This is a genomic window from Paenibacillus xylanilyticus, assembly GCF_047246825.1.
Classification (GTDB): domain Bacteria; phylum Bacillota; class Bacilli; order Paenibacillales; family Paenibacillaceae; genus Paenibacillus; species Paenibacillus xylanilyticus_B.
The window spans coordinates 230,687-288,357 of sequence record NZ_JBFOLB010000001.1; the positions used below are offsets into that span (position 1 = coordinate 230,687).

Sequence of the window (57,671 nt, forward strand, 5' to 3'; positions counted from 1 at the left end):
GAATCTTTTTCATATATCCCCACCCCAACCACTGAATTTCATGTCTATATCATCCTATAATGATGTCTTAAAAATCAAGGTTTGGGTTTTCATTTCCATACTAGTATAAGTGTGAGAATACAAGATTCAGCCAACAAAGGAGGATCATTTTTTGAGATGACACTGTCTCAAATATTTTGAAAGCGCATTCCGAATCTGAAACACTGAATAATTATAGGGGGCAGAACAGAATGAGAAATGTCTCAAAAACGCTTGGAGCATGCCTTTTGACAAGTATAATGATTATTTCTGGATGCGGAGATTCGACAGATAATCCCAGAACGAGCAGCAGTGATTCCAATAGTCCGATCACATTTACCTTCTTCGGAGCTGACGCAAGTCCAAATTGGAACAAGATGCAGGATGAGGTAGGCCAAAAAATCTCTGAAAAAACAGGTGTAACCATTGATGCAGAGTACGATATTTCCAGCGGTGGAGGGAATGACCGCATCTCGCTTATGGCTGCCAGTGGTGATTATCCGGATTTGATTTTCCCCAAAGGAAATCTAACAAGACTCGTTGATGCTGGGGCCATGATTGATTTGACGGATTTAATCGAAGAGCACGCACCGAATCTGAAAAAAATTTATGGTGAGCATTTCAATCGTTTAAAATATAGTAACGACGATCCTTCAATTTATTGGATACCGACCAATGGTGCTATTGACCAAATCAGTTTTGATGCCAATAATGGCGCAGCCATTCAGCACCGCGTAGTCAAGGAACTGGGGTATCCGGAGATCAAAACCTTAAACGATTTCGAAAAGGTGTTGAAACAATATTACGAGAAACATCCCACAACAGAAGATGGCCAACCAACGATCCCGTTAACACTAAGCGCAGACGGGTGGCGGCGAATGATCACCGTAACCGATCCTGCAGCTATGGCAACCGGAGGCCCCGGGGATGGCGAGTATTATATTAACCCGGACACTTACGAGGCCATTCTGCATTACAAACGGCCGGAGGAGAAGGAGTATTTCCGTTGGTTGAACAAGATGTTCAATGAAGGTCTGCTGGATAAAGACAGCTTTGTTCAGAAGGATGATCAGTATAAGTCCAAAATTGCCAGCGGTCGTGTACTATCGCTGCTGGATCCAAACTGGGGCTATAGTGACGCGGAAAATGCTTTGAAAAGCGCGGGCAAGGACGATAGGACATACGGATATTACCCAGTGACGCTGGACGAAACCTTTAAACGAAAAGACTTCCAGGATATCGGTTTTGACGGTTATGGGATCGGCATTACAGTTGACTGCGAAGATCCTGTTCGAGCCATCAAATTTTTGGATTGGATGTCATCCGAGGAAGGGCAAATTTTAAGAAACTGGGGCATTGAAGGCGAGCACTACGTCATGGAAGATGGAAAGCGCACAATTCCGACAGATGTTCAGGAGCGGAAAAATAAGGATAATAACACATTCACCAAAGAAACGGGCATAGGGTTGTACTATATTTTTGGCGCCCATTATGGTGATGGTGTTAAAGATTCGACGGACAATTACTTCACGACCAATTACCCTGAACAGATTCAACAGAATTATTCCGAAGTGGAAAAAGAAGCTCTTGAAGGTTATGGCATCACGACCTGGAAGGATTTGTTTCCTTCCGAGAAAGAGTTCCCTGTGAAAGAGTGGGGCGCGGCTTACAATATGCCGATTCCTTCAGATAGCGGGGATTATAATGTCGTGTATCAAAAAACGCAGGATATTATCCAGAAACGGATCGCCGAAGCAATCACAGCCTCTCCGGACGCTTTTGATTCCATTTATGACAATATGATCAAGGAAATTGATGATGCAGGAGCAGTAGCCATGGAGCAACAATATACAGAATGGATCAAAGATCGTGTCAGGTTGTGGACGGGTAAAAATATAGAATGAGATTGGGTATTAAATACAACCTAGAGCAACCGATCACCGAAAAGGAAAACAATAGGGTTACTAAAAGTCGCTGTTTAGCGGCTTTTTTGCTTTGAGAGGATAGTCTTCGCGCAAGTGGGATAATTGAAATTGATTTGTGCTATGGCGAATGGGGGACACGCCAGCTGGCACCATAAACGCAACAAATTGTATATGAGAAGCGTCTATTCATCATATAGACATCAGCAGGGGTGAAACAGATGCAAGTAAAACTAATGACAATGATCGGTGCTGTTCTCGGTTCTATGCTCGTATGGGCAGGCAGTGCTGCAGCGGAAGCACAGTTTGTCGATTTGCAGCATTCCAAGTGGGCAGAAGATGGCATTGCATATATGGCAGAACGTGGAACAGTGGCTGGCTATGGCAATGGGATATTTAAGCCCGAGGGGCTCGTCACACGCGCACAAGCGGTCACTTTTATGGTGCGCGAGCTATATCCGCAAGAGCTTCAGAAAGCAGTGCAAGGTACGGCATATTCGGATGTTCCCACAACACATCCCTTTTATCGCGAAATCGCCATAGCGGCTAAACATGGATTGGCCAGCGGATTTCCTAACGGTACCTTCCATCCGGATGCTCCAATTAGTCGAGCAGAGACTGCGGCATTCCTTACACGGGCATATCCACTCGTGGAAGGCAAGCAGTCCGTGCGTTTGACAGATACGGAAAAGCATTGGGCAGCAGCGCCTATTCTCATCTTGAGTTCAAACGGTTTGGTTGGCGGATATTCGGATGGCACCTATCGTCCGAATCGGTCTGTCACGCGAGCGGAATACGCTGTATTCATGGCGCGAGTGATTCGGTTCGAACGCGAAGCAGCCATTCAGACGCAGGATTGGGACAAGCTGATATCCTATATGACCGTAAGTGAGCAAGTCGGCCAAATGCTCATGCCTGATATTAGGCAATGGAACGGTAAAGTGACAACCACCGTTAATGAAGGGCTGAAACGCAGTATTCACGATCAGGATTTGGGCGGACTTATTCTATTCGACAAAAATATTGTAGACGTTAGGCAGGTCACAACGTTCACACACAATATCCAAAAGGAAGCAGGAGACATTCCTATGTTTCTTAGCATCGACCAAGAAGGAGGCGTTATAAAGCGAATCCCAGGCGGGACGAATCTGCCGGGGCAAATGGCGCTTGGTGCAACCGGAGACACAGCGCTGGCCGAAGCGGCCGGACAGTTGACAGGGGAGGAGTTGAAAGCACTGGGGGTGCAAGTCAATTTTGCACCGGTGCTTGACATCAACAGCAATCCTGACAATCCAATTATCGGCATGCGGTCGTTTGGCTCGGATGCGGATTTGGTGACACGGCTTGGTCTCGCAACGATAACGGGACTGCAGCAATCTGGGGTGATTGCGGCAGTCAAGCATTTTCCAGGACATGGTGATACGACAGTAGATTCCCATCTCGGAATGCCGGTACTGCCACATAACCGTGAGCGTCTCGATGCGGTAGAGCTGAAACCGTTTCGGGCTGCGATTGAGAACGGGGTAGAGATGATCATGACCGCACATATTGCTTTCCCAGCGATAGATAACGAGCATGTCACTTCACTCAAAGATGGGACTAGCGTGCCTATCCCTGCCACGTTATCCAAAAAGGTACTGACCGGACTGCTTCGGGAAGAGCTGGGATATGAAGGTCTCATCGTTTCGGACGCCTTTACCATGAATGCAATCGCAGAGCATTTTGGGGAGAACCAAGCGGTGGAACGTGCTGTCTCCGCTGGTGTCGATATCATTCTAATGCCGCAAGATCCGGCAGCTGCACATCAAACGCTGGTGAATGCGGTGAATAACGGGAATATCCCAACCGAAACCATTCATACTTCCGTGAAGCGAATTTTGAAATTGAAAGCGAAGTATGGACTGTTTGAACGCAGCGAAACCCTTACCTATAAGCTAGCCAGACTTAATGATATCATCGGATCGAAGGAGCACCTCACCGTAGAACGTGAAATTGCAGAGCGAGCAGTTACATCAATGGCCAGCCGCGAAGGTGCGCAACCGGATCTAATTCGGCAAGGCGACCGGGTTGTTATTGTCGCAGCAGAAGAGGAACAGGCGAAGCAGCTCGAGAAGCAGCTGCTGCAAGCCGCAAACAGTCTGTCGCTAGAGACGGAAATTGCTGTGATGAGCCAGGGTAAAACGAATGAAGCCCTTCAGGCAATTGGCAAGGCGGATTACGTCATCCTGGCTTCGTACCAGTTTCGTAACGTAGCCAGTCAGTTTGGATGGACCAATTATCAAACCTTAATTGATGCGATGAACAGGAGTAATCAGCGATACGCGCTGTTATCGCTGGGTAATCCGTACGAGACGATTTATTTGAAGAACGTGCGCTCGGGACTTGCCGTATACGGAAAGCAGGAGCCAAATACAAAAGCGGGGATCAACGTGCTGCTTGGACAACTGAAACCAGGCGGCAAGTTGCCAGTGAAAACGCCTTGACAGCAAAAATGGAGAGGCTCAGCATCAGGGGTTGATGAAGAGCCCCGTTGAAAGTCGCTATTTTAGCGGCTTTTTTTGTTATACAGGTATAATTTCTTGTCCAGAGCAGGTCACCTTCTATTTGGGAGTCCCTAAAGGTAAAGGTGAGCACTGACACTAACCTCAGCACCAGCACTAACATCACACCAGTGCTTGTAGTTTTATTGGTGGATCATGTTTCTGCGGTATTGGTAGGGTGTAACCCCATACTCTTCCTTGAACAACTGGATAAAATATTGATTTTTTTTGTAACCGACCATTTGTGCGATATCGGCTATACGGAGTTCGGATTCCTGCAGCAGCCGGGACGCCTCCTCCAACCTTTTCCTCGAAATGTAGTTTGACACATTTTCTCCTGTCTCCTGTTTGAAGAGTTTGGATAGGTACACAGGATGAAGATGTGCGACTTTTCCCAGTTCATCCAGGCTAAGGCCATGTGAAAGATGGTCTTCGATGTATGTTTGCACTTTGTCGACAATGGTTTGAATGGACATCTGTTTGTTGTTCCTGATCCGGCTGACCTTATCCATGAGGGTCGACCAAAGTTCGTCAGGGTCTCGCAGCCGATTAAAAATCCAGTCTGCAGTTTCAGATGCATCCCGATTCTTATCCGCCAGATATAGATAAAGGATGGTCTCCATGAGAAAGATGATTTTGTGCTTTCTGAGATGGATTCGATCATATTTTTTAATGATGTTTCCGGCAGACTCCCATTCACCGCATGATGGAGATGGATTATGCAATTCAATAAAGTCACTTGGGTGCACATGTTCACTTAGGAAAAATCCGTAGAACTGTTGGCGGGTCTCGTTTCGATCTTTAAACGAAAAGGGCGGGGACAAGAGCGAGTGGTCCAGTGTGACGGTCAGTTCCCCAGCAATTTCTTCCGGAACGAAAGCGAACAGTTGGGTACCCGCAGTCCAAACAAGACGGTCCAACTTGTCTCCAATCGTATGTTTTACAATATCCACATGTGCTTGTGTGAAATTATCCATCTTAAAGCCGCAAAATTGGCTCTCCCCTAAAAAATCAGTGTAAACATCAAATTTCGACCGTAAGGTTTCGTTTTCTCCAAGAAGCGAAAGCAGATACCCCAAACCATCGAAGCTTTCCCATGCGACGGGTTGAATGGGCTGTGTTTTTATAATATTCTTGATGGCTTTAGACATTGCTTTCTCCACATCATCTTTGTCTACAGGTTTGAGCAAATAGTCGAGTGCACCCAAACGGATTCCTTGTTGCGCATATTCGAACTGGGAATAGCCGGAAAGAATGATGACTTTGGTTGGCAAGCCATTTTTTTGGATATGTTGAAGCAAATCAATCCCCGATACCTCGGGCATGCGGATGTCAGTGATCAAAATATCGATATGGCTCTGATCCAACATTTCCCTGGCATCAATCGAATTGGTCGTTGTCTCGATCTGATCGATGCCGAAGGATTTCCAATCGAGCAAGTGCTTCATATACTCCACGACATAATGTCCGTCATCAACGATTAATAATCGCATAAGATTTCTCCTTTCTCCGCGGGATTGTGAATAAGCAGCAGGACGGACAAACCTCCCCATTCATTGGTAGAAAACTGCAGACCGCTCAGCTCGCCATACGTATTTTTCAGACGCTGGTTTACATTCCAGAGCCCAACCCCTCGAGTTCCTTCAGGTGAGGCGCTGCTCTCAAGCCGAGCTTCCAGTATGCGGATCTCGTCCATCGTTAGACCTTTCCCGTCATCCGAAACCCTGATCTTAATCACATCCTCTTCCAGTTTTACATCGATCGTCACCCGATGGGCTCCCTGTTGTCCTTCAATTCCGTGTTGAATCGCGTTTTCGACTACGGGCTGAATGATCAGCGGCATGAGGGGAAGGGAAGCCAGTTCCGGCGGCAGATCGATGTTGTACTCCATTTTTTTGCTGAGAGTCATAATGATCAGGAAATGTTCCGCAAACTGAAGTTCACTTTCCAGAGTGACTTCATGCCGATCCAATTTGGTTAAATAGCGGTAATATTCGGCCAGATGCTTGCTCATTCGCATAACGGCATCCGGCGAAAACTGGGCCACCGACATGATGAAAAACAGACTGTTGTATAAAAAATGAGGGTTAATCTGAGCTTGTAATTGTTGAAGTTCCGCACTTCTTCTCAGTTCCGTTTCGGTCTTCAAGGATACGAACAGATCCTGGATTTCGGCGACCATATGGTTAAAGCTTCTGAACAGGCTGTAAAACTCTTTGTCGGTGTTTTCAGTAATCCGCGTGTTATGGTTACCTTGCTCGACCTGTAAAAACTTTTTCTCCAGCAGACGGATATTACGGTAATAATTCCGGTAGAACGTAAAGATGACAATCAGGCCGAGCGTCAAAACCGCTAAAATGCTGACGAGGAAAACTTTGCGGCTGCGGTCAAGCGGCTGCAGAAAATCATTGGTCCGTGTATATGTAATCAGGTAGGTGTCGATCGGTTCAATATATCGGGATAGAACATAGTAGTCGTCCGAATTGGTATGATAATCATATTTTAAGGTTGCCTCGGTCTGGGGAGCAAGCATATTGGTAACCGCTTTCAACAGATCATTGTCGACTTCTGATTGACTCCATAATTGCTGGTCGTTAAACAGAAAAAAAGCGTTCGAGCTGTCGTTATTCACGGCCTTTTTCAGCAGGCTTTTCAAATATTCGGTATTGAGCTTCACGCCAACGACATACTGAGCCGGTTCAATTTTTCCTGGTTTTTGGATGTAAGGGTAGACGGCAAAGTAATACAAGCTGTCGTCAACGATTTGCCATCCCCGTTGATCAACATCTTTGAAGGGAAGTCTTGCCTCCAGCGTATTGTTGGTGGACAGGAACGTTTCTTCAGACTTCCAGTAGATGCCGATCGATTCAATGGATCGACTGGAAAGAAGCGTTTGCCGCAAGCGATCAACGATATCATTTTTCTTCATTTGGGAATCATAATTGCTCAACTCGATCACCTGGCTCTGATAGAAGCGGACATCACTGTCTGCCGCAAACTGAACCCCATACATGTTTGCCTCATACATAATCCCGTCTAGGATGCCCTTCACATAATCAAGCTGGTTCTTGGAAGCCACAATCAGGTTTTCTTCCAGTGTCTTTGAGCTCAATCGGTTCATTACAAAAAACAAACTCAGCGTCAGCAGCAGAAAAAAAACAAAGAAATAGATGAATCGCTTCATGTACATTTTTCTTATCATATGGTTTCCCTTTCCTAATGCAACACTAGAAGTTATAACTCCATGTCGGTGTAAGTTTAATATAAGCCAAACCACTGGAAAGCGAAAGAGTAGCGGAATACTAAAATGAAAGCGGTTTAAAAATGATTCAGAATGGGGTGATGATCTTGAAATTTTGGCATTTTGGTGTGAAAGCGCTTTTGTTAAGCTTAACTGCGAGGATTGCTTTCCCAGTGTCATCATAGAGGAGGTATGCAACATTAACGAGATTGGTACCGTTACAACTGCAAAAAAAACAAAACTTAAGATTTCCCATCGAAGCTCGTTGAAAAAGGAAGTCAGGAAAAATTGGCCTTTGTATGTACTGTGTATTCCCGCTTTAGTGTTTGTCTGCATCTTTTCTTATGGCCCCATGGTAGGGCTGCTGATGGCGTTTCAGGACTATAAACCATGGCTTGGCATCCGAGGTTCCCGATGGATTGGGTTAGATAATTTCGAACGGATTTTTCAATACAAAGAAGCGACACAAGCGATCGTTAATACGCTGATTATCGCCGTTTCCAAAATTATCGTTGGAATTATTGTTCCAATCATCATGGCTATTCTGCTGAGCGAGATCCGAAATATCGGCATCAAGAAAAGTGTACAGACACTGGTGTATCTGCCGCATTTTTTGTCCTGGGTCACAGTTGCAGGGTTGATGATCGACATTCTCGGATTAGACGGGGGCATCAACCAAATTTTGACCCGGCTATTCGGGATCGATCCGATTTACTTTTTGGGTGATCCTGATCTTTTTAGATTCACAGTTGTGGTCAGCGATGTGTGGAAAAGCTTCGGTTTCGGCATGATTGTCTATTTGGCAACGATAGCGGGGATCAATCCTTCCTATTACGAAGCGGCAGAGATCGACGGCGCCACACGTCGGCAGCAAATCAGATACGTTACCTTACCTAGCATGCTGCCGATGATTATCGTCATTTCCACGTTGAGTCTGGGGAATATTCTGGACGCGGGCTTTGATCAGGTCTTTAATCTGTACAATCCGCTTGTCTACAGTACGGGAGATATCATCGACACTTATGTCTACCGTTCATCCTTGTTGAATGGACAGTACGGGTTCGGGACCGCAGTTGGGTTGTTTAAGTCGGGTATCAGCCTGATCTTGATCGTCGTATCCTACAGACTGGCCTACAAGTATGCCAATTATAAAATATTCTAACAAGGAGGGAGAGGGATAATGTACCATAAGACAACAGGCTATAGAGTATTCTCGTATTTTAATTATGCGTTCATGATTTTGGCAGGACTGGCGTGTTTTCTTCCCCTGCTGCATTTAATGGCGCAATCGCTCAGCAGCAAAGCAGCCATTAGCGGTAACATGGTGTCATTTTGGCCGGTCGGATTCAACGTGGACGCCTATGTTAAAACGTTCAACAATTCCAATTTCATCGGCGCCATGCTGACCTCCATCACCCGAACGGTTTTGGGGACTACCATCAGCATGTTTATCCTTACCTGTGCAGGTTATGCCCTGTCCAAGGAATTTCGGGGGCGCAATGCGCTGATGTGGTTTTTTATCTTTACCATGCTCTTCTCTGGAGGATTGATACCTTCTTACATTCTGGTGACAAACCTTGGATTAAAGGATACCATATGGGCCCTTGTATTGCCGGGAGCTTTCGGAGCCTACAACCTGATCCTTCTCGTCAATTTCTTCAAAACAATTCCAAAAGCGTTGGAAGAAGCAGCATTCATTGACGGAGCGTCCTTTTTCGTGATCCTCAGCAAGATTTATTTACCGTTGTCTCTGCCTGGACTAGCGACCGTATCCTTGTTCATTATGGTTGGACACTGGAATTCCTGGTTTGACGGAATTTTGTACATGTCGGATGCGAGCAAGTATCCGCTGGCTTCGTTCCTGCAGACGGTTGTGGTGCAGAGCAATATGCAGAATATGGCGATGAGTCAGTCTGAGGTGGCAGCGATGTCGGAACAAAGCATCAAAGCAGCCCAAATTTTTGTCAGCACGTTACCTATCATTCTGGTCTATCCTTTTTTGCAACGATATTTCGTTAAGGGAATTGTGCTCGGGGCTGTGAAAGAATAGTTACGATGACGAAAAATTGGATCAGAGAACACAAATTGAGTTTGAGTGAAGGGGGCATGTTTTCATGAAGAAAAGAAATGATTTATGGAAAATGGTAAGTCTGGTTATGTTATCGGCTATTCTTGTTGCTGGCTGCAGCAAAGGGGAAACTGCTTCTGAGGCCGCACCGGCATCGGTGCTCAAGGATGGAAAATATGATCCTCCGTTTACGATTACCATCGCGAAACAACAGGATGAAAATGCCGGAAAATACATCAATGGTGAAAGTTTGAATGACAATGTGTTGACCCGTTGGGGCGAACAAAATCTCGGCATCAAGATCCAAACGACCCTGCTGGGTGGTGACGCTTCCCAGTACAACACTAAACTGCGGCTCGCACTGACAGGTTCCGAGAAGCTGCCGGATGTTCTGCCTGTCTATGACACCATGCTGATCAATGATTTGATCGAATCGGGGCGGGTCAAGGAGATCACGGAAGATATTTCAACCTACATGCCTGATCGCATCAAAGAGATATACAAACAATACCCAACCACCTTCAATCCTGTAGTTAGAGATGGCAAGGTTTACGGGATGGCAATTGCGCCGAATTTGACGGAAGGCGAAGTCATGCTGATCCGCCAGGACTGGCTGGACAAATTGAAGCTGAAAGCACCGACGACGATTGAGGAGTTTGAGCAAGTCATCGCTGCGTTCACTACTGAGGATCCGGATGGTAACGGTAAACAAGACACATACGGCTTTACATTCTCAGGGAAGGATTCCTACAATACGGGCTGGGTCAGCGATCCGGTGATGATTTTCAGCGCATACACAGGCAAGCACCTTCCAAGACAATGGTATAACGACAACGGCAAACTTACCTATGGATCGGTGGCTGAGGGCAATAAGGATGCCCTTGCCAAACTGCGCGATTGGTATTCCAAAGGGTATTTGAACAAAGAATTGGCCACCCAGGGCGCCTGGGACGCACTATCCGATTTTACTGAAGGAAAGGCGGGCATCATCATCGGCCGCCCTTGGCTTTACGACAGTGTGAAGGACGTGGAGAAAAATGTGGAGGGTGCGAAAATCAGTGCTTATCCGACCATTCAAGGCGTAAACGGCGATAAAACCTATCAGTCTGCCCAGTTGAACGATGGCGTGTTCATGTTCAACAAGGACTTTCAAAACATGGAGGCATTCTTCCTGTACTACGATAAAATGTACGATGCGGCGTTCAGCACTGGAGATTTCAAGTACGGCTACGCTCAGGGCTACGATTACGATATCGTCAATGACGAAGTGACATTCGATCCAACGAAATTCAATACGCCATTGGAGGCCGTACAAGGTGTTGGGAAAATGGCATTTACCAAAAATACACCGAGTGTTGACGGTCCCGGCAAATCGTACTTCGATCTGGCTAACGGTGCCAAGCCCGATACGGGTGTCCTTATTCAAAGCGCTTCAAAGGATCAAACCACCAAAGACGGATATCGGATCTCCTATGAAAATCGGGATGTCTTGCTGCCAAATGAGTTTAATGGTCCACCCACGCCAACGATGCAGAATGTGTGGGAACAGCTTACCACCATGGAGCAAGAGACATTTACCAAAATAATATACGGAAATGAGCCACTTGAAGCGTTTGATACCTTTGTCAAACAGTGGCACGAAAAAGGCGGAGACCAAGTGATCGAAGAAGTAAACGAGTGGTACAGCCAAGCCAGCGAGACGGATGTCATGTCACTGATGAAACTGAAATAAAAGTTAAAAATCCCTCTTCATAGAGGTCAATCTTCCGCGAATAAGGAGGGTTGACCTGTTGAAGGGGAGATAAAGAAGGAGATGATGAAACATGATCAAAGGTAAACCAGGGATTGCACTCATCATTGTATTTTGTTGGTTCGCATTTCACTTATCGTTCTCTGCTCAAAATGTTCACGCTGCGGATAGCGAGGAGACAAATATTGCAGCAACACTGTTTGTGCTAAAGAATGAATCGAAAGTTTCCAATGCCAAAATACATTGGGCACCTGTTAACGAAGCGACCGAATATGAGCTGTATAGATCTGAAAACAACGGGCCCTATACGCTGCTGCAGACCTTAACCGGTACAACAACGGATGATTATGACCTCAGCATAGGAAGCACATATAGCTATCAAGTGAAGGCATATGGCGGCAATTCCCTGTTAACCTCCGCCGTTTCGCCTGAATATACCCCTTATACCCTTCCCGAAAACCTCACCACTTTTGATAATACAACAAAATCAACCCTGGCCCTCCCAAATGAACTTAAAGTGGGGGATACCTACTACAGGTTCAATTTTGTACAAAAGTCATCAGGTGGTTTTGGTCAGATGATCCAACAGACGTCAACCGACGATATCACCTATGGTAACGACAAAGTGGTACTTTCCTACACAGATCATCCGGATCTGGCTAATAGTAAATTTGAAGGAATCAATATTTTATACCATGCCCCCTCCAATAAATTTGTTTTTTGGGCTCACTATGAAAATAGTACAGATTACACGCTTGCCAGGGTATCCGTGGCTTCGGCCACGCCGGGAGAAAACTTTACATTCCACAAAAGCTTTCGACCCGAAGGAAACGAGTCCAGGGACATTTCGATTTTCAAAGATGATGATGATTCAGCTTATTTGATCTCTACAGCTAATAATAATTCGGACACCATTTTGTACAAGTTGACCTCCGACTGGCTGGATGTGGATCATCAAGTTTCGGTTATTTATCAGAACCAGCATAGGGAACTGCCTAAGATGATCAAAAAGGATGGCATTTATTATCTGTTTTCTTCCCAAGCTGCGGGTTGGTATCCGAGTATCCCCATGTATTCCTCAGCAACAAGTATCGATGGAGCATGGTCTGAATTGCGAACGATCGGCAACACTTCTACCTTTTCGGCACAATCAGGTTCCGTCATGCGAGTAAAGCCCAACACTGGAAATCATGTTGTAATGGTTGCTTACCGCTGGATGTTCGGCTGGGCAGGTACGCAAAACGGAACAACGGAGGAACGACTGCTCCCGGTTTGGTTCTCCAATGGTTACGCGTTCTATGATTACTTTGATCAAATTTTGTACAATGCGAACGATGATGTCGTTGTTCCCGTACAGAACGGAAAGCTCTTGTCGCAAGGCAAACAAGCCACAGCGCAAACGGCAACCGGAACTAACCCGGCGAGTTATGCGAACGATGGTAACTATCAAACCGAATGGATCAGTACAGGCAGTTCCTGGCCGCATTGGTGGAAGGTAGACCTTGGCTCAGTTCAACAAATTAATAACGTGCAAATTTCCTGGTGGATGCAAAAAGGCTCCGAAGGATTTTACAAATATAAAATTGAAACGAGCACAGACAATGTGAACTGGACGGAAGCATTGGATCGAACCAATAATACATCTTACGGCTTCACCTCGGATAGTCTCTCGAGTACTGCCAGGTATGTAAGAATAAATATGCTTAATGCGACTCTCCATAACAACCCTAACAACTGGTATAACCCAAGGCTGTGGGAAGTAAAGATATTTGGAACAGACACCGATTAACCATCTTTCCAAACGTCAAATATAAATAGAAGAGAGGAAGCTGTGTGAATCATCAATTAGCCAATGGTACTATCTGGAATGATTCAAGCGGTCAGCCGATCCATGCCCATGGTGGACATATTCTATTCCATGACAATTATTATTATTGGTATGGTGAAGACCGCAAAGACGATATTTATGTCAGCTGTTACCGTTCCAGAGATCTTTTCAACTGGGAGTTTCGAGACCATATCATTACGACCTCTACTCCAGCTGCACCCATTCGTGTTCGGACTAATATGAGATTAAAGAACGACAAAGGTGGAAAAGTGAACCTGGAACGGCCTAAAGTGCTTTTCAACCCGGCGACGAAGAAGTTTGTTCTATGGGTGCACTTTGAGAATGGAACTAATTATAATGATGCTGCATGCGCGATCGCCACATCGGACTCTCCGGATAGCCATTTCGTATATCATGGCAGCTTTAATCCTTATGGGTATATGTCGCGAGACTGCACGCTCTTTCAGGATGATGACGGGACTGCGTATTTCATTTCAGCTGCCAGAGACAATGCGGATCTTCACATATATCGGCTGCAGGCAGATTACCTTAATGTCGAAAGCCTTGTCGGAAAGCTGTGGCAGGGGGAGTATCGGGAGGCACCGGCCGTTTTCAAGCGAAACGGGAAGTACTACATGCTGACCTCTTTTTGCACGGGTTGGGAACCGAATCAAGGGAAATACGCGATGGCGAATTCCATGGATGGTCCGTGGGGAATGCTCAGCGATTTTGGTGATGAAACTACGTTTCGAACCCAACCGGCATTTGTGCTGAAGCGATCAGCGCAGGAGTACCTTTACTTTTCGGATCGCTGGAACGCTTCGGATTACTTTCAATCCAGCTATGTGGTGCTGCCCATTGAATTTGAAGGGGATAATCCGGTCCTGAATAATTGTTCAACATTAACTTTAGAAGGGGATACTCATTCCATTGTTTTTAAACGGTAGAGGAAGTTGCTCTTGTGGGGATAAATCGATCGATTTATCCCCTTATTGAAGAGCATGATCATTCATGTCACATTTCTGCTTATCATTCGTTTGTTCTTTTTCTTTCTCGGAATGATATAAAGTGTTCCATCTTCGCGATACTCTGCGTACGCTATATCCTTAATATTATGATAGCCCTGTTTTTGCATCTCCATCATTACCTTCTCCGTATCAACTTCCCTTCCTCTCATCGACATTTTCAGAAGTTCCCCTTTATCGATCACTGTAATAGAGAAAGAATCGGATTGCGTTTCCAATCCCAAATCTTGAGCAGTCGGAGGTTCATATTCGGGTTTGCGAAGGACGGACAGGGATCCGTCTATTTCCAAGACGGCATGTTTGACTTCCTGGAGCGAAAAAACATTCTGTTTTCGAAGCATGGAGAGCAATTGTTTATATTCAATATCATATTTTTTTATCAAACTCTGATTTACTTCACCATTATCAATTAAGAGAGCCACCCGACCTTCTGCTACATACCCGAATTTCACAAATCGGGTGGTTGCTTTCTCAAATAGATAAGAGAGGGCAGTCCAAATGGCCAATGCAAATAAAAGGTGAGACACCTTTACCTGATCGTCATACAGCGTATTCCCTACAATTTCACTCAATACTAACGAAGACAGGAAGTCCAGCGGTGTAAGCTGACTAAGCGTTTTTCTACCCGTGATAAAAGCGATGGCCCAAAGTCCGAAAAAGCTAATCACCAGCTTCAGTGTTAAATCCATAAACATATCTAACCAACCTCCCGAAAAGAACCAATCATTGATGAACAATTACCCACTCCATTTGATTAAAAACATCAAACCATAAAAGATGACATTCATCCTGAGCAGGAAGAAGGGTTAAATAAGCCGCAATTTATTGCAAAATTAGTGCACCAACTGGGAGGAAGGGTCATGAACGAGGAGTTCAGCCCCTTTTTATTTTTAGCCTTGTCAAATGAGCCAATCCTGCATAATCTAACACATACCACAGAAGAGGGGGAAGAAACATGAGTGAAGTTGGATATGGCAATGGCAATGTAGGAGGACTTGGTGGAGGATATGGCGGTTTCACATCCATCGGTGCAATTCTGGTACTCTTTATTTTGTTGGTCATCATCTCCAAAGCTTTCTTAGTTTAATATGCAGCTTAAGAATGTCCGCCAGCTTTCGCTGGCGGTTTTTTATGTTGTCATCTGCTTCATTCCACTAACGTGAGCATATTTAGTTCGTTCCAATCATTACAAATCCTGAGATAGAATATATAATACTATTAATTAAGTACATAATGAGGGAGGAGTATATGGCTTCCAATTCTTTCCGGAAATTAACCGGCAACGCCAAGGGCTGTCTCATCTACGAACCGCTGTTTCTGATTCCTTACAGCATGTATGTCACCTACAGCTCCATCTTCATGTATCAGTTAGGGGTAACGGAAACAGGGATCGGCTGGATTACTTCCATCGGACTGCTTGTACAGGTGCTATCTTCCTTTCTTAGCGGATACCTTACAGACCGGATGGGGAGAAAGCGCGCTTTGCTCTATTTTGATGTGCTCAGCTGGAGCGTCGCTACACTGTTATGGGCTATTTCTCAAAATTTCTGGTTTTTCGTATTCGCGGCCATTGTAAATGGGTTTCAAAAGGTGCCGCACACCGCGTTTTATTGTCTGCTGGTTGAGGATACGGCTCCGAAAGAAAGAACATACGTATTTACTTTACTGCAGCTCATTAGTGTAGTGGGGGGATTGTTTGCGCCACTCGGTGGATTGCTGGTTTACCATTTTTCTCTCGTACCCGGGGTTCGAATCATGTTTGTGCTCGCCTGTATTATGATGACGATTCAGTTTATCGGACGCCATTATGCAACGAAAGAGACGGATATCGGTTATCGCAAAATGAAGGAAACCAAGTCAATGAGCATCAAAGAGGGAATGTCCGACTACTTGTCCGTAATGAAAGTGATGCTTCGCAGTCCATTGCTGCTGATCATATTTGGCGTCTACATCCTGTTTAACTTTCAGACAACGGTGAAGACGACTTACGTCTCCATATTTATGGTCGAATACTTGCAGCTTGGAAGTGGGCTGATCTCTGTTTTTCCAGCGTTCTCCTCTGTGATCATGTTAATGTTCATGCGCTGGATTATGCCCAGGATCAACGAGTCGCAAGTGAATCGCACCATGGTTTGGGGGTTTGTCATTTCCGTTCTGTCCAATGTCATTCTCGTCATTGCTCCAAAAGGTGACCTGATCATACTAAGTGTGAGCACGATTATCGCTGCAATTGGAACGATGATGACTTATCCGTATTTGGAGACCGCAGTCGCAAATGCGATTGACGATGAGAATCGTGCCAAGATATTTGCTCTGCTTCAGGTATTGATCCTGATCGTTATTTCACCTTCTGGTATTATTGGAGGCTGGGCTTATGGAATTGACCCAAGAATTCCATTCCTGCTCGTAGCAGGAGCGTTTGCGATCAGTATTCCCCTGATGATGTTTTATGCAAAGCAACAGCATCAGTTTCCATCCAATACAGGCTTGAATAATAACGACAGTTTCTGATTCGACTTTGACATAAACGTATTCATAAGCCGCTATTCATTTAGCGGTTTTTTAGTGATCTTAGTAAGTGTGAATTAATCCGGCTGGTTGATTTTGTCAATATAAAACCAAGACAAAATTTGCTAAAGTAATGTGAAAGGCACTCTAACTAATTACAGCTATCCGGGTGGAGGATTGGACGAGAAGTATGAGAGAATTTTTAAGTGAGCAGTCCATTGAGGCTTTTAGATCGATCATTAATTACAATCCGGATGCGATCTTCATTGTTTCCAACGAAGGAGAGATCGTAGAAGTAAATGAAGGGGTCACGGAATGTTTAGGGTATAAGAAAGAAGATATTATGGGTTCGTTGTACAAAGAACTATTTTGTCCGCATCAGCTTGAGTTGATAAGCCAGTATTTTTCTGAGGTTTTAAAGGGGGCATCCTGTCAATATGTTGCCGAAGCCCATCATAACAACGGAGATATAGTGTATTTGCAAATTAAGCAAGTTCCCTTGTTTTATGAGGGAAAGGTAAATGGTGTTTTTGGAGTGGCTAAAAACATTACTGAGCATAAGTTGCTTCTCAAGGCATTGAAAGAAAGCGAAGAGCGCTATCGATTGCTAGCAGATAACTCCCTCGATCTGATCCAACTGATTAATCTTGACGGTATAGTGGAATACGCTTCTCCTTCTCACAAAATGGTGCTTGGGTTTGATCCCAAAGAATATATAGGCAAATGGGTATTTTATCAGCAGAATGAAGAAGTGGATGAGAAGTTTCGCACCGTTTTTATGAGTATGCTGCTATTGCAAAAGCCCTTTACCTACGAGATACAGCGGCAGCATGAGCAGGGTTATCCGGTATGGCTAGAGTTGAAAGGAACGCCGATGTTCGATGAGAACGGTGATTTTAGAAATATGATGCTTGTCGGAAGAGAGATTACAGAGCGGAAAAAGTATCAGGTACAACTGGAGCAATTGAGTTATCATGATGCCCTGACTGGGGCACCTAACCGAAGATGTCTAAATAAAATGTTAAATGATGCTTTACTTGAAGCAGATGTTGGACAGCTAGCCGTCATGTTTGCAGATTTGGACAATTTTAAACAGATCAATGATACATTAGGACATGATGCAGGCGATGAACTGCTTCGCCAATTTGTGAAGAGGGCAGGAGCTTGTCTTCAAGAACACGAGATTTTGGCCAGAATGGGTGGTGACGAGTTCGTCTTTGTACTCCCTCGAATTAAAGATACTTCAGAAGCCAGTATTGCGGCTGAAAACATCTTAGAAGCGCTGCAGCATCCTTGGCATTTAGGTGGGCAGGAGCTCAATACGACTTCGAGCATTGGCATTGCCTTTTATGAAAAAGACGATACCGTAAAAGAACTGCTTCAAAAAGCAGATGCAGCGCTCTATCTTGCTAAAGCGGAGGGGAAGAATACATATCGGATATTCTCCTTTGGTGATTCGTCAAATTCCTGACCGGACAACAAAACCCGCCGAAGATAGCACTGAGATTGTGATAATCTGCGGCGGGTTTTGTGTATGCGGGATTCTTCGGAACATATGGAAGGAGTTTAATCTCTGGTAACTTCCGAAGGCAGAGTTAACTGAAAGATAAATATATTATCGGTATGTTTGAGCGATATGGAACCATGATGTAATTCGATGATGTTCTTTGTGATGGCCAAACCTAGCCCAGCCCCTGCTTGAATGCCCTCGTTGCTTCTGGAGTGATCCACCTTATAAAAACGATCAAAGAGTTGATCCTGTTGATCTTTCGTAAGAGGGATCCCTTTATTTTCGACCTCAATTACAATTTGATTGTGATTTGAGTTCAATCGAATGCTGATCGTTCCTGGTTTCAGGGAATATTTTAGAGCATTCATGAGAAGGTTATCGATGGCTCTGGCCATTTTGTCACTGTCTACGGAAGTAATAATTGGTGAATCAGCGATTTCTTTTACGATTTGAATCCCTTGTTCTTGTGCAATGGGCTCAAATTCGAACGTTATTTGTTCCAATAGCTGTACAATGTCAATTCTTTTTAAATTAATATGAGCGTCCATTGAAGTAAGACGTGTGTATTCAAACAAGTCATCAAGCAATTTCTTCAAATGAAATGCTTTGTTATAGGTGTTTTGGACAAACCGGTTGTATTCATCTTCGTTTTGAAATGAATTGGATTTTAAGAGCTCGATGTATCCAATAATACTTGTTAGAGGTGTGCGTAAGTCATGTGAAATTCCTGTGATCATGTCCATTTTGGACTTTTCAATCTCTCGTTCCTTTGAAAGCTGCTGCTCTAAACGTTCTGTCATTCGATTAATGTTATGAGCGACCCGCCCGAGTTCATCCTGCCTTACAACAGGTACCCGATATTTCAAATTCCCTTCGGCAATCGTTTGCAGTCCTTCTTCCAGTGTAATTAAGTCTCGAACCATCTGACGTGTCAAAATCAAAAAAATCAATACAAAGGCTACAGTAAACAAGGGAGTAAGAATGTAAGGAAAAAAATCGCGAAACCAAAACCACTCCATAACCGTGCTTATTTTGAGGAAAAGCATGATACATAAATTGTTTATGACTGTAGCCATAATTAAACTTAACAACATCCTGATTAATATGTTGACCTGAATTTTCTTTTTTTGCTTTGGTCGATCTGCAGCTTCAGTCAATTTTGTAGCCAACTCCCCACACGGTCTTAATGTACTGAGGATCCCTTGGGAATTCCTCTATTTTCTCCCGTAAATTCCGAATGTGAACCATAACCGTATTATCCGAATACCCATAAGGCTCTTTCCAGACATTTTCGTAAATCTGTTGTGAACTGAAAACTTGTCCAGGGCGGCTGGCAAGCAGCACAAGGATGGCAAATTCCAGAGGCGTCAACGAAATGGTTCTTCCTTTCAGCCTCACCAGATGTTTGCTTTCATCAATAAGCAGATCCTTGATAATCATTAGGGAACTGAATTCTTCCTTGCCCAGTAAGGATTGACGCCGCAGCTGAGCCTTCACACGAGCAAGCAATTCGAGCGGGTTAAACGGTTTGATCATATAATCATCAGCCCCGGTGGTCAGACCGGTAATTTTATCAATATCTTCTTCCTTGGCTGACAGCATGATGATGGGGGTGTTTGATATTTCCCTGATTTTGAGACAGGTCTTGATTCCATCCATTTTAGGCATCATGATATCCAGGATTACCAGCTGAATGGATGATGTTTGAATGGCTTTAAGTGCTTCTTCACCGTCGGCGGCCTCAATGACCTGGTACCCTTCATTACGTAAATAGACATGAATGATATCTCGAATCTCCGATTCATCATCTACAACAAGGACAGTATTCATTATAACGCTCCTTCATTTTTTGCATGTTATTATACATCCATAGTTTGAACTATAGTGTTTCCATCCTATTGATTTCCTTTTTTCGACAGACGTAAACGAAAGCAGGAGGGACGTTCCACGGTACGAAATCAACCTTTTCGATCATAAATTTCTCGGAAAGTTGCTTCTTCATCTGAAGTGAGTATTGAAATGCGATAAACAATCCCCCAGGTTTAAGTCCATTATAGATCTGTTCAACCAACGTATCTCTGAACTCACGTTCAAAATTAAAAAAGGGAAGTCCGCTAAAGATGCAATCTAATTGTTGAATATGTTCTTGCTTCAATATATTAACAAGGTTAGCTGCGTCCGGGTAGCAGGCATACTCTGGATACTTTAGCTGTAAATCGTTCCTCATTGTATCATTCATTTCAAACAATACAACCTTGGCTGATTCACTTACGTGTTCGTGAATAGAATGGGTGATGGCACCCGTACCCGAACCGAGTTCTGCAACGGCACTCATCTCATGCCATGGAGCTTGCTCAACCATTTTTTTTGCCAGAAACCGAGAGCTTGGAATGATGCTTCCCACTCTTTTCGGACAGTGAATAAAGCTGCGTAAAAATAAGATGTTCTCATTAAGTTTCAATGGAATGTTCCTCCAATATCGTTGTTTCCTACAAACAGTTGATTCTACGAGAATAATAACGAACAGAACTTAGGATTCACTGGGTATAAATCTGAAGAAATTCTAAAGAAGAATGGATTTTGGAGAAACGATGAAAACCGGGGGGAGGTCAGAATCAGCTGGAACTTAAACTGAGTGATTAGAAAAATAGTAAGTTGAAGGAATAGTTTACTATTATTTTACACCTGGTTTATCATTCATTAATTAAATTCTTTTATACTTCGTTTTAGGAAACCGGTTACCTAACTAAAATGTGCAGGGTGAGAGGGGTTTGAAGCGTTGATGAAAAGAAGGCTGAAAAGTGGCATACTCGCACTTTCTACAATTTTTGCGATGGCTTTATCTGGTTGTTCGTCTCAGGCGGGGGCAGATCATACCATTCAAGTGTGGGCGATGGGCTCGGAAGGAAAACAAATGCAAGCGTTCGTAAAAGGGTTTGAAGAGGAACATAACATGAAGGTTGATGTACTCGCAATTCCGTGGGGAGATGCGCATGATAAGCTGCTTACGGCAGTTGCAGCAGGCAAAGGCCCTGATGTATTACAAGTAGGGAATACTTGGGTAGCAGAATTTGCTGAAGCCGGAGCTTTTCTTGACCTCACTGAACATTTAGACAAATATCCAAATCTTAATCCTGACAACTTCTTTGAAAGCGCTACGGCCACGACCATCTATGATGAAAAAACGTATGCAATTCCATACATCATTGATACTCGCGTATTGTTCTATCGTTCAGATTTACTTGCTGAGGTAGGGTATCCCAACGGTCCGGAAACCTGGGATGACATGCTTGATGCGGCAAAAAAGTTGACAGCACGGGGGGAAGGGAATTTCGGATTTGATATCGACAAAGGCAGTCACCATATCCCGATGATGATGGCTTGGGAACATGGCTGGGTCTACGACACGGAGAAGGGAGCAGATAACTTTAAAGATCCAAAATTTAAGGAAGCAATGGAGCTTTACAGTACATTCTTTGCAGAAGGCTTGTCTCAACTGGAAGCCGGTAAAGAAACGGTTCAAGGGTTTAGCGATGGTACATATCCAATGTTTATCAGCGGCCCCTACATGGTCAACACCATCAAAGAACAGGCTGCCGATATTGAAGGGAAATGGAATGTGCGAGTAATGCCTAAGGCAGAACAGAATACATCGATGGCTGGCGGTTCTCATTTTACGGTATTTGAAGGTACGGATAAAGTGGACGAAGCGCTTACGTTCATTAACTACATGACTGATCCGGAGACTCAGGTGGAATGGTACAAAGCAGCATCTACGTTACCAACTACGAAAAGTGCTTGGGAAGATCCAATGTTCGCTAATGACCCTTTCATGAAAGTATTTGGAGAACAACTGAACTCAACTCAACCGTTCCCGGTGATTGCGGAATATGAATTCATCGCATCCGAATTGCTGAAAACGCTTGAACAAGTGATTCGTGGTGGGGAGGATATCGACAAGGCTCTGGAAAGTTACCAAGAGGAAGTCCGGAAAATTTTGTCTGATTAATGAATCCGTACTGGGCAGGGGTGATTGAAGCGTTTACCATCTGCCCAGTTCATTTTATGAGGGGGAAAAGATGTATCGGTTCAGAACAAAAATGATTCCGTATCTGTTCGTTGCTCCAGCCATTCTTCTGTTGGCCATTTTTTCAATTGTTCCAATTATCGTATCCATATTCATCAGCTTCACGGATATGGACCTTGTTGGTCTGGCGAATTGGTCGAAAATCCATTTTATAGGTATCGATAACTTCATCGAGCTGTTTAAGGACAAAGTCTTCATTGTTTCAATGTTAAATACAATGTTCTATGTATGCCTTGGCGTACCTGTGGTCGTTCTGTTATCGCTTGTCGTAGCACTGCTTCTTAATTATGGGAGCAATGCATTCTTCTCTGCTTTTCGAACCATTTATTACTTACCCACGATAACTAATATCGTAGCTATAGCTGTAATTTGGAGTTATCTCTACAATCAGCAGTATGGTTTATTTAATTATTTGTTGTCCCTGGCAGGAACAGATTCTATACCTTGGTTAGAGAAGCCTTTTGTAGCTAAGATTTCTTTGCTCATCCTGGCCGTATGGCAAGGACTTGGGGTCAATATGATTATTTTTCTAGCGGCTCTTAAATCTATTCCCGAGATGTACTATGAAGCAGCCGAAATAGATGGTGCCAATCGCTGGCAGCGCTTGTGGCATATTACGCTGCCGTCCATTCGTTATGCCATTTTCTTTGTCGTGGTTACCAAACTCATTGGATGGCTGCAATTCTTTGAAGAGCCTTTTGTTATGACAGGGGGCGGGCCTCTGAACGGTACAATCTCAATGGCTTTGTTCATTTATCAGGAAGGCTTCCAATACAGTAAATTCGGATACGCCGCAGCAGCATCTACGGTCTTGTTTGCCGTCATTATCGTCGTTACGATGATACAGTTTAAACTAAGAAGAGAAGAATAAAGACAGCTGAGGTGAAGAAGTATGAAAAAACAATGGGAGGTTTCCATTTCGGCAGTTCTTTTATCCATAGGAAGCATGGTGATGGCTTTCCCTTTTTTATGGATGATATTGAACTCATTTAAGACGGAAAGGGAAGCATTAGCCATTCCGCCGACATTATTTCCTGAAACGTTCAGCTTTCAAAGCTACATAAATCTCTTTCAACGACTTGATTTTGATGTTTACCTTATGAATACGATGATCATTGTTCTCTTTTCCATGCTGGGTCTCCTCCTTGATACGATGGCAGGATATGCATTCTCCAAGTTCCGGTTCCGAGGCAACCGCATATTGTTTATGATTGTACTGGCAACCATGATGATTCCCGGACAGGTCAAAATCATACCTATGTATATTATCATCAGCGAAATGAATTTGACGAATACGATGGCGGGTATTGTTCTACCAGGACTTGCATCCGCATTCAATATATTTTTGGTACGCCAGTTTATGAGCACCATTCCAGATGAACTCCTTGAAGCCGGTAGACTGGATGGGGCGGGAGAGTTTCGTATTTTTGGTCAGTTGGTGCTAACGATGTCGAAGCCCATTCTAGCTGTGCAGGCCATATTTACCTTTATTGGTGCTTGGAACAGTTTCCTGTGGCCGCTGATTGTTGCCAATGATGATGCTTTGTTTACGTTATCCGTAGGTATGTCTCTGCTAAAAGGACAATATTCAACCGATTTTGCTCTGCAGATGGCAGGTGCCACATTTATGGTTATTCCTGTTCTCATTGTGTATGTCTGCTTCCAAAAATATATCGTTCAAGGCTTTAACTTTACGGGGATTAAATAATGGATAAAAAACATACCATTCGTGATATCGCGAAACTGGCAGGGGTCTCGGCTGCAACAGTATCCAAAATAATGAATAATACGGGTAACATAAGCGATCAGACGCGTCAAAGAGTGAAAAAAATCATTCAGGATACGGGTTATGTTCCAACGTTTTCAGCCAAAACACTGGCTACGAATCGTTCCAAGTTGATTGGGGTTATTATTGGTGGTCAATTTAACGTGGGCTTTACGCATCCATTTTTCAGTCTTATATTGAATAATTTCAAGGATTTTATTAGTGAAATGGGTTATGACTTTGTTTTTTTCTCGAAGGATAGGGATTATTTAGAAAGGTGTCACCACTACAATATTGACGGATGCCTGATTATGTCAGGTGATGAGACTGACGAAGGGAGCCGCCAGTTAGATGAGAGTCACATTCCGGTCGTAGGTGTAGACATGATCCTCTCAGGTACAACATCGAGCTATATCATGACAGATAATTATATGATCGCGGAGAAAGTGGTCAGGCATGCTCATTTAAATGGGATACGTAAAATTGCTTTTATAGGCGGAAACGAATGCTCCTTTATAACTCAACAGAGAGAAAGCGGCTTTCGAAAGGCTTTACATCTTTATAATCTGGAGTGCAGGGAAGAATGGATCGTTTACGGAGATTATTTTGATCAAAGCGGATACGACTCCATGAACCAGATTTTGGACGGAGGAGATCTGCCGGAATTGGTCTTTGCTTGTTCGGACTTTATGGCATTTGGAGCCATAGAAGCTATCAAAGAACGAGGCATGCTTGTTCCGAATCGCATTGCGGTTATTGGCTGTGATGATATTGAAGCTTGTCGATTCACCACACCCAAGTTAACGACAGTTAGGCAGGATAAAAAAGGGATTGGCAGATTAGCAGGGCAGATGCTGATAGACTTGATCGAAAAAGGCGCATCGGGGCAAGCCATTATGGTTGAGCCCCAGCTTGTACTTCGCGAAAGCTGCAGGTGATTTTCATTCTGGTTATCCCATTGGCCCGGTTACGAGTTGAAGACCAGTTGACAGAGTTACGCGAAGCAGACCTAAGATTTACTTCCACTGAAGTTGAGGCATTTACCCTTTCATGCCATAAAAGCAGCAGGCCCAGAGAATCGGCTTATAGGAAAACCCGGAGGTAATGTTACAAGCTAAGAGTCGCCATTTTGGCGACTTTTTGGTATAAGCCAAATAGCCAGTGAATTATCGCAATTCTATCTGCTCGTCATATAAAGAGTGAGAAGCCCAATTTGAAGGATCATGAAATTGGCCTACCTTCATATCGAGAACCTATTCGACTTGCATTTCGGCACCGAAGAATGACGTAAACGAAATATATCTGCGATCTGATTATTTCTATTTTTGAGCGTAAAACACCACGAAATCCAAATACTTATACATACAATCCGCCACGCTAAAACCAGCTTCCTCCAACCATAGCAACTGATCCTCCAACTTGGCATTGATATCAACTTTACGACGTTCAATTGAAGCCGAGATGGCTTCATCTGACAATCCGCTCTTATGAATGGCATCCAGCCAGCGATCACGGTAATAAGCGTCTGTCATTGGTGTCCTTCCCTGAACCTGATCTGCGTTGATGAAGAGTCCACCAGGTTTTAGCATTTTGTATACAGTGCCAAACACATTCTTCTTGTCAGCGTGGGTCAGATGATGAATTGAGAGAGAAGAAATGATCATATCGTAGGAACTCGTAAATGCATGTTTGGTATAATCTCCAACCACATACTGTACTTGATCTGTATCAGCAAATCTTCGGCGTGCCATTTCAAGCATTTTTTCACTAATGTCCATTAAGGTTATCCGCGCGTTTGGATATTTCTGCAGTACCATTCCAGAGAGAAGTCCCGTTCCGGCACCCAGATCAAGAATACGCGGGTTGTCCTTGGAGCATTCCATAAGGTCCAGAGCCATTCCGTAAAAATCATTAAAACAAGGGATAAGCTGCTTTCGTTGCATATCATAGTCTTGCGCTACTTTATCAAACAAGTGCTTTACTGAAGGTTTCATGTATTTATGCTCCTTGAGGTTTTTTCAATATTTTACAGGTAAGAAATAAGAAGAGGAAATAGGGAATTTGGATAAGTTCATAGGTGAGAACTATGAATATGTTCCGATTTCTGATTCAATCATGATAAGAGAATGTGAGGGAAATCCAATAGCAGCGTCTTCCGTAAGATACGGAGGCAACCTTGGAGGTTTTTGAGGGTTTATGTAACACACCGTAATGAATTACTTATAACGATTGAATTAAAAATGCCCATCACCTATAGCATGATGGGCATTTCTCTCATGAAGACTGGATTTCTCAACGAATCTAATTAAATTCCACGATCTGATTGATATCCGTCCCCTCCGTATTTTTGCCCAGGAGCCTACGGAACATGAACTTCGCCATTTTGAACTTGTTGCCGGAATCCCAATACTCGGCGGATTCGGCTGTGACCTTGATGAGAACGAGATTCGGATCGTCATATGTGGTTTCCAGTACTTTCTCGTAGGCCGGACTCCAGAATTCTTTTATCTTCTCGGAACTTTCCACGAGTTCGGCTTCACCGCGGATGGAGAGGAAAGACTTACCCACATATGCCACGTTGACTTGCTGATTGCGAAGCAGTTCATGAAACTTGCTGGTATCTTTCTTGGTCAGGAACCACAGGTTGCTGTCGAACTCGACATCCTGGGTTTTCATGGGACGTGAAACTAGCCCTTCTTCTGATACCGTTGTGAGCATCGCAACGTCGATGTCTTTGATCAATTCCTGAATTTTCTTGATCGCTTCTTGGTGATCTGAGGTTGGATTCATCGTGTGATTCATCCTTTCGATGTGTATTATTATCAATATTTCCCACGCTAAGCTCTGCCAAACCTCTCGTTATCGTCCGTTCTTTGATCCGAATGTACTTCTTCTTGTCCAGTATGAAATTGGAGAGACCACGAACAGATGAAGTGTTGGTTCAAATTTGTCTATAAGGCAGTTTTTATGTAACCTTAAGGGGGAGCTTCATTCCATAAGATGTATAATACTGAATATATATATTTAATGGGGTGAATGCGATGTTAATCAGAGAGATACAACCTGATGATGCTCAACGTTTTGATTTGCTAATGAAACAAGTTGAAGCTGAGGCTGATTTTATGCTAATGGAGCCAGGAGAAAGAAAAGCTTCTCCTGAAGAACAACATAAATGGTTGGTAAGAATGGAAAAGGAATGGAATTCAACGGTTCTGGTTGCAGAACATGATGGACAGTTAGTTGGATATTTAGCAGTCATTGGTGGAGATACAAGAAGAACAAAACATTCAGCCTACCTAGCCATAGGTGTTTTAAAAGAATATACCGGGCGTGGTATAGGAACAAATCTTTTTCAAAAGATGGAAGAGTGGGCAGTAACTCATAATATTTTACGGTTAGAACTTACAGTGGTCATTCAAAATGAAGCAGGTGTATCTCTATATAAAAAAATGGGATTTGAGATAGAAGGCATAAAAAGAAACTCACTAATGATAAATGACACACCTTACGATCAATACTTTATGTCAAAAATATTCTCGAAGTAAGAAGGGAGGCAACTTGTTATGGAAGAAGTTATTTACTTAATCACAGGCGTTATGGCTTCCGGAAAGTCAACGGTGGCGGAGCTGCTGGCCTCCAAGCTGGGGAAAAGTGTTCATCTGCGAGGGGATGTGTTCCGTCGCATGATCGTATCAGGACGGGAAGAAATGTCTGCTGAACCGTCCGAAGAAGCAGTCCGCCAATTACATTTGCGGTATCGGTTAGCCGTAAATGCTGCAAAGACCTATTATGATAACGGATTTTCTGTTGTTTTGCAGGATAATTACTATGGAGCGGAGTTAATCTATATGATGGAGCAATTAAAGGATTACCCGGTTCAGATCATTGTGCTGTGTCCAAATGTAGAAGTGGTGAAAGAACGTGAAAAATTAAGAGGCAAGGTCGGCTATACTGGCTTTACGGTGGAAAATTTGTATTCAGAGTTTATGAAGGAAACGCCTAAAATCGGGTTTTGGCTGGACAGCTCGGAGCTGACACCAGAGGAATCAGTAAATGATATCTTGTTATACTCTGAAAAAAATGAACCTATTACAAATCTGTAGTGACACTTTTTTAATGATATATCGAAGGAAGAGTATAGTTCCATTCATAGTCGCTATTATAGCGGCTTTTTTTATCGGAACAAATCAGAAGGCAAAAGGGATCAGTGCTGCTGCACGTGAAGCGATAAAAAGAACAAGCGAGCTTGCGTATTGACGCACTGCTCGCTTGTTCTTTTTATTAACCCACCAGCTAGGGAGGAATTAACGGTGGTATACAAACCTTGGAAAAATTACCCGTCAGTTCATTTATGTTACGGTTACATCAGCCAGATGAGAGTTGGCAGGCATAATGGATGGTGTGGATTCTCTTATGATCGGTTTGGTCACGATGTGCGAGACCTGAAAAGGTTGTGCGGGATTGTCAATTCGGGATAACAGCATCTCCGCTGCCTTGATACCCATCTCGTTGCTATATATATGAACCGTCGTTAATGGAGGTTCAATAATTCGTGATTCGGGAGCGTTATCGAATCCGCATACAACAACATCCTGTGGAACGGATACATTTCTCAATTTCAAGGCCTTGATCAGTTCGACCGCGATGAAGTCATTAGCGCAGACATATGCATCAGGTAACGATTTCAACTCAGACACTCGCTCCCTCAACCAGCCGGGCTTCGAGAAGAACAGGCGGTCATCCTCCACAATACATTGGGATAGATCGACCTGCAGCCCCGATTCCAGCATGGCCCGCTGATAACCTACCCAACGTTCATTGAAACTTTTGCAGTGATTGTAATCCCCGGTAAATCCAATATTTTTGTAGCCGCTCTCAATTAATTTTTTGGTTAACTGGTAGATGCTATGTTCATTCTCCATCAACAGCAGATCAGCATGGAAATCAGGATAACATATGTTCGAAGCGCAATCGATGAAGATGGTGGGGATCCCCAGATTGGTAATAAGCTGAGTGTATTCAAGATCGAATAATTCAATACAAATGATGCCATCTACCTTCGAGAGATCAAAATTGTTGGGAAGTGCAAGTGAATTCTGATCTACCTCGCGCACAATATGGATGGAGAGATTGTATCCCTCTGCACTAATTCTTTTCTCCAAACCGCTGATCAATAACGAACCAAAGTGGGATGTATTGGGCAGATTTTCTGTTAACAGGGCGATATTCCCTGGTGTTTTGGTTAGGACATGCTCACTCTCCATATAAGCGAACTGTTTGTATTTGAGTTCCATTGCTTTTTTGATTACACGATTCCGTGTCTCGTCCGGGATATTGCCAGTATCATTTAATGCCTTGGAAGCCGTATTCCTGGAGATGCCTAAAGCATCCGCGATGTCCTGAATCGTGACTCTTTCTTTTGCCATCTCGCGTTTCACCTCTAATGATCAAATGGTCATCCGTATAGCTATCTAACTCAAATGTATAATAGATTGAAGCAAATAGCAATCTCGAGTTTACAAATGCACAATCAAGTTTACGTTTTCCAAATTGAGGCAATCTACTTTGGTATGTTTGTATTCTTTCTGCTATGACCGAAAAATAACAATCCCCCTACGATGTATGGGTTTAAGGCGTGGAGAAGGGAAAGGAATATACTTTATACACGCAAATAAATGGACGATCTATACTGAAAGCAAACAAAAAAGTAATCAAATGCACAATTATTTTTACATAATGTATTGACTAATGCCTATACCACCTGTTAAATTGTAAAATATCAAATGAGCAATTGTAAATATTGAAAGCCCTTACCGGGTGCAATTGTAAACTTAAGTGATGAACGGAGGTAACATGTTGGATAACGCAGTGGATACCCAAAAAAGTTCGGGAAGGGCACTGAAAGAGAGGACATCGACCAGTCACAGGATGCAGCAGCTCAAGAAGCACTATTTTTTGTATTTGTTACTTGCACCAGCTTTGATCCTGACCCTTGTCTTCAAATACATCCCGATGTATGGAGCCATTATTGCATTTAAGGATTTTAGCCCAATCAAAGGCATCATGGGCAGTGAATGGGTAGGGTTGAAGCATTTTGAGAAATTTTTGGCTTCCCCCAATTTTGATGTCATTTTTATGAATACGCTTAAACTCAGTTTTTTTGGATTGATCTTCAGCTTCCCGGTACCCATTTTGCTAGCTCTCATGCTCAATCAGGTGCGTAAAGCCGGGGTGAAGAAAAATATTCAGTTGTTTCTGTATGCACCAAACTTCATATCGGTTGTTGTCATTGTGGGTATGCTGTTTATCTTTCTATCACCGACAGGGCCGATTAACCAATTCGCCACATGGATCACCGGTCAGCCGATTATGTTCATGTCCGAGCCGGAATATTTCCGCTGGATATACATTTTGTCTGATATCTGGACCGGAGCGGGATGGGCTTCCATCATTTATGTCGCGGCGTTGGCCAATGTCGATCCGGAACTTCACAATGCAGCCAATCTCGATGGTGCGAATCTCATTCAGCGTATTCGTCACATTGACCTTCCGACGATTCGTCCGATTATGGCCATCGTATTTATTCTAGCAGCTGGCGGGATCATGTCCATTGGATTTGAGAAGGCCTACCTGATGCAGACGTCCATGAACCTGCCTTCCTCCGAGATCATTGCCACGTATGTCTACAAGGTGGGCTTGCAGTCTGGAGATTATGCTTACTCTGCAGCTGTGGGATTGTTCAACTCGGTTATCAACGTGATTTTGCTGGTTACTGTGAATCTGATTGTCAAGAAATTGAATGAAGGCGAAGGCCTCTATTAGGAAAGGAGAGTTATTCATGGTTGTCAAACATACGGGACTGGATCGTCTGCTCCTCGTCCTAAACGCGATCTTTCTCACCTGTGCTGTACTGGTTGTGGTCGTGCCCCTGATTTACATTGTTATCGCCTCATTCATGGACCCGACTGTGCTGCTGAACCGTGGCCTGTCTTTCAATGTGTCCGATTGGAGTCTGGATGGTTACCAGATGATTTTGTCGAATCCGGCCATGATTCGAGGTTTTGCCAATGCTGTGCTGTACTCGGTCTCCTTTGCACTCGTGACGGTGACCGTCTCGATATTTGCAGGTTACGCATTGTCTGATGAAAGGCTGGCAGGGCGAGGATTTTTCATGATTATATTTATCATTACCATGTTCTTCGGTGGCGGATTGATTCCCACCTATCTGCTCGTGCGTAATCTCGGCATGCTGGATACGGTGTGGGCCATTATCATTCCAGGTGCAGTGAACGTATGGAACATCATTCTCTCCAGAACCTTTTTCAAAGGGGTACCGCGAGAATTGAAAGAGGCCGCTAATGTGGATGGTGCATCCGAGATGAAGATTTTCTTCCAGATCGTCATTCCATTGTCGAAACCCATCATATTTGTACTGGCGTTGTACGCGTTTGTAGGGCAGTGGAATTCCTATTTTGATGCCATGATCTATCTGGATAATCCCAATCTCCACCCGTTACAGCTCGTACTGCGCTCCATTCTGATACAGAACCAGGCTGCACCAGGGATGATCAGTGATCAGCTTGCGATGGCGGAACTGAAACGGCTCTCGGAAATGATCAAATATTCAGCCATTGTCATTTCGAGTCTGCCACTCATCATTATGTATCCGTTCTTTCAGAAATATTTTGAAAAAGGGGTCATGGTAGGCTCACTTAAATAGTGAACAGCCTGATATACAGCAAGTTTGATCCAACTCAATTCCATGGAGGTCATGATCATGAAAAAAGTGAACAAGTCCAGAAAAGCCGTTACCACAGCATCCGTTTCCATGCTGTCTGCCATGCTCTTGCTCTCGGCCTGTGGTGGGGGCGGAGGCGGTGCAGCGAGTGAAGCCCAATCACCTGATGGCAAAGTGTCATTGAACTTTATCACACAGAGCTCTCCGCTGGCCCCTGCTGATCCGAACGAGAAGCTGATCTACAAGAGACTGGAAGAGAAGACCAATGTGCATATCAACTGGAAAAACTATACGAGTGATGTGTTTGCCGAAAAAAGAAACTTGGCGGTAGCCAGCGGTGATTTGCCGGATGCCATTTTTGACGCAGGTTATGGGGATTATGATCTCCTGAAACTGGCGAAGGATGGAGCCATCATTCCACTGGAAGACCTGATTGAGCAATACATGCCCAATCTGCAAAAGGTGCTGGAGGAAGCTCCCGAATACAAGAGCATGATCACTGCTCCGGACGGACATATCTATTCATTTCCCTGGATTGAGGAACTTGGTAGTGGCAAGCAACGGATTCAGGCAGTGGATAACTTGCCCTGGATCAATGTGGAATGGCTGAACAAGCTCGGACTAAAAATGCCGACGACAACCGAAGAACTGAAAGAAGTGCTGATTGCATTCAAAACTCAAGACCCGAACGGCAATGGCAAGGCTGACGAAATTCCGTTGTCTTTCATTAACAAGCCGGGCGGAGAAGATCTGACATTTCTCTTTGCGGCATTTGGGCTCGGGGAGAACTGGGACCATACTGTGGTAACCGATGAAGGCAAGGTGGTCTTCACGGCAGCTGATGAAGGTTATAAGGAAGCGGTTAAATACATTCACGAACTGGTTCAGGAAGGTCTCGTGGATGTGGAAGCGTACCAGCAGGATTGGAATACGTATCTCGCCAAGGGCAAAGACAACAAGTATGGCATGTATTTCACTTGGGATAAAGCCAACATTACAGGCATGAATGATACATATGATGTTCTGCCTCCGGTTGCCGGACCGAGTGGCGAGGTCAATGTGACAAGAACGAATGGTATCGGTCTCGACCGGGGACGTATGGTTATTACCAGCAGCAATAAAAATCTGGAATCGACAGCGAAGTGGGTAGACCAATTGTATGACCCGCTTCAATCTGTTCAGAACAACTGGGGAACTTATGGCGATGAGACACAGCAGAATATTTTTGAATTCGACGAAGCCAAGGGTATGCTGAAGCATCTTCCGCTGGAAGGCGCTGCACCTGTTGAGCTCAGACAGAAAACGAGCATTGCAGGACCGCTCGCAATTCTCGACAGTTACTACGACAAATACACGACCAAACCGGAAGACGCGGCATGGCGTATGGAGCTCCTAGACAAAGTGATGGTTCCGCATATGAAAGCGGAAAACGTCTATCCAAGCGTGTTCTTCTCCATTGATGAACTCGACCGCCTCTCCACGATTGAAACTGATCTGTTCGCCTATGTGCTGCGTATGCGCACGGAATGGTATCAGAACGGAAAGATCGACCAGGAGTGGGATGCTTATTTGAAAGAGTTGGATCGTCTTGGACTGCAGGAATGGCTTCAAATTAAACAAGCGGGATATGACCGCAATACCAAATAAACAAACGGATTGAGGAGTCGCTGCTATACATAGCAGCAGGTTGCGAGTAAAGCCGCGTCTTCCCATTATCAGTTTGATCCAAAGGAGCTAACCAACATGTCTACAATAACAACCCCTGATTACCGGGGTATCTATCATTTCACACCGAAGGAAAATTGGATCAATGATCCGAATGGAATGGTATTTTTCAAAGGCGAGTATCACTTGTTCTATCAGCATCATCCGTTTGGCACAACATGGGGACCGATGCATTGGGGACACGCGGTGACCAGGGATCTGGTCAACTGGGAAGAGCTTCCCGTTGCTTTGGCACCGGATGAACATGGCACGATATTCTCCGGCAGTGCTGTGGTGGATTGGAACAATACATCTGGATTCTTTGACGATGAGCCTGGATTGGTGGCTATTTTTACCCACCATCTGGAAGTGCCAAACGATCATCCGATTCAGCGACAGAGCCTCGCTTACAGCAAGGATAACGGCAGAACATGGATGAAATACGAGGACAATCCGGTATTGGAGAATAAGGCGTTCGTGGATTTCCGTGATCCCAAAGTATTTTGGCATGAGCAGACCGAGAAATGGATTATGATTATTGCTTGTGGTCAAACGGTATGTCTGTATCATTCTCCCAATCTGAAGGATTGGACGCTGGGCAGTGAATTCGGTACAGGAATCGGCTCACATGACGGTGTCTGGGAGTGCCCTGACCTGTTCCCGCTGGCCGTCGATGGAGATGCGAGTCAGGAGAAATGGGTGATGCTCGTCAGCATTGGTGCAGATCCTGCCTTCAAGGAAGGCTCCAGAACGCAGTACTTCACCGGAGATTTTAATGGCATTTCATTTGTTCCTGATGAAGCTTCCCATACCGTTCGCTGGGTTGATCATGGTCGGGATAACTACGCAGGGGTCAGTTGGTCTGATATTCCGGCAGAAGACGGCAGACGCCTGTTTATGGGCTGGATGAGTAACTGGATGTATGCCAATCAGACGCCAACGGAAGGGTATCGCGGCGCGATGACCATTGCGAGAGAGCTGACATTGGAGACAAGGGACGGAGAAATCCTGCTGGTTCAGCGTCCTGCGCGCGAGCTGGAACAAGCCCGCAAGCCAATATTGTCCCTACAGGATGCTTCAATCAGCCAAGTGAGTGAGCAATTGAACACTTTGGGTCTTGTAAATTATGAGATTCATGCGGAATGGGCTTCTGATCTATCCGTTCAATTTGCATTACGAAGTGGTGCGGAGAATGAAACGCTTATAGGCGTGGACGCTACCGAGAATGAAGTATACGTCGATCGCAGCCGGTCAGGTATTATCGACTTCCATGAACATTTTCTGGGTCGTCATGCAGCTGAATTAAAAGCAGTAGACGGCAACCAGCGTTTGTGTATCTTTGTGGATCATTCATCCGTAGAGGTATTTGCCAATGACGGTCAGGCGGTGATTACCGATCTGATCTATCCGGATGCTGGTTCCAAGGGAATCTCGGTTCATACGGATCATAAAGATCTGGTATTTTCTTCGCTTCATATCTATGAACTATCCCCTGTCCAAGCAGAAGGTCAATCGAAATGAGCGCAAGGGGGACAGGAAAATGCGTATAGGAGCCATAGAAGCGGGAGGAACAAAGTTTGTATGTGGTGTAGGCAATCAGCAAGGTAGAATTGAAGATTGGTGCAGCTTTCCAACCGAGCATCCCGAGACCACACTTTCGAAAGTTACTGAGTATTTCAGGGATAAGGGAGTGGCGGCCATCGGAATTGGCTCCTTTGGTCCGATTGATCTGCAACCGGATAGTTCCACCTATGGCTCTATCACAACAACACCGAAGCCGGGTTGGGATAACTGCAATGTTGTTGAAACCTTGAAGCGTGAATTTCCGGTTCCCTTCGGATGGGATACGGATGTGAATGCAGCGGCCCTTGGAGAAGTCACTTGGGGAGCAGCGAAGGGGCTGGACAACTGTGTGTATTATACGATCGGCACCGGTGTTGGAATTGGACTTGTGGCGGGAGGCAAACGTGTACATGGATTGCTGCATCCCGAGGGTGGACACATGCGGACGAGGCGGCACCCGGATGATCAATTTCCCGGATTATGTCCGTATCATGGCGATTGCTTGGAGGGGATGGCTGCAGGGCCAGCCATTCAAGCTCGCTGGCAGAGCCCTGGCAGCGAACTGCCGGCAGACCATCCGGCGTGGGAGATCGAGTCCTTTTACATTGCGGAGTCCATCACGACGGCCATTCTGCTTCATTCCCCGCAAAAGGTCATCTTGGGCGGAGGGGTGATGCAGCAAAGTCATCTGTTTCCGATGATCCGGGAGCGGGTTGTACAAAATCTGAATGGTTATGTGAATGCAGCGCCAATAACACATCATATCGATCAATATATTGTCCAGCCGGGATTGGGCCAGCATGCAGGACTATGCGGTGCCCTCGCATTGGGTTTGGAAGCACTGGAACGTGTCACGTCTGCTTCATAGCTTTTGATATTCATTAAAGTCCCGGAAGGGACGGATGCATGTTCACTTATTTTGCTAAGAGAATGCACCGTCCTTTGTGGGATTTTTGCTTATTCATTCATACGAAAAGAGGGAAGGCTCATGAAATGTATCATCCGGACCATCGGTTGTGTTCTATTATCATGTTTCCTTGTTTTTTCTTCTGCAGAAGCTTATACCACAGCATCTTATACGGAGACAGACGCCACGCAGTGGAAAGAGCAACCATACGAGGGATCAGCGAAACAACACAGGGAGGCGGTTCAAATGTTAACCAAAGTGTCTAAGGCTGCAACGAATTTGTCGGATTGGACAGTACAGGGCAGAGGCAGTCTGGAAGATACAGACGAAGGACTCCGTCTGGCTTCGGATGCCGGGGAGAATGTGATGGCGATTTCCGCCACACGAGCCGATAATTTTATCTATGAAGCTGATTTGATGATTCAGAATATGAAAGCGGATACCAGTCTTATTTTTCGATCCAATGATACAGGCTGGTCTTCATATATGCTGCAAGTGGTTCCCCAGGCTGGTGTGATACGTCTAAGAGATGCAAGTGGACAGCAGGGAAAGTTGTATGTCGAACATAAAGCAAACCTCGAAGTTGGAGGCATCTATCATTTGAAAGTGAAAGCGGACGGGGATAGACTTCAGGTGTTTTGGGACGATCGGTACGATCCGGTGATTGATGTGAAGGACAGTGCCTACTCATCAGGGAAGCTGGGGCTCCATGTTTGGGATGGGTCCGCTTTGTTCCAGAATGTGCATGTTAGTACCATGAATGGAAATGTAGGCAAACCGATAAGCAGCGTAGGCGAATGGCAGCCGGATTTGAAAGGTTATAGAGGGAAGGGAAATGCCCAGGACACCGGAATGACTGTATACGAAAAGGCAGCTGCAGATTTTGTGTTTGAGGGGAATATAACACTGTCCAATGCCAATGCAGGTTCCTCAGCCGCACTGTTATTTAGGGCGAGTACAGACGGAACGAGGGGATATGAAGCAGTCCTGATCAGGGAAGGAGCAGAAGTAGGAGTTCAGCTTCGAAAGGCAGACGGGACCGTGCTCGCCAGCTCGAATCGCAAGTATCCAAGTCTACCGGGAGCGAGGCATCACATCGAAGTTATAACCTCGGGCAGCCTGCTTCAGGTCTATGTGGATGGTTACACCCCTCCGGCTGTTGAGGTCACAGACACAAGTTATGCGAATGGAAATGTCGGCCTTGTGGTTCAACAAGGTGTGGCTTATTTTCAGGATATCTATGTAACGGAAGAGTCAGTATACTACAAAGAAGACTATCGTCCCCAGTACCATTATTCTCCGATTCGGGGATCGGCAAGTGATCCGAACGGGCTGGTCAATTATGAAGGAGAATATCATCTGTTTCATCAGGATGGAGGAACCTGGGCTCATGCAGTCAGTACTGATCTTATAAATTGGAAACGCTTACCTATCGCCTTGCCATGGAATGATCAGGGTCATGTATGGTCGGGATCAGCAATTGCTGATCTAAACAATACATCCGGTTTATTCACGGATTCAGGCGGAAAAGGTCTGATTGCGTACTACACTTCCTATCACCCGGATAAGCCTGGCGGCAATCAGCGCATCGGTCTTGCCTACAGTACAGATCAAGGTCGGAACTGGCATTACGCTGAAGATCGACCGATTGTTATTGAAAACCCTGGCAAGAATGGTGATGATCCGGGAAGCTGGGATTTCCGTGATCCGAAGGTAGTCCGGGATGAAGAACACAACCGGTGGATAATGGTCGTGTCCGGAGGGGATCACATCCGGTTCTTCACTTCAACGAATCTGCTTGATTGGACGTTAACCGATAATTTCGGATATGGAGATTACGTGCGTGGTGGTGTGTGGGAGTGTCCCGATCTGATTCAGCTGCCTATAGATGGAACGGATCAGCGGAAGTGGGTACTTATGATTAGTACAGGAGCCAATCCGAAAACCCAAGGATCAGATGCAGAATACTTTGTAGGCGAGCTGACAGCAGAAGGGAAATTCCTGAACGATCATCCGGTTGGGCAGGTGTTGAGAACGGACTTTGGCAAGGAATTCTACGCATCGATGTCCTTCGCAAATATGCCTGATCAGCGGAAAGTCATGCTTGCATGGATGACGAATTGGGATTATCCGTTTGAATTCCCAACCTCATCTTGGAAAGGGCAACTGACCATTCCTAGAGAAGTATCTCTTCGAACCGCGGATGAAGGAGTGCGGTTGGTACAAACACCAATCACTGAACTCCAGACGCTGCGGCATAATCTATATAGTGCACAACAATTGATGGTTGGACCCAAAACAAAAAATCCGCTTGATGGCCTCACGGCGGGAGCATATGAGATTGAAGCTGAAGTGGAAATCCCGGCTAATAGTTCCGTAACCGAGTTTGGTTTTCAACTGCGTCAAAGGGAGGGGCAGCAAACCACAGTAGGATACAGAGTGGATTCGCAGAACATGTTCGTGGATCGCTCTACCTCAGGTGATGTGAGCTTCTCCGACTTATTCACCAAGGTCCATGAGGCACCGTTACAACCCGAAAATCAGAAGGTGAAGCTGCGCATATTTGTCGATGAATCCTCTGTTGAGGTCTTCGGCAATGATGGTAAGGTTGTTTTCTCGGATGTCATTTTTCCAGACCCGGCGGGAAGGGCGATGGCATTCTATAGCCTCGGTGGAGAAATGAAGGTGAACTCTTTGAAGGTGCACGCCTTGGATAACATCTGGAGAGAGGACACATCTCCTCAGACACAGGTCATTGCAGATACCCACAGAAGAACGGCAAATATAGGGCAGACTCAAACCTTGTACGCGGCGGTTGAGGGCGGACGTGGAAAAGGTGCTCAACCGTTGAAGTGGAAAGTAAGCAATCCCAAAGTGGCGCAAATCGTTCATTCTGATAAAACGAAAGCGACCGTTCGAGCCGTGGGTGGAGGGGAAGCTATCGTAACGGTATCAACGGCAAACGGCAAAGCTTCTGCCAAAATACCGATTACGGTATCCAGCGGCATATTCCAAACCAACTTGTCTGGCTGGAAATCGGATAAATCAACTGCCCAATGGTTTGTTTCCGAACAAGGCATACAGGGGATCTCTAGTGGAGATTCACAGTATATCGCACAGGAAACGGCGGGCGATTTTCAATATGAAGCTGATCTAACGCTAGGTGCGCAGAGTGGAGCGGGGTCCATCGTATTCCGTGCGAGCGAGGATGGACGAAGCGGTTACTACTTGAACATTGACCCTAATCTGAAATCCATCCGACTTTTTTACAAAGTGAACGGGAAATTCGAAACTAGGCAGGTCCTTGCCCAGATTCCGAGATTCATTGGTAAGCATCAAACGTATCACATCCAGATTCAGGCGGATGGTCCTCGGATCCAGGTTGTTTTGGATGGCAAGCGAATAATGGATCTTAAGGATGGAACGTTTGCTGAAGGTCATTTCGGTGTTCATGTTTTTGGAGGAAGTGCTTCCTTTCAGAATGTGAACGTGAACAATGCGAAAAAAGCGGAATTGGAGATGGTGATGATTCGGAACGCAGGACATCCCGTAGTCATGCAAGCTGTTCAATCTGAAGAAGGCGAAGTTATAAAGGTTGATGACGGGGCAGAGAATGCAAGTGAAGGTTTAAAATGGGTACTTGTTCCTACTGGAGATGATTCCGGCTCCTACTCCATTCGAACCTTGAGCGGAATGGCATTGGATTGGGATGTTGGACAGAATCGCGTCCAGCTCTACTCGTATCTTGGGTATGCTAATCAACGCTGGCTAATTTCTGAAAATGATGATGGAAGCATACACATTACAAATATGCATAACGGAAACGCACTCGGCATATCCGCGGATGGGTCAGAACTCGTGGTGAATGAGCTTCGCGATGAAAATGAGAATCAAAAATGGTTTTTTAGGTAGGGGAACCCCAATCAATTTGAGTGAAAATACGATAAGGTAACAAGGATATATACCCATTAAGAGTCGCTATTTTAGCGGCTTTTTTTGTTTTCAATGAACCCATTTCTTGTTCCGATCGGAGGGTAAGAATTTGCTCCGGTTACCGATTACGTCGTTGTCTGGACATTAAAATTATTCAACAAAATGTGACCAAACCCCGTCATTAAGAGTGTTAGGGATATAAAGGAGGGCAGAACAGCCATGCAGCAATCAGTGCCCCAGCCAGGCGATCATGTGATGAAAATCTATGAGACTCACGCGGATACGCTGTTCCGGATTGCCATGGTGCATCTCGGCAGAAGAGAGGACGCGGAGGAAGCCACTCAGGATACCTTCATCAAGCTAATAGAAAAAGGCCCTACATTCAACGATGCAGAGCATCAGAAAGCATGGTTGATTCGGGTTATCACCAATCATTGCAAATCCTTATTAGGCAGAAGATGGCATAAACGGGAGGTCAAGCTGGAAGGAGTCGATCCCCTTACAATGGACAACCCTGAAGATCACGCATTGATCGAACTCGTGCTGTCACTGCCCGTCAAGTATAGATCGGTGGTTCATCTGTATTATTACGAAGATTATCCGATCCGAGAGATCGGTGAAATCCTGCAGATCAGCGAGTCAGCGGTGAAGATGCGATTGAAGCGGGGAAGACAGCTGTTAAAACTGGAGCTGGAAGGAGAGGAAGTGTAATGAACGAAGAACAATTCAAACAAAACTACAAGAAAGTAGTGGATCATATGAAAACAAACGAGCAAATGAAAAAACGGGTAGAGCAATCCTTGAACACGCAGCATCGGGGGCCAAAACGCCAACGCAAACCATTGTATATTGCAGCAAGCGTCGTTATCGCTGCCAGCATTGGGTTGGCTGCGCCAAGTGTATGGCAACATTTGAGTGGGCCTGCTGCACCAGCGACACAGGCGGCACAGGTGACTCCTGCCGCGTCGTTCGACTCGATTGTGATTCCGAAAACAGAGCTGCCTGGTGCAAATGGCAAAGGCGTAAAGGCAGACATGCTGCCAGTGGTTGTCTATGGAGGGAACGTTTATACACAGTCCCCAACATTGCTTGAAGGTGAGAATGCACTCCATCTGCGGGGCGAGAAGCTTGGCACTACAACTGGCGGCATCAATGAACTGAGTGGTAAGGATAAATATACGGAACTTGCTTCCAACATTGGCGAGGCAGACATCTATGCTGTCAACGGCTACAACAAAAACTTCCGCATCATGTCTTACACCGAGCTCGATGGTCAGGTATATGCCCAACTATTTGATATGAACAACGGGATTACCATCAGTAGCGGTGCCGACTTGATCGGCAAGCTTCACCTCGAAGACAATATCGCTTCGGCGCAGTGGGAAACTTTTGACAGCTGGAACAACGGATTGCAGCAGCTTCAGCCGCTAGCAGCGGATGAAGCACTGGAAGGCTTCATCTCAGGGCTAAATGCTGCCAAACCGATTGCAACGAGTCCGGAGTTGGAAGAGAGCCTCTACGGCAAGGAAGATCGCAAGATCATCTATCTCACTTTGGAAGACAAAACGCAGGTACCACTGGTTCTGTTCGGTGAAGGTCTGGTGCGTTACGGTAATGTTCCGGCATTTCTCGAGGTTGAGGAAGGAGCGTTTCAGACGTTCTGGAACAGCCTGGGTGAGTAAGGCGAAGAACGCGGTACGAATCCTTGAAGAAGAGCGAACAGGGAACGCAAGTGCTTTGTTCGCTTTTTTGTGTTTGCCTAAACGAGGTATTGCCAGGGTGACATGGCATTATTTAATTATATTCTGTTGCAAGAAGTGCAGAAAATCGCTTTGCATCGAGCCAAGAGTAACCACTTTTTTGATTATTCTGAAATTCCAATATTGGCCTTTGACTTTGAATGACCATATGGCAGAAAGCAGGGTTCCAGAACGATACTTTTGTTCTTCTAAATCAGATACTTCAAATTCAACTTTGTGTACGACTTTGGAAGAAAACAGATTGAGAAAAAGGATAATCATCCGATCCTCATTTACGAGTAGTATAGCCCGACTTGTACGAGCCGAGAAGCTTTGGGGAGTTGAGTAGCAGATATGCATGTTAGATTCCCTATGGGACTCAGTCAGCTTATCGATTGTTTTTTTGTTAATGAATATCATCGCCAGTTACCTTTCTATTTGAACGTTCTAGATGCAATAACTTCTTAAACCATATGTACAGAAAAGATAAGAACCCCATAACGAGTTCGATAATGGACTATTACTATAAGAATTCAAACTATTCAAAATTCCATTTTTATGGTACGAGCAAATCTATTATATATTACCACATGTAAACATTCTCAAGTAAGACCAGATACCCAGCAGCATTTTACCGATCCATCCGCCAAGTGCACTTTAGGGTCTGAATAATGCATTTCACCCAAATTCTGCTCCGAAACCTGTGATAAAATAGTATATTCGAGAGTGAAACTCAGAGTCGATGTCAATTGAAAGGCGGATGTTCCCACATGTTCAATGTAGCAATCTGTGATGACGAGGAGAAACAAAGAGAACAGGTAAAAACAATGCTGATCTCCTTGTCATTAAAAACAAATATTGATTTCCAAATTACCTTATTTTCTTCAGGCGAACAGCTGGTTTCTCATTATAATACCGTTGGGGATACGTTCCATGTTCTGATCATGGATGTGGAGATGAGTGGAATGAACGGGATCCAGACGGCCAAACAAATCAGAAATATGAAGCATTTGGATGTGCAGATCATGTTTCTAACCAGTTACCCGGAGTATATGGTGGAGAGCTTTGATGTGGTCACCTTTCAATATTTGATCAAACCGATCCAGCCCCATATTTTCGAGGAGAAGATGATTAAACTGTGCCAGTACTTTAAAGCGATGGACAAAAAGTATGTGCTGATCAAGTCAGACTATGAAGAAATTCTGTTGAAATACGATGATATTTTCTGGATTGAGGTCGTTAAGAGTTTAACGATCAAAAACAAACTGAATTTTGTTACAAAAGAAAACACACATGAGAGCAAAGGCATTTTATCCAGTTATGCTGCCGCCTTGAAAGACCATGGTTTTTTGCAAATCCATCGCTCGATTATCATCAACCTGCTGCATGTCCAAAAGTTTTCCGGCGCTCAGGTGGTCATGTTAAATGGTACCGAATTGCCTATTGGTCGTTCAAAAGTCAAGGAAGTCAAGGATGCTTACACCAAATTTATGATTATGAGGATTCAATGATATGGATACATATGTGATCTGGTCCGTCATCGTGGTTACCTTGCTTATGGCGTTCCAAGTGAATTTTTATTTTGATTCTGTATTAGGCAAGTCCAGGCAAAAAAGGCATAGAGCAATCTATTTTGTCCTGTTTATCGTATTGGGTTATTTCTACTTGGCATCTTCATTACCTCCAATCGTTTCTTCTGTCGTTGCTTTGTTATTCATCTTCAGTCTGGCGCAATCCTATGAAGTGGAGTTCAAAATCAAACTTGTCTTCACGGTCCTGTATGCGGTTCTGATCACAACGGTGAATTTCATTGCGGTATATATCATAGGGGTACTGGATTCTACAGACTATAGTTCATTGGATCATTTTAACGAGGAACATCAATGGGTGTTCTCCAAGGTGATGCTGCTCGGCTGCAGCATGATGTTCATTGTCATTCAGATTGTCCGCCTTATTGCCAAACGAAGGAGTTTCGCTGTACATTATCGCTATTATTTCTTGTTTCTGATCGTACCTACCATTACGATCTATCAGATCAATGTGGCTTCGATGTACAGTGAAAAAAACATATTTTATGTCGTATCCGTGCTAGGCTCCCTTTTTCTCAATGTGTTCATTGTTTATGTATTCGATAGTATGGTAGAAAAGGTTCAGCTCGCTCATGAAAATGCCCAGTTGCAGCGTCAGATGGATTATCAGGATGCCAACTATGAGAAGACGGTGCACAGTTTCAAAAATGTGAAAAGCATCATTCATGATATCAATCAGCAGTTTCTGTACATTGAAGAATGTATCAAGCAAAACAAGCTTGAAGCGGCGGGTGATCATATTAAACTCACGTTGAATAAGATTGAAGGAGCATACCAGCGAGTCAACTCCGGCAATCTCGTGATTGATGCCCTTGTAACAAATACCATCGCCCTGGGGCAGGCAAACGGAATCAAAATCGACACCCGAATTGGGCTTCACTCTCAACATATTCAAATTGATCGATATGATCTGTGCGTAGTGCTAGGCAACATGCTGGATAACGCCATCGAGGCTTCCAAGAAGGTCAAACATGCGGAGGACAGATATATCCTAGTTTCGATTCACTCCACAGCGTCTGCACTCGTTATCCAGATTATGAATCATGTGGAGCAAAAATTGACTCACCTGAAGAGTGAAAAGCCCAATCCGGAGTATCATGGAATAGGCCTAACCAATATAGCGAGAATGTGCGAGAAATATGGTGGACATATGAGTATCGAGAATCATCATCGAACCTTCAATAACATGGTCGTGCTCCCGTTTGATCCAAACAATTTCTGAACATACCGTTCGGGGATTGTTTTTTTCCATTCAGGGTCCGTTTTCGTTCGATATGCCTCTTCCCGGATATGATGAAAGCAATCATACAAACAGCATCATAAGGGAGGAAGTTATTCAATGAAGAAACTGATCAGCATGTTATGTGCGGCAGTGCTCGTGGTCATTCCGTTGACCGATGTCAGGGCAGAGGCAAACAGGATGGGAACGATCGAGAATCAGGCGGAGCGACTTGCGACACAGATGGTGAAAAATTATGGGGTTACAGGTCTGCAATATGCCATCATGGACGAAGGGAAGATCATTTTGTCGGATGGTGTAGGATTCCACGACAAGGCTTCCCAGAAACCAGTCGACAAGGATACCATGTTTGGAATAGGCTCAGTAAGCAAAATGGTTGTAACAGCAGCTACAATGATGCTGGTCGATTCCGGCAAAGTGGACCTGGATCAGCCCCTCACTTCGTATATTAAAGACTTTGAGATGGCGGATGACCGGTACACTCAAATTACCCCGCGCATGCTGATGAACCATTCTTCGGGTCTCTATGGCACACATTATGGAAATAGCATGTTGTTTGGCGATAATGACACTCGGAATCATGATGAATTATTGCTCAAACTGAAGTCTGAAAAGCTTAAGTCAAAACCCGGAGCTTATTCCGTCTATTGCAATGATGGTTTTCAATTACTTGAGATACTGGTTGAACGGGTGAGTGGATTGAGCTACAGCGAATATATCGCCAAGTTTATCAGCGATCCGTTACAGTTGGAAGCAACCAAGACACCACTGGATTCTTTTGATAGAAAACAATTGTCTGAAACATATTGGCCTACGATGGAAACGAAACTGCCTGTCGAAAATGCCAATATCCTCGGTACAGGTGGAATCTACTCGACTGCAGAGGAATTGAGCCGATTCGCTGAGGTGTTGATAGGGAACAGGCCCGACATTCTGTCCGAATCCTCGGCACTGTCCATGCAAAATCATGAATATCGTCAAGGAATATGGGTATCCGAGGAGAGAAATACCTTTAACTACGGTCTTGGATGGGATGCCGTTGCGCTGGCACCGTTCAGCGATTACGGCATTACTGCACTTACCAAGGGTGGAGACACCATGTTGTATCATGCATCGTTAATCACTATACCTGAACATGATATTTCGATGGCGGTTCTTTCTTCTGGCGGGTCCTCCATCTATAACCAGATGTTTGCCAGTAAAGTGCTGCTGGAGGTTCTTGAGGATCAAGGCATTATTGAAGAGATTCAACCTGATCAGACATTCTCAACACCCGTCAAAGTGAAGATGCCGACGGAGTTGACTGCCTATTCCGGTCTTTATGGTACGGTAGGTACAACGCTGGATATAGACATTAAAAATAGTGAGATCAAGCTGCCTGCTTTGCAGGGAGGACTAATCCCGGAGCAGACGTATGTGTACACAGGTGAAGGACAATTTACGAGTCCCGATGGAAGTGTGAAGGTCAGTTTTGAGAAAGAACGTAACGACAAGGTGTATGTTAAAGTTCTGGCAAACATCACGTTACCCGGTTTAGGCCAAACGGTGATGAACACCTATGATTTTCAAAAACTGGAGCATAACGTACTGGATACAGTAACGAAAGAGAAGTGGGCAGCTCGCAATGGCTCGAAATATTACGCATTGGATGAAAAGATAACATCGATCTTCTACCTGCTTCCTTCGATGCTGATCAAAAATCTATCCGTAGATGCGGAGAACGGTTACGCGAATGGTACCCGAGTTGTTGATCCAGACCACGCAGAGAATGTCGCCGAGATTCCTGTTATGAATGGAAGAGATGCATTCGATTTGCAGCTCTACTCGAAGAATGGCGCAGAGTTTTTGATTCAGGATGGTCAGGAATATATCGCAGAGGATGCCATTACACCGATCTTTGCCGGGAAAACAGGAGTCACCACCATCCCATCCAACGGGCAAGCCCGGTGGTATGCCATCGACTCCCGCTCGGCAAACAAATCGTTAACGGTGGATTCTCCGGGAAACGGAGGTTATGCCGTATATAATGAGAAAGGTGAAGTGGTTCACTTTTCCGTAGCGACCAATCAACAATCGACACAGCTCCCGAAAGGTGGTTTTATCGTTTTTGGTGGTGAAGCCGGGGATGTCTTCAAAATCCATCTAAAGTAAATGAATTGAACAATGAGTTCAAAGGAGCATATTGGATCACGAGCATAGGCTGCCCGCGATCCGGTATGTTCCTTTTTTCCGTGCCCAGATAGCCTGAACGGCTGCTCATGTATGCTGTGTTTTCAGTCCTGCTAAACGAAGAGTTTGCTCCAGCCGATCCAGATCCACGGAGAAGTCCTCTAATCCCGGAAAGCGGTCCTGTGTTGTTCCGGCATCCTGCCCATACATCATATAATAATCAAGTTTGTTATGGTTGCTGATCATCCAGTAAGTAGGCACTACATGCCGGGTATGAAAAATTTCGACGACAAGGGTTCCCTCCATGCAGAAAGCCAGATTGGCCAACCCGGCTCCATGTGGTGAAACGATTGCTTTTGAGGAAGCAAAGAGCTGAACTTGCTGGGCAACGGTCAAATCCTCCAGGCAAACAGGAGTGAATCCGTACGGCTCCAAATGCCGGATTACTGCGTCCTCGTTAGCGATCCGTCGGGCAGAGGCTTTGCTCCTAGAAATGAAAATGCGATCAGGAGAATGCAGCGTTGTATCGCATCCGGGTAGCATAAACGTCCGAAGGATAGCTGTGGCCCAAGGCGGATAATGGGAATTCATCATTAGGGAAGGCACAACCAACCGGCCGGCCTGAATTTCCAGATCATCACCAGTACAAATTACGGACGATTCGGATACGCCAAACATACATAACGTTTCTTTCACAAAAGATCCATGAGGATTCGGATTCATGACCAGAGATTGAAAAGGAATATTTAAAACTCGAAGCATACCCAGTCGCGGCAGCACATCATATAACCAATGAAAATAATTATGACTCCCACAAAAAGTTAAAACGGCCGCTGTCCCCTCGAGATGCTGATGCTCTTGAGCCTTCCTCCGATGCAAAGCGGGGTGTTCTTCCAGTGTCAGCATTCTGTTTTGTTGTCCATCGTACTCTGGGGAAAGATCGAAAATCAGTTTTCTGTCCGATGTCAGGATAGAACCTGTTGATCCCCAAATACGCCCATTCGGTATGTATGCAACGTATCCGCCTTCGGGATGAAGGGTGTAGGGCATCAAATAACGATGTATCTCCGTTTCAGGGGTTTTCGGAACCTCGAATCTGGCGACTCCGCCAAAATCAAAAGGAGAAACCATTTCATCGCCGCCGGGGGAAACGGAAGCTATCCATTCCCAAATGTCTCTGTAGAAACCGGACTTATTTGGATTGGTGCCTGGCGATTTAGCATTGCCGCACATTTCATTCATTTTTCACCCTCCAGCACCATGGTTACTATATGAAGCTAATTTATGCAGGTAGGCTTTAAAAGGCACGAAAATGAACGGACTTTATATGATGCCAAACTTTAATTTCTGATTTTTGCAGGACACCATCAAGACGTAGACGTGATGGATTTGCGGTAAGCACGTGGTGTACAGCCAACCACTTGTCTAAATTGTCTGGAGAAATGCTCGACATTCCGATAACCGCAAAGTTCACTGATGTCTGAAATTCTGGACTGGCCATGAATCAGTCTTTCTTTGGCGAGACGAATTCTGGATTGAATGACATCTTCCATGCAGGAGATGCCAAATGTAGTTTTATATAACGTTTGCAGATAGCCCGGACTAAGATGGACACAATCGGCCATGACAGTAACGCTCCATTCTTGTCCCGGGTTGTGGTTAATGGCTTTGCGCAAATTCAAAAGATCCTGATAATGAGGCTTGTTATCTGCGGACTGGGAGGCTTCGAGAAGCTTGTTAAACATAATTCGAAACAAATAATCAATGGAGAGCTCACGGTAATCACACTGAAGAAAATTTTCGGTAGCCATCAATTGGAACAACTGATGACAATAACTAGGATCCGGAAGAAGAATGGGAGTGCCGAGGGGAATAGCTGTCTCCAGTACATACGCTTCATCGGAAAGAAATCGCACCCAGTCATTTACGTATTGATCCGAGCACGCACGATACATGATTTTCTGATAAGGCGGGTATAGGACGGCACAATTGGCCGGATACGCTTTTATTTCGCCATTCACCCAGAATTCTGCCGGAGACTGTGTAAGAATAAGCAGCCAGAAGTCATGACCTTCCGGTATGTCATAAATGAAATCAGCAGGATGAGCGGCATCATAACCGACATAAAAAATCGTATTCATAGGGTTCTCCAATCTTGGGATAGATCAATTTTGCGTTAGCATATATCATTCTTTGAGATGCACTTCTACTTTATAATTTTAAGGGAAAAACGTTGGGAAATCACTGATTAATCGTTAAATTTCGAGTGGTCTATCGTCGGGTAAGTCTTTGAAATGATCAATAACGGAGACGTATTTTTGCCGGGTCCATGTTGACATCGATGGATTTGCGGTCATGGATTTAACCGAGGATCGTGATCTGTAACAAGAAATCGTTAATGTATCTCTTGAGATTGTGATGAAACATGAATAGAAAGGGGAGAACGGAAAGTATGTATGCAAACCCGATTATTTGGGCTGATTATCCGGATCTAGATGTGATTCGGGTCGAAGACACCTACTATATGGTCAGTACAACCATGCATATGATGCCGGGCTGCGTCATCCTGCGGTCCTATGATTTGATCCATTGGGAGACTGCCACTCATGTGTACGATAGACTTGATGATACACCAGCCCAGTGTTTGGAGGAAGGCAAGCAGATTTACGGCAAAGGCATGTGGGCTGCCTCGCTTCGGTATCACAAGAACAGGTTCTACGTTATTTTCGTTGCCAATGATACGCATAAGACATATTTGTACACTGCCGAGGAAATAACCGGTCCCTGGACCAAACAGTATGTGGAAGGGTTTTATCATGATTGTTCTCTGTTTTTTGACGAGGATGATCGAACCTACCTGATACATGGCAATACCGAAATATATCTGACGGAATTAAGTTCCGATCTGTCCGGACCTAAGCCTGGTGGAGTACAGCGAATGATCGTAAAAGATAAGCAGCCTCATTTCCTCGGCTATGAAGGTGCCCATTTCTACAAAATTAACGGCAAGTACTATGTGTTCCTAATCCATATATCCAAGGCTTCTGGCAGAAGAACACAGGCGTTTTATATGGCCGATTCGTTGGACGGTGAGTTTGTTGGCGGTGAAGCATTCAATGATGATATGGGATATTTTAATGCAGGGGTAGCCCAGGGGGGAATCGTGGATACACCGGATGGAGACTGGTATGCCATGCTGTTTCAGGATCATGGAGCCATCGGACGTATACCTGTGCTGGTCCCGCTCCACTTCGAGAACGATATACCGGTGTTTGCCGAGCAAGCCCCGAAACAAATCCTGATTCCGAGCACAAGACCCAATTATACATACAAACCTCTAATTGGGAGTGACACATTTCATTATGAACCTGATAAAACAGGGAAGGTACGACTGAACGATTTTTGGCAATGGAACCATACCCCACATGATGACCTCTGGTCCGTGACCGACAAACCGGGAGTTTATCGGATTCAATCGGGGCATATTCGTCCCAATCTGACCTTTGCCGTTAATACACTGACACAGCGTGCAATGGGCCCTGTCTGTGAAGCGATGGTCACATTGGATGGAAGTGGGCTAAAGGATGGCGATTATGCCGGTTTGGGTTTTCTGATTGGCACCTATGGGTTGATCGCACTCACGAGGAATGAAGGTCGTTTTTACTTGGTCATGCTGGCAAGAAACAGCGAGGATTCCTCCATCTTCGGTAATCTGATTGATGCGGAGCCAGCCACCGAATACGCAAGAATTCCCATAGCGGAATCCGTGGTTTCACTTAAGGCTATTGGAAATTTCGTGGACAACCAGGATGAGTGTTCCTTTTTTTATCTGGAAGCATCGCAATGGAAACCGCTTGGTATTACACACAAGATGGTCTATAAATTGGATCATTTTATGGGGTGCCGGATCGGATTGTTTTTATATTCGACAAGCGCGATCGGAGGAATCGCTGATTTTTCGAATTTTGAATATCAGGTGATGCTTGAGCATAACGGGAATTAACGGAATGAAGTCGCCGAGCCGGCGGCTTTTTTTCTACCTACAATTAATCTGATTCTGCTCAGCTGAAGCGAATTCATGTACAATAAGAACAGGTTCCAAGATCAGGGGACAAACCATCTATTTCGGCCGAATCGGGGTGCATACTTTGCGCATTACTGTGTTAACCAAAACAAAATTAGTTATGATCTTCCTGCTTAGCGCATGCATACCAACAGGACATACACGCGGATATTCGGAACTGGAAATGGTAAATATCGACGTTCAGGCTGCGGAAAATGAGCCGCATGTTAGCAAATACAGCTCACCGGTACAGGTATCTTTTGTCAGAGAAGTAGGGGACGATCTGGAACAAATGCTCAGCCAGCTGCCTGGAGAGAGCCTGCTCGACAATCGCTGGACCCGGTTATATGAGGAGAAGCTGGGGATTCAGCTTCAATATGACTGGATTGCGAGAGGGGACGTGTATGGACAGAAGTTGGGTGTCTCTCTTGCTGCCGGTCGTATTCCTGACATTGTCAGGGTAAATCCGTACCAGCTAAGACAGTTGAGTAATGCAGGTCTGATTCAGGATCTGTCAGAAGTGTACCAAACCTATGCCTCTCCGTTTACGAAGAGCATATTGGAGGCAGAAGGAAGCGGCCCGTTTGACGCGGCAACCATTGATGGCAAATTGATGGCCATTCCTGAAACGGCATCCTCCATAGAATCAGCCCAGTACTTGTGGATTAGAACCGACTGGCTTGAGCACCTGCAGCTTGATCGGCCTGAAACCATGGAAGACGTGCTTGAAATTTCTAAAGCGTTTACAGAGAGAGACCCGGACGGCAACGGTCAACGGGATACGTACGGACTTGCCCTAACGAATCATTTGTGGGACCCGGTCATGGGGGCTGTCGGCCTAATGGCCGGGTATGGTGCATATCCGAATATATGGATTAAGGATGAAGATGGCAGACTTGTATTTGGTGGCATACAGCCCGAAGTCCGAAAAGCACTGCAAGTGCTGCAAACCATGTACCTGGAAGGTCAGCTTGACCCCGATTTCAGCTACAAAAAAGGAACGAACGAAGCAAGACTGATCCAGAACGGAAACATTGGCATGCTGTATGGTGAACAATGGACTCCTTTTATGATCCAGTCAAGCCGGGAAAATGACCCAGAAGCGGAGTGGCAGGCTTTTCCCATCCTTGCAGAATCCGGAAAATTGGCGAAGGTGCAGCTTCGCACCAATACTTGGCAGTATTTCGCCGTTAGAAAAGACTACCCTCACCCTGAAGTCATCATGAAGCTTATGAATTTGCATTTGGAAACCAACTGGGGTGAGCACGCACAGTACGAAACATACTACAATGACGATTCCAAGGCCGTATGGATGCTCTCGCCGGTTACTCCTTTTCCGGGGACCAAAAACCTGGACGCTTATCGCCAAATTCAGGAAGCGAACCGCTCGGGCAATCCTTCCGTTCTCCAAGAGGAAGCATCGGCTATTCAAAAGAGAATTGAGGCGTATACCGAGGAGAACGTGGAGAGCGGTTGGGGATGGAATCAAACCTATGGACCGTCAGGTGCGCTCAGTATAGCTGATGGCTACGAAAGAAACGGACAACTACTGTACGATCAATTCACGGGTGGAATTACTGAAACAATGGTTGATCGGCAAATCATACTAAATGATCTTCAGCTTGAAGCCTATCTGAATATTATTCTGGGCAGACCCATAGAAGAGTTCGACCTGTTTGTGGATAATTGGCTAAAGCTGGGTGGAGATCAGATCACGGCGGAGGTTAATGCGTGGCTCAATACAAAAACGGCATTGGAACATTAAATCGTTTCTTAAGGGTTCATTCATGCAGGAAAGCAATCCACATGCTGGAGGGGATGAGTTGATTAAATTCCCGGCCCAATCATGGCGCAGCAGCATCTTCGCACGACTGGTCGTGACCTATCTGATCTTTGTTCTTCCACTGATTCTCTTGGGGATATATCTGTACAACTGGAGTTACGACAATGCCAGCCAGGAAATATCGTCTTCAACGGAAAGAAGGCTTGACCGTTATCTTGAAGAATTGAATCGGGAAATCGAATGGATGGAGCTGCAGCAGTTTGACATTGTGGAGGACAGGAAGCTAAACAGGCTTGCCGTACTATGGGAGATGATGGATCAGGTAGATCGCCGCGAGACATTGAACTACCTGTCCGATCGGCTTGCGACGTTTAAGAACAGCAGTGTTTACATCAAAAACGTTCATGTGCATATTCGCACGATTGGCAAAAGCATCTCCGCCACGCATGGAATTGACGATTACAACAAAGATTCCTATGAATACTTCAGCTCAGGCAAGGAGGGAAAGGGAACTCGTTTCATGGTGAAAGAGGGTGTAATGAACCTGAGTGCCGTACGGCTGACCGGCAAAAAGGGAGAGGCTCCGCTGTTTGTGGTTCAGGTCGAACTGGATACGGATCAATTTCAAAATGCGCTGACCCAGCTTAATCTGTACCCTGACAGCGGGTCCTTCCTGCTGGAGGAAAAAACGGGACAGATCATCACCGACCTTTCGAAGCGTGATTTTATCCTTTCTGATTATCGTGAACAGCTTGTCAATGGCGAACATGGTGCATTTCAGGTGAAGGTAGATGGCACAAGTTATTATGTCAGCCAGAGCCGTATGGAACCGCTGGGCTTGTCGATCGTAACGTACTTGCCGGAAAAAAGTGTGAAAAGACCACTTACCAAGTTCTATCATTGGGCCTGGTTGTTTGCAATTACATCATTTGTTGCCATTTCGGTCTTCTTATATTCGAGTTATAAGCTCATCCACATTCCTCTGTTTTTGCTCGTCAAGAGGTTCAAAAAAATGGAAACGGGTGTACTGGATATCCCTATCGTGCACAAGCGGAAGGATGAGTTCGGTTTCCTGTATACCCGGTTTAATCAGATGATTGAGAAGCTTCAGCTGTTTATTGACCGGGATTTCAAACAAACGATGATGATGCAGCGCGCTGAATTGAAGCAGCTTCAGTCCCAGATCAATCCCCATTTTTTATATAACAGCTTCTTTATTCTCAATTCACTTGCAAGAACAGGGGATACGGAGCGCATTGAACAATTCACCAACATGCTTGGCGAATATTTCAGGTTTATTTCCCGGAACGAAACCGATCAGATCAGGTTGGAAGAAGAGGCGGCCCATTCGCGTACATATACCGAAATTCAAAAGCTGCGCTTCTCCAGACGCATACAAGCAGACTTCGGAGATTTGCCAACATCGATGGAGCGCATTCGTGTTCCCCGATTAATCATACAGCCAATCATCGAGAATGCTTATGAACACAGTCTGGAAAAAATGACTGCTCAGGGCATGCTTCGAGTCCGGTTTGGCATGACGGAGCGGATCGCAGAGATTACGGTGGAGGACAATGGGCATGAATTGGAGGATGATCAAATTGCTGCGCTACAACGACGTTTGCATGAAAAAAGTGACACGGAGGAAATGACCGGATTAATGAATATTCATCGTCGGCTGATGCTGACCTATGGGGAAGATAGCGGCTTGTTTTTGACGAGAAGTGAACTGTCGGGATTAAAGGTCACAATCCGAATTCATATGGAAGGAAGGGAAGACGGATGTATCGACTTTTGATTGTGGATGATGAAGAAATCATTACGGATGCTCTTTATGAAACCTTTGCAAGACATATGCCTGACCGTCTGGATGTATGCAAGGCTTATTCGGCGAGTGAGGCATTGGCCTGGATGGAACGCTCAAGAATTGATATCGTTTTGACCGATATTCGCATGCCGGGTATGAACGGTCTTGAGCTCACAGAGCAGGTACAGGTCTATTGGTCGCACTGCCGTGTTATTTTTCTGACAGGTTACAGTGACTTTAACTATGCTTATAAGGCTTTTCAGATGCCCAATGTCCGTTATTTGCTCAAAACGGAAGGGTATGACAAGGTTATGGCTGTTGTGGAGGAAGTGATGGAAGAGATTCGGCAGAGTCACGACATGCATGAGTTGCTGGAGAAGTCATCCGAGATCACTTGCAAATTGGCGCTTCTCCAACAGGAAGAGTTTCTGCGGAATCTGCTTCAGAACGGCACTGCATATACGGGTTCCACTTTTGAAATTCAGAAAGAATTGGATCGCTGGGAGCTTGGTCTGCATGCTTCTTCTTCCGTATATGTTGTGCTGGGCCGGATCCATTCCAAGGATAAACATACCCATTTGGAACGCGCTCAGATTCAGTCATCGACGCAATTAATCGTTTCCTCGTTGTTGGAGGAGCACATTGTTCACGTTAGCGTGCCCGACCATTATGGGGATATGGTATGGCTCATGCAACCCCGGACGGAGGCAGAGCCAGGCAGTTCTTTTATCCGATATCTGGAGGGAACATTGGAATTGATCCAGGAAGCATGTATGACTTCACTTGGCATATCCGTGGCTTTTGCGTTTGGCGGGAAGAGCTGTCAGTGGTCAGAGATTCCCCGGCAATATGAGCGTTTGAGGCAGCTTCACTGGATGAAGATTGGAGATGGCATATCCATGGTGCTTAAAGATTATGATGATGTTCTTTCCAATCAGGGCCAGAGGGAGTTTACACGGGTCAGTAACCGAATTGAAGTGATGTCAGGGTATTTGGAAACAGGACGAATCCAGCAATTTTATGAAGTGTTTGAGGAATTGGTCAATGAACTGATTCAACAGGATGTGACCCTGGAAAGGGCCATGGAAACCTACTATAATCTGGCGCTGCATCTGTATTCAGTCATCAATCGATGGGGTTTGCATCAGGATATACCGGATCAACGCAGACTGCTGCATCTCAACGAGTATACGTGCATGAAAGATGCCGTGCAGTTTCTGTATCAGGCAGCTGACCAACTGGTGCGCTTCAAAAGTTCGAATGAACAGGAACGGGCAAATGCCGTAATTCATTCGCTCTGTACTTACATCACCGAGCATCTGGAAGAAGACCTTTCTCTTGTAAGGCTGGCCGAGCTTTATCATTTCAATCCATCGTACCTGTCACGTTTCTTCAAACAGGAGATGGGAATCAACCTTTCCGAATTTATTGACGAGCTGCGAATCCGCAGGGCAAAGGATCTGCTTCGGAATGCCGATCTCATGGTTCGTGAGGTTGCTCTCCAGGTCGGCTATGAGGCAGCTCATTCCTTCACCCGCTTTTTCAAAAAGGTTACAGGCATGACTCCCCAGGAATTCAGGGAATCTTTGATGGTCCGTTAATTGAAAAAGAATACGAAGCGAAGTAAGGTCACAGGCTTACATGCCCTGTGACCTTACTTCGCTATAGGCTTAATGCTGGCCCAAGGCTAATCTCTTGCTTAAGCGGTGAACGCTTTTTGTTTTCGATAGGCATTGGGACTTACGCCTGTGTATGCCCTGAATTTTTTATAAAACCAGTCTGTATCCGTATACCCTACCTCTGCTGCAATTTCATAAATCCGCAAGTCGGTGGACTTCAGCAGAAGTTTGGCTTTTTCCATTCGTTGCTGAAGCAAATAATCATTGAAGGACATGTTTTCTTCCAATTTGAATTTTTGCCCAAGGTATGCGCAGTTAAAATGAACCATATCGGCAATTTTCTTCAATGTGATATCCCCATTCAGATGATCGAGGACATAAGCTTTGATGATCTTAATCACCTGGGTGGAATGGACCTGCTGACCCTCGAGTTGAATGAGTGATCTGAATGAAGGCAGATTTCGTTTTGGTCTCTCAGGCTCAAGCCTGGACTGGAGTCGGTTGAGACTATGAAGGAGGGAAGAGCCATTAAACCTGCCGGGCAGATAATCGCTTACTTGATAGGCTAGTGCTTTGCGGACAAGCTGAAAATGATCATTGCCTCCCATGATCAGAATGGGAATCTGACTAATCTTTCGAATATGATGACATACCCACAAACCTGCAGCAGTACATCCTCCGGTGCTTATGAGCACTACAGTAAACTTCCTCTCAGACAATGCCGATAAAGCACACTGGGCAGAAACGACTCGTTCTCCAATGGTATATTCGGATTTGCTGCGGCGCAGCAGCTTATGCAATTCCCCGAACACACAGCGACTGAAATCCACAAGCAGGATGTTAAGCATGAAGCAATCTCTCCCTCTCAATTGATATAAACCGAATCAGGTCCCCTTTCATATCTGGATAACAGATGTCTTACGTTCATTATGGGAAGAAAAGAAAGCGCATACAATGTGCATTTATTTGTAGAGGGAGCATTTATTTACCACTTAACTACGTAAATGCTTCAATCTCCATTTAATTTGCCAAAACCTATAGTTTGACAGGGTAAACACCTGTAATTACACATGTTGTTTACGCTTTCATTAAAACGCTACACTTTGATGGCAAATGATAAAACCACATTCAGGGGGGACAACGAATGAGAAAAAGCATGTTCATGCTAACAAGTCTGATCCTTGCAGTCATGCTGTTGTTGAGCGCATGCAGCTCCGGCTCCAGCGCTCAAACAGAGCCAGAAACAAAGGCACCGCAGGAAGAGCAGGCAACCGTCGAAACAGAACCAAAGAATGAGAATTCCACTCCAGAGATGGACTTTGACATGGGGGGAAGAACCATCAAGGTGGTTGCCTGGTGGGATATGGAAATGACAGATAGCAACCCGGACAACATTCAGCGAATCGAGAACCTGGAGGCACTGAAAAAGAAGCATAACTTTGACATCGAATACATTTCGATTGATTTTGGCGAGTATCAGGAGAAGGTCGTGGCTTCCCTAATGGCAGGTGAACCGCTGGGCGACATTGTTCGGCTGGGCAAGGACTATGCCATC

General features: G+C 45.0%; 45 protein-coding genes (2 of these 45 running past the window's edge). 32 read left to right on the forward strand and 13 right to left on the reverse strand.

Annotation, left to right across the window (positions count from 1 at the left end):
• A protein-coding gene (locus tag AB3N00_RS01060; RefSeq protein WP_413032893.1) for a helix-turn-helix domain-containing protein crosses the window boundary here: on the reverse strand, positions 1-13 show its 5' end (the start). The gene continues 857 nt to the left of window position 1, outside the view; the window shows 13 of its 870 coding nt (coding positions 1-13); the start codon lies at positions 11-13; the stop codon falls past the left edge of the window.
• Between the two features lie 217 nt (positions 14-230).
• On the opposite strand from AB3N00_RS01060, the gene AB3N00_RS01065 reads away from it, so the two are divergent.
• A complete protein-coding gene (locus AB3N00_RS01065) occupies positions 231-1,922 on the forward strand; it encodes an ABC transporter substrate-binding protein (RefSeq protein WP_413032894.1) in 1,692 nt (563 codons plus the stop codon).
• Between the two features lie 239 nt (positions 1,923-2,161).
• Positions 2,162-4,423, forward strand: a complete 2,262-nt coding sequence (locus AB3N00_RS01070) for a glycoside hydrolase family 3 N-terminal domain-containing protein (RefSeq protein WP_413032895.1) — start codon at positions 2,162-2,164, stop codon at positions 4,421-4,423.
• A gap of 200 nt (positions 4,424-4,623) precedes the next feature.
• Here AB3N00_RS01070 and AB3N00_RS01075 read toward each other — a convergent pair whose 3' ends face one another.
• Both AB3N00_RS01075 and AB3N00_RS01080 read right to left on the reverse strand, forming a co-directional pair.
• Positions 4,624-5,973 carry a response regulator transcription factor gene (locus AB3N00_RS01075; protein ID WP_413032896.1) on the reverse strand — a complete coding sequence of 450 codons (1,350 nt, stop codon included), beginning with the start codon at positions 5,971-5,973 and terminating at the stop codon, positions 4,624-4,626.
• Positions 5,961-7,682 carry a sensor histidine kinase gene (locus AB3N00_RS01080; protein ID WP_413032897.1) on the reverse strand — a complete coding sequence of 574 codons (1,722 nt, stop codon included), beginning with the start codon at positions 7,680-7,682 and terminating at the stop codon, positions 5,961-5,963. The genes AB3N00_RS01075 and AB3N00_RS01080 overlap by 13 nt, the downstream gene beginning before the upstream one ends.
• 406 nt (positions 7,683-8,088) lie before the next feature.
• On the opposite strand from AB3N00_RS01080, the gene AB3N00_RS01085 reads away from it, so the two are divergent.
• The 5 genes from AB3N00_RS01085 (at position 8,089) to AB3N00_RS01105 (ending at position 14,314) form a co-directional block, all read left to right on the forward strand.
• Entirely contained in the window at positions 8,089-8,883 is a 795-nt protein-coding gene (locus AB3N00_RS01085; RefSeq protein ID WP_413032898.1) for an ABC transporter permease, read from the forward strand.
• Positions 8,884-8,901: 18 nt separating this feature from the next.
• Positions 8,902-9,771: a carbohydrate ABC transporter permease gene (locus AB3N00_RS01090; RefSeq protein ID WP_175398934.1), complete on the forward strand. Its 870-nt coding sequence runs from the start codon at positions 8,902-8,904 to the stop codon at positions 9,769-9,771.
• 64 nt (positions 9,772-9,835) lie between these two features.
• On the forward strand, positions 9,836-11,521 hold the full coding sequence (locus AB3N00_RS01095) for a hypothetical protein (RefSeq protein WP_413032899.1): 1,686 nt from the start codon (positions 9,836-9,838) through the stop codon (positions 11,519-11,521).
• A 91-nt stretch (positions 11,522-11,612) separates the two neighbouring features.
• Positions 11,613-13,328, forward strand: coding sequence for a discoidin domain-containing protein (locus AB3N00_RS01100; RefSeq protein WP_413032900.1), 1,716 nt, complete (start codon positions 11,613-11,615; stop codon positions 13,326-13,328).
• Positions 13,329-13,372: 44 nt separating this feature from the next.
• Positions 13,373-14,314 carry a family 43 glycosylhydrolase gene (locus tag AB3N00_RS01105; RefSeq protein WP_413032901.1) on the forward strand — a complete coding sequence of 314 codons (942 nt, stop codon included), beginning with the start codon at positions 13,373-13,375 and terminating at the stop codon, positions 14,312-14,314.
• Positions 14,315-14,376: 62 nt separating this feature from the next.
• On the opposite strand, the gene AB3N00_RS01110 is transcribed toward AB3N00_RS01105, so the two are convergent.
• Entirely contained in the window at positions 14,377-15,087 is a 711-nt protein-coding gene (locus AB3N00_RS01110; protein WP_413032902.1) for a DUF421 domain-containing protein, read from the reverse strand.
• 260 nt (positions 15,088-15,347) lie between these two features.
• Here AB3N00_RS01110 and AB3N00_RS01115 point away from each other — a divergent pair, with 260 nt between their 5' ends.
• The 3 genes from AB3N00_RS01115 to AB3N00_RS01125 all read left to right on the forward strand — a co-directional run bounded on the left by AB3N00_RS01115 (position 15,348) and on the right by AB3N00_RS01125 (position 18,371).
• The gene (locus tag AB3N00_RS01115) at positions 15,348-15,479 is read left to right on the forward strand and encodes a sporulation protein YjcZ (RefSeq protein WP_157284262.1); all 132 of its coding nucleotides are present in this window, start codon (positions 15,348-15,350) and stop codon (positions 15,477-15,479) included.
• A gap of 161 nt (positions 15,480-15,640) precedes the next feature.
• Positions 15,641-16,903, forward strand: coding sequence for an MFS transporter (locus AB3N00_RS01120; RefSeq protein WP_413032903.1), 1,263 nt, complete (start codon positions 15,641-15,643; stop codon positions 16,901-16,903).
• A gap of 187 nt (positions 16,904-17,090) precedes the next feature.
• On the forward strand, positions 17,091-18,371 hold the full coding sequence (locus tag AB3N00_RS01125) for a diguanylate cyclase domain-containing protein (protein ID WP_413032904.1): 1,281 nt from the start codon (positions 17,091-17,093) through the stop codon (positions 18,369-18,371).
• Positions 18,372-18,466: 95 nt separating this feature from the next.
• On the opposite strand, the gene AB3N00_RS01130 is transcribed toward AB3N00_RS01125, so the two are convergent.
• From AB3N00_RS01130 to AB3N00_RS01140, 3 genes are read right to left on the reverse strand one after another with little or no spacing between them, the layout of a single operon-like run.
• Entirely contained in the window at positions 18,467-19,504 is a 1,038-nt protein-coding gene (locus AB3N00_RS01130; protein ID WP_413035156.1) for a sensor histidine kinase, read from the reverse strand.
• A 55-nt stretch (positions 19,505-19,559) separates the two neighbouring features.
• Complete coding sequence (locus AB3N00_RS01135) at positions 19,560-20,240, reverse strand: response regulator (RefSeq protein WP_413032905.1); 681 nt, start codon at positions 20,238-20,240, stop codon at positions 19,560-19,562.
• A gap of 49 nt (positions 20,241-20,289) precedes the next feature.
• The gene (locus tag AB3N00_RS01140; RefSeq protein ID WP_413032906.1) at positions 20,290-20,871 is read right to left on the reverse strand and encodes a class I SAM-dependent methyltransferase; all 582 of its coding nucleotides are present in this window, start codon (positions 20,869-20,871) and stop codon (positions 20,290-20,292) included.
• A gap of 372 nt (positions 20,872-21,243) precedes the next feature.
• Between AB3N00_RS01140 and AB3N00_RS01145 the strand changes: the two genes are divergently transcribed.
• The 4 genes from AB3N00_RS01145 (at position 21,244) to AB3N00_RS01160 (ending at position 25,200) form a co-directional block, all read left to right on the forward strand.
• Positions 21,244-22,419, forward strand: coding sequence for a sugar ABC transporter substrate-binding protein (locus AB3N00_RS01145; RefSeq protein ID WP_413032907.1), 1,176 nt, complete (start codon positions 21,244-21,246; stop codon positions 22,417-22,419).
• A gap of 70 nt (positions 22,420-22,489) precedes the next feature.
• Positions 22,490-23,368, forward strand: a complete 879-nt coding sequence (locus AB3N00_RS01150) for a carbohydrate ABC transporter permease (RefSeq protein WP_413032908.1) — start codon at positions 22,490-22,492, stop codon at positions 23,366-23,368.
• A gap of 21 nt (positions 23,369-23,389) precedes the next feature.
• A complete protein-coding gene (locus tag AB3N00_RS01155; protein WP_413032909.1) occupies positions 23,390-24,205 on the forward strand; it encodes a carbohydrate ABC transporter permease in 816 nt (271 codons plus the stop codon).
• The gene (locus tag AB3N00_RS01160; RefSeq protein ID WP_413032910.1) at positions 24,205-25,200 is read left to right on the forward strand and encodes a LacI family DNA-binding transcriptional regulator; all 996 of its coding nucleotides are present in this window, start codon (positions 24,205-24,207) and stop codon (positions 25,198-25,200) included. The genes AB3N00_RS01155 and AB3N00_RS01160 overlap by 1 nt, the downstream gene beginning before the upstream one ends.
• A 381-nt stretch (positions 25,201-25,581) precedes the next feature.
• Here the strand turns inward: AB3N00_RS01160 and AB3N00_RS01165 are convergent, their stop codons facing one another.
• Together AB3N00_RS01165 and AB3N00_RS01170 are read right to left on the reverse strand one after the other, a co-directional pair.
• Positions 25,582-26,256 carry a class I SAM-dependent methyltransferase gene (locus AB3N00_RS01165; RefSeq protein ID WP_413032911.1) on the reverse strand — a complete coding sequence of 225 codons (675 nt, stop codon included), beginning with the start codon at positions 26,254-26,256 and terminating at the stop codon, positions 25,582-25,584.
• A 307-nt stretch (positions 26,257-26,563) separates the two neighbouring features.
• Positions 26,564-27,052 (reverse strand): pyridoxamine 5'-phosphate oxidase family protein, encoded by a 489-nt coding sequence (locus AB3N00_RS01170; RefSeq protein WP_413032912.1) that lies wholly within the window; start codon positions 27,050-27,052, stop codon positions 26,564-26,566.
• Between the two features lie 251 nt (positions 27,053-27,303).
• Here AB3N00_RS01170 and AB3N00_RS01175 point away from each other — a divergent pair, with 251 nt between their 5' ends.
• Both AB3N00_RS01175 and AB3N00_RS01180 read left to right on the forward strand, forming a co-directional pair.
• Positions 27,304-27,807, forward strand: coding sequence for an N-acetyltransferase family protein (locus AB3N00_RS01175; RefSeq protein ID WP_413032913.1), 504 nt, complete (start codon positions 27,304-27,306; stop codon positions 27,805-27,807).
• Between the two features lie 18 nt (positions 27,808-27,825).
• On the forward strand, positions 27,826-28,365 hold the full coding sequence (locus tag AB3N00_RS01180) for an AAA family ATPase (RefSeq protein ID WP_413032914.1): 540 nt from the start codon (positions 27,826-27,828) through the stop codon (positions 28,363-28,365).
• A 246-nt stretch (positions 28,366-28,611) separates the two neighbouring features.
• Here the strand turns inward: AB3N00_RS01180 and AB3N00_RS01185 are convergent, their stop codons facing one another.
• Positions 28,612-29,688 carry a LacI family DNA-binding transcriptional regulator gene (locus AB3N00_RS01185; protein ID WP_413032915.1) on the reverse strand — a complete coding sequence of 359 codons (1,077 nt, stop codon included), beginning with the start codon at positions 29,686-29,688 and terminating at the stop codon, positions 28,612-28,614.
• A gap of 502 nt (positions 29,689-30,190) precedes the next feature.
• Here AB3N00_RS01185 and AB3N00_RS01190 point away from each other — a divergent pair.
• The 11 genes from AB3N00_RS01190 (at position 30,191) to AB3N00_RS01240 (ending at position 46,826) form a co-directional block, all read left to right on the forward strand.
• Complete coding sequence (locus tag AB3N00_RS01190) at positions 30,191-31,084, forward strand: ABC transporter permease (RefSeq protein ID WP_246311127.1); 894 nt, start codon at positions 30,191-30,193, stop codon at positions 31,082-31,084.
• Positions 31,085-31,100: 16 nt separating this feature from the next.
• Positions 31,101-31,982 (forward strand): carbohydrate ABC transporter permease, encoded by an 882-nt coding sequence (locus AB3N00_RS01195; RefSeq protein ID WP_413032916.1) that lies wholly within the window; start codon positions 31,101-31,103, stop codon positions 31,980-31,982.
• Between the two features lie 57 nt (positions 31,983-32,039).
• The gene (locus tag AB3N00_RS01200) at positions 32,040-33,647 is read left to right on the forward strand and encodes an ABC transporter substrate-binding protein (protein WP_413032917.1); all 1,608 of its coding nucleotides are present in this window, start codon (positions 32,040-32,042) and stop codon (positions 33,645-33,647) included.
• 96 nt (positions 33,648-33,743) lie between these two features.
• Complete coding sequence (locus AB3N00_RS01205; protein WP_413032918.1) at positions 33,744-35,225, forward strand: glycoside hydrolase family 32 protein; 1,482 nt, start codon at positions 33,744-33,746, stop codon at positions 35,223-35,225.
• Between the two features lie 19 nt (positions 35,226-35,244).
• Positions 35,245-36,135, forward strand: a complete 891-nt coding sequence (locus AB3N00_RS01210; RefSeq protein ID WP_413032919.1) for an ROK family protein — start codon at positions 35,245-35,247, stop codon at positions 36,133-36,135.
• Between the two features lie 285 nt (positions 36,136-36,420).
• On the forward strand, positions 36,421-40,086 hold the full coding sequence (locus tag AB3N00_RS01215) for a GH32 C-terminal domain-containing protein (protein ID WP_413032920.1): 3,666 nt from the start codon (positions 36,421-36,423) through the stop codon (positions 40,084-40,086).
• A gap of 240 nt (positions 40,087-40,326) precedes the next feature.
• Complete coding sequence (locus AB3N00_RS01220; RefSeq protein WP_413032921.1) at positions 40,327-40,818, forward strand: RNA polymerase sigma factor; 492 nt, start codon at positions 40,327-40,329, stop codon at positions 40,816-40,818.
• Complete coding sequence (locus AB3N00_RS01225; RefSeq protein ID WP_413032922.1) at positions 40,818-41,789, forward strand: hypothetical protein; 972 nt, start codon at positions 40,818-40,820, stop codon at positions 41,787-41,789. The genes AB3N00_RS01220 and AB3N00_RS01225 overlap by 1 nt, the downstream gene beginning before the upstream one ends.
• A gap of 827 nt (positions 41,790-42,616) precedes the next feature.
• A complete protein-coding gene (locus AB3N00_RS01230) occupies positions 42,617-43,357 on the forward strand; it encodes a LytR/AlgR family response regulator transcription factor (protein WP_413032923.1) in 741 nt (246 codons plus the stop codon).
• Between the two features lies 1 nt (position 43,358).
• Positions 43,359-44,657: a GHKL domain-containing protein gene (locus AB3N00_RS01235; RefSeq protein WP_413032924.1), complete on the forward strand. Its 1,299-nt coding sequence runs from the start codon at positions 43,359-43,361 to the stop codon at positions 44,655-44,657.
• A gap of 117 nt (positions 44,658-44,774) precedes the next feature.
• Positions 44,775-46,826 carry a serine hydrolase domain-containing protein gene (locus AB3N00_RS01240; protein ID WP_413032925.1) on the forward strand — a complete coding sequence of 684 codons (2,052 nt, stop codon included), beginning with the start codon at positions 44,775-44,777 and terminating at the stop codon, positions 46,824-46,826.
• 105 nt (positions 46,827-46,931) lie between these two features.
• Here the strand turns inward: AB3N00_RS01240 and AB3N00_RS01245 are convergent, their stop codons facing one another.
• Entirely contained in the window at positions 46,932-48,086 is a 1,155-nt protein-coding gene (locus AB3N00_RS01245) for a glycosyltransferase family 61 protein (protein WP_413032926.1), read from the reverse strand.
• Between the two features lie 125 nt (positions 48,087-48,211).
• Positions 48,212-48,985: a helix-turn-helix transcriptional regulator gene (locus tag AB3N00_RS01250; RefSeq protein WP_413032927.1), complete on the reverse strand. Its 774-nt coding sequence runs from the start codon at positions 48,983-48,985 to the stop codon at positions 48,212-48,214.
• A gap of 311 nt (positions 48,986-49,296) precedes the next feature.
• Here AB3N00_RS01250 and AB3N00_RS01255 point away from each other — a divergent pair, with 311 nt between their 5' ends.
• The 4 genes from AB3N00_RS01255 to AB3N00_RS01270 all read left to right on the forward strand — a co-directional run bounded on the left by AB3N00_RS01255 (position 49,297) and on the right by AB3N00_RS01270 (position 56,098).
• The gene (locus tag AB3N00_RS01255) at positions 49,297-50,847 is read left to right on the forward strand and encodes a family 43 glycosylhydrolase (protein WP_413032928.1); all 1,551 of its coding nucleotides are present in this window, start codon (positions 49,297-49,299) and stop codon (positions 50,845-50,847) included.
• Between the two features lie 181 nt (positions 50,848-51,028).
• Positions 51,029-52,672, forward strand: coding sequence for an extracellular solute-binding protein (locus AB3N00_RS01260; RefSeq protein WP_413035157.1), 1,644 nt, complete (start codon positions 51,029-51,031; stop codon positions 52,670-52,672).
• Between the two features lie 58 nt (positions 52,673-52,730).
• Positions 52,731-54,488 (forward strand): sensor histidine kinase, encoded by a 1,758-nt coding sequence (locus AB3N00_RS01265; RefSeq protein WP_413032929.1) that lies wholly within the window; start codon positions 52,731-52,733, stop codon positions 54,486-54,488.
• Positions 54,473-56,098, forward strand: coding sequence for a response regulator transcription factor (locus AB3N00_RS01270; protein ID WP_413032930.1), 1,626 nt, complete (start codon positions 54,473-54,475; stop codon positions 56,096-56,098). The genes AB3N00_RS01265 and AB3N00_RS01270 overlap by 16 nt, the downstream gene beginning before the upstream one ends.
• Before the next feature lie 98 nt (positions 56,099-56,196).
• Here the strand turns inward: AB3N00_RS01270 and AB3N00_RS01275 are convergent, their stop codons facing one another.
• Complete coding sequence (locus AB3N00_RS01275; RefSeq protein WP_413032931.1) at positions 56,197-56,964, reverse strand: helix-turn-helix domain-containing protein; 768 nt, start codon at positions 56,962-56,964, stop codon at positions 56,197-56,199.
• 296 nt (positions 56,965-57,260) lie between these two features.
• Here AB3N00_RS01275 and AB3N00_RS01280 point away from each other — a divergent pair, with 296 nt between their 5' ends.
• Positions 57,261-57,671 carry the start of an extracellular solute-binding protein gene (locus AB3N00_RS01280; RefSeq protein WP_413032932.1) on the forward strand. It continues 945 nt past the right edge of the window, so the window shows 411 of its 1,356 coding nt (coding positions 1-411); its start codon is at positions 57,261-57,263; the stop codon falls past the right edge of the window.

What these genes read in the sequence shown, in the direction of transcription:
- AB3N00_RS01065 (WP_413032894.1), top strand. Translation starts at nt 231, where the DNA reads ATGAGAAATGTCTCAAAAACGCTTGGAGCATGCCTTTTGACAAGTATA.
- AB3N00_RS01070 (WP_413032895.1), top strand. Translation starts at nt 2,162, where the DNA reads ATGCAAGTAAAACTAATGACAATGATCGGTGCTGTTCTCGGTTCTATG.
- AB3N00_RS01075 (WP_413032896.1), bottom strand. Translation starts at nt 5,973, where the DNA reads ATGCGATTATTAATCGTTGATGACGGACATTATGTCGTGGAGTATATG.
- AB3N00_RS01080 (WP_413032897.1), bottom strand. Translation starts at nt 7,682, where the DNA reads ATGATAAGAAAAATGTACATGAAGCGATTCATCTATTTCTTTGTTTTT.
- AB3N00_RS01085 (WP_413032898.1), top strand. Translation starts at nt 8,089, where the DNA reads ATGGCGTTTCAGGACTATAAACCATGGCTTGGCATCCGAGGTTCCCGA.
- AB3N00_RS01090 (WP_175398934.1), top strand. Translation starts at nt 8,902, where the DNA reads ATGTACCATAAGACAACAGGCTATAGAGTATTCTCGTATTTTAATTAT.
- AB3N00_RS01095 (WP_413032899.1), top strand. Translation starts at nt 9,836, where the DNA reads ATGAAGAAAAGAAATGATTTATGGAAAATGGTAAGTCTGGTTATGTTA.
- AB3N00_RS01100 (WP_413032900.1), top strand. Translation starts at nt 11,613, where the DNA reads ATGATCAAAGGTAAACCAGGGATTGCACTCATCATTGTATTTTGTTGG.
- AB3N00_RS01110 (WP_413032902.1), bottom strand. Translation starts at nt 15,087, where the DNA reads ATGTTTATGGATTTAACACTGAAGCTGGTGATTAGCTTTTTCGGACTT.
- AB3N00_RS01115 (WP_157284262.1), top strand. Translation starts at nt 15,348, where the DNA reads ATGAGTGAAGTTGGATATGGCAATGGCAATGTAGGAGGACTTGGTGGA.
- AB3N00_RS01120 (WP_413032903.1), top strand. Translation starts at nt 15,641, where the DNA reads ATGGCTTCCAATTCTTTCCGGAAATTAACCGGCAACGCCAAGGGCTGT.
- AB3N00_RS01125 (WP_413032904.1), top strand. Translation starts at nt 17,091, where the DNA reads ATGAGAGAATTTTTAAGTGAGCAGTCCATTGAGGCTTTTAGATCGATC.
- AB3N00_RS01130 (WP_413035156.1), bottom strand. Translation starts at nt 19,504, where the DNA reads ATGTTGTTAAGTTTAATTATGGCTACAGTCATAAACAATTTATGTATC.
- AB3N00_RS01135 (WP_413032905.1), bottom strand. Translation starts at nt 20,240, where the DNA reads ATGAATACTGTCCTTGTTGTAGATGATGAATCGGAGATTCGAGATATC.
- AB3N00_RS01145 (WP_413032907.1), top strand. Translation starts at nt 21,244, where the DNA reads ATGGCTTTATCTGGTTGTTCGTCTCAGGCGGGGGCAGATCATACCATT.
- AB3N00_RS01150 (WP_413032908.1), top strand. Translation starts at nt 22,490, where the DNA reads ATGTATCGGTTCAGAACAAAAATGATTCCGTATCTGTTCGTTGCTCCA.
- AB3N00_RS01155 (WP_413032909.1), top strand. Translation starts at nt 23,390, where the DNA reads ATGAAAAAACAATGGGAGGTTTCCATTTCGGCAGTTCTTTTATCCATA.
- AB3N00_RS01160 (WP_413032910.1), top strand. Translation starts at nt 24,205, where the DNA reads ATGGATAAAAAACATACCATTCGTGATATCGCGAAACTGGCAGGGGTC.
- AB3N00_RS01165 (WP_413032911.1), bottom strand. Translation starts at nt 26,256, where the DNA reads ATGAAACCTTCAGTAAAGCACTTGTTTGATAAAGTAGCGCAAGACTAT.
- AB3N00_RS01170 (WP_413032912.1), bottom strand. Translation starts at nt 27,052, where the DNA reads ATGAATCCAACCTCAGATCACCAAGAAGCGATCAAGAAAATTCAGGAA.
- AB3N00_RS01175 (WP_413032913.1), top strand. Translation starts at nt 27,304, where the DNA reads ATGTTAATCAGAGAGATACAACCTGATGATGCTCAACGTTTTGATTTG.
- AB3N00_RS01180 (WP_413032914.1), top strand. Translation starts at nt 27,826, where the DNA reads ATGGAAGAAGTTATTTACTTAATCACAGGCGTTATGGCTTCCGGAAAG.
- AB3N00_RS01185 (WP_413032915.1), bottom strand. Translation starts at nt 29,688, where the DNA reads ATGGCAAAAGAAAGAGTCACGATTCAGGACATCGCGGATGCTTTAGGC.
- AB3N00_RS01190 (WP_246311127.1), top strand. Translation starts at nt 30,191, where the DNA reads ATGCAGCAGCTCAAGAAGCACTATTTTTTGTATTTGTTACTTGCACCA.
- AB3N00_RS01195 (WP_413032916.1), top strand. Translation starts at nt 31,101, where the DNA reads ATGGTTGTCAAACATACGGGACTGGATCGTCTGCTCCTCGTCCTAAAC.
- AB3N00_RS01200 (WP_413032917.1), top strand. Translation starts at nt 32,040, where the DNA reads ATGAAAAAAGTGAACAAGTCCAGAAAAGCCGTTACCACAGCATCCGTT.
- AB3N00_RS01205 (WP_413032918.1), top strand. Translation starts at nt 33,744, where the DNA reads ATGTCTACAATAACAACCCCTGATTACCGGGGTATCTATCATTTCACA.
- AB3N00_RS01210 (WP_413032919.1), top strand. Translation starts at nt 35,245, where the DNA reads ATGCGTATAGGAGCCATAGAAGCGGGAGGAACAAAGTTTGTATGTGGT.
- AB3N00_RS01215 (WP_413032920.1), top strand. Translation starts at nt 36,421, where the DNA reads ATGTTAACCAAAGTGTCTAAGGCTGCAACGAATTTGTCGGATTGGACA.
- AB3N00_RS01220 (WP_413032921.1), top strand. Translation starts at nt 40,327, where the DNA reads ATGCAGCAATCAGTGCCCCAGCCAGGCGATCATGTGATGAAAATCTAT.
- AB3N00_RS01225 (WP_413032922.1), top strand. Translation starts at nt 40,818, where the DNA reads ATGAACGAAGAACAATTCAAACAAAACTACAAGAAAGTAGTGGATCAT.
- AB3N00_RS01230 (WP_413032923.1), top strand. Translation starts at nt 42,617, where the DNA reads ATGTTCAATGTAGCAATCTGTGATGACGAGGAGAAACAAAGAGAACAG.
- AB3N00_RS01235 (WP_413032924.1), top strand. Translation starts at nt 43,359, where the DNA reads ATGGATACATATGTGATCTGGTCCGTCATCGTGGTTACCTTGCTTATG.
- AB3N00_RS01240 (WP_413032925.1), top strand. Translation starts at nt 44,775, where the DNA reads ATGAAGAAACTGATCAGCATGTTATGTGCGGCAGTGCTCGTGGTCATT.
- AB3N00_RS01245 (WP_413032926.1), bottom strand. Translation starts at nt 48,086, where the DNA reads ATGAATGAAATGTGCGGCAATGCTAAATCGCCAGGCACCAATCCAAAT.
- AB3N00_RS01250 (WP_413032927.1), bottom strand. Translation starts at nt 48,985, where the DNA reads ATGAATACGATTTTTTATGTCGGTTATGATGCCGCTCATCCTGCTGAT.
- AB3N00_RS01255 (WP_413032928.1), top strand. Translation starts at nt 49,297, where the DNA reads ATGTATGCAAACCCGATTATTTGGGCTGATTATCCGGATCTAGATGTG.
- AB3N00_RS01260 (WP_413035157.1), top strand. Translation starts at nt 51,029, where the DNA reads ATGATCTTCCTGCTTAGCGCATGCATACCAACAGGACATACACGCGGA.
- AB3N00_RS01270 (WP_413032930.1), top strand. Translation starts at nt 54,473, where the DNA reads ATGTATCGACTTTTGATTGTGGATGATGAAGAAATCATTACGGATGCT.
- AB3N00_RS01275 (WP_413032931.1), bottom strand. Translation starts at nt 56,964, where the DNA reads ATGCTTAACATCCTGCTTGTGGATTTCAGTCGCTGTGTGTTCGGGGAA.